This is a genomic window from Anaerococcus nagyae (assembly GCF_017874535.1).
In the GTDB taxonomy this organism is placed as follows: domain Bacteria; phylum Bacillota; class Clostridia; order Tissierellales; family Peptoniphilaceae; genus Anaerococcus; species Anaerococcus nagyae.
Genome location: NZ_JAGGLS010000002.1, coordinates 1 through 57671, shown reverse-complemented (window position 1 = coordinate 57671; position 57671 = coordinate 1). Strand labels below are relative to the sequence as shown.

General features: G+C 29.7%; 60 protein-coding genes and 3 tRNA genes (1 of these 63 running past the window's edge). 4 read left to right on the top strand and 59 right to left on the bottom strand.

What is annotated here, in order from left to right:
• The 7 genes in view from pyk to murB are tightly spaced (at most 25 nt apart) and all read right to left on the bottom strand, a layout consistent with a single transcriptional unit that may run on beyond the window.
• Positions 1–1638 carry the 5' portion of a pyruvate kinase gene (gene pyk / locus J2Z39_RS02385; protein ID WP_117520869.1) on the bottom strand. It extends 141 nt beyond the left edge of the window, so only the first 1638 of its 1779 coding nucleotides appear in the window; its start codon is at positions 1636–1638; the stop codon falls past the left edge of the window.
• Between the two features lie 12 nt (positions 1639–1650).
• Positions 1651–2610 (bottom strand): 6-phosphofructokinase, encoded by a 960-nt coding sequence (gene pfkA / locus J2Z39_RS02380; RefSeq protein WP_117520867.1) that lies wholly within the window; start codon positions 2608–2610, stop codon positions 1651–1653.
• 8 nt (positions 2611–2618) lie between these two features.
• Positions 2619–6068 (bottom strand): DNA polymerase III subunit alpha, encoded by a 3450-nt coding sequence (locus J2Z39_RS02375; RefSeq protein WP_209813600.1) that lies wholly within the window; start codon positions 6066–6068, stop codon positions 2619–2621.
• Between the two features lie 25 nt (positions 6069–6093).
• Positions 6094–6996, bottom strand: coding sequence for a DNA-binding protein WhiA (whiA, locus tag J2Z39_RS02370; protein WP_209813599.1), 903 nt, complete (start codon positions 6994–6996; stop codon positions 6094–6096).
• Positions 6997–7005: 9 nt separating this feature from the next.
• The gene (locus J2Z39_RS02365; protein ID WP_117520861.1) at positions 7006–7722 is read right to left on the bottom strand and encodes a tyrosine-protein phosphatase; all 717 of its coding nucleotides are present in this window, start codon (positions 7720–7722) and stop codon (positions 7006–7008) included.
• A 1-nt stretch (position 7723) separates the two neighbouring features.
• Complete coding sequence (gene rapZ, locus J2Z39_RS02360) at positions 7724–8572, bottom strand: RNase adapter RapZ (protein ID WP_117520859.1); 849 nt, start codon at positions 8570–8572, stop codon at positions 7724–7726.
• Complete coding sequence (gene murB, locus J2Z39_RS02355; RefSeq protein ID WP_117520857.1) at positions 8572–9474, bottom strand: UDP-N-acetylmuramate dehydrogenase; 903 nt, start codon at positions 9472–9474, stop codon at positions 8572–8574. The genes rapZ and murB overlap by 1 nt, the downstream gene beginning before the upstream one ends.
• Before the next feature lie 156 nt (positions 9475–9630).
• Between murB and rpmB the strand changes: the two genes are divergently transcribed.
• Entirely contained in the window at positions 9631–9819 is a 189-nt protein-coding gene (rpmB, locus tag J2Z39_RS02350; RefSeq protein WP_117520855.1) for a 50S ribosomal protein L28, read from the top strand.
• A gap of 75 nt (positions 9820–9894) precedes the next feature.
• On the opposite strand, the gene J2Z39_RS02345 is transcribed toward rpmB, so the two are convergent.
• The 27 genes from J2Z39_RS02345 to J2Z39_RS02215 form a co-directional block, all read right to left on the bottom strand.
• Positions 9895–12024: a catalase gene (locus tag J2Z39_RS02345; RefSeq protein ID WP_117520853.1), complete on the bottom strand. Its 2130-nt coding sequence runs from the start codon at positions 12022–12024 to the stop codon at positions 9895–9897.
• A 65-nt stretch (positions 12025–12089) separates the two neighbouring features.
• Positions 12090–12755, bottom strand: coding sequence for a ribulose-phosphate 3-epimerase (gene rpe / locus J2Z39_RS02340; protein WP_209813597.1), 666 nt, complete (start codon positions 12753–12755; stop codon positions 12090–12092).
• Positions 12749–13618, bottom strand: coding sequence for a ribosome small subunit-dependent GTPase A (gene rsgA, locus J2Z39_RS02335; protein WP_209813595.1), 870 nt, complete (start codon positions 13616–13618; stop codon positions 12749–12751). Before rsgA ends, rpe begins: the two co-directional genes overlap by 7 nt.
• Positions 13615–15642 (bottom strand): Stk1 family PASTA domain-containing Ser/Thr kinase, encoded by a 2028-nt coding sequence (gene pknB, locus J2Z39_RS02330; protein WP_209813593.1) that lies wholly within the window; start codon positions 15640–15642, stop codon positions 13615–13617. The genes rsgA and pknB overlap by 4 nt, the downstream gene beginning before the upstream one ends.
• A gap of 9 nt (positions 15643–15651) precedes the next feature.
• Positions 15652–16374 carry a Stp1/IreP family PP2C-type Ser/Thr phosphatase gene (locus J2Z39_RS02325; RefSeq protein WP_117520845.1) on the bottom strand — a complete coding sequence of 241 codons (723 nt, stop codon included), beginning with the start codon at positions 16372–16374 and terminating at the stop codon, positions 15652–15654.
• 2 nt (positions 16375–16376) lie between these two features.
• Positions 16377–17402 (bottom strand): dual-specificity RNA methyltransferase RlmN, encoded by a 1026-nt coding sequence (gene rlmN, locus J2Z39_RS02320; protein WP_117520843.1) that lies wholly within the window; start codon positions 17400–17402, stop codon positions 16377–16379.
• Between the two features lies 1 nt (position 17403).
• The gene (gene rsmB / locus J2Z39_RS02315) at positions 17404–18684 is read right to left on the bottom strand and encodes a 16S rRNA (cytosine(967)-C(5))-methyltransferase RsmB (protein WP_117520841.1); all 1281 of its coding nucleotides are present in this window, start codon (positions 18682–18684) and stop codon (positions 17404–17406) included.
• Positions 18677–19624 carry a methionyl-tRNA formyltransferase gene (gene fmt, locus J2Z39_RS02310; RefSeq protein WP_245325666.1) on the bottom strand — a complete coding sequence of 316 codons (948 nt, stop codon included), beginning with the start codon at positions 19622–19624 and terminating at the stop codon, positions 18677–18679. Before fmt ends, rsmB begins: the two co-directional genes overlap by 8 nt.
• On the bottom strand, positions 19605–20081 hold the full coding sequence (def, locus tag J2Z39_RS02305) for a peptide deformylase (protein ID WP_209813591.1): 477 nt from the start codon (positions 20079–20081) through the stop codon (positions 19605–19607). Before def ends, fmt begins: the two co-directional genes overlap by 20 nt.
• 44 nt (positions 20082–20125) lie before the next feature.
• On the bottom strand, positions 20126–23644 hold the full coding sequence (gene smc, locus J2Z39_RS02300) for a chromosome segregation protein SMC (RefSeq protein WP_209813742.1): 3519 nt from the start codon (positions 23642–23644) through the stop codon (positions 20126–20128).
• A complete protein-coding gene (locus J2Z39_RS02295; RefSeq protein WP_209813589.1) occupies positions 23626–24717 on the bottom strand; it encodes an elongator complex protein 3 in 1092 nt (363 codons plus the stop codon). Before J2Z39_RS02295 ends, smc begins: the two co-directional genes overlap by 19 nt.
• Positions 24710–25423 carry a ribonuclease III gene (gene rnc / locus J2Z39_RS02290; protein ID WP_209813586.1) on the bottom strand — a complete coding sequence of 238 codons (714 nt, stop codon included), beginning with the start codon at positions 25421–25423 and terminating at the stop codon, positions 24710–24712. The genes J2Z39_RS02295 and rnc overlap by 8 nt, the downstream gene beginning before the upstream one ends.
• Positions 25423–25647, bottom strand: coding sequence for an acyl carrier protein (locus J2Z39_RS02285; protein WP_117520831.1), 225 nt, complete (start codon positions 25645–25647; stop codon positions 25423–25425). The genes rnc and J2Z39_RS02285 overlap by 1 nt, the downstream gene beginning before the upstream one ends.
• Entirely contained in the window at positions 25640–26623 is a 984-nt protein-coding gene (gene plsX, locus J2Z39_RS02280) for a phosphate acyltransferase PlsX (protein WP_209813584.1), read from the bottom strand. Before plsX ends, J2Z39_RS02285 begins: the two co-directional genes overlap by 8 nt.
• Before the next feature lie 50 nt (positions 26624–26673).
• Positions 26674–26853, bottom strand: a complete 180-nt coding sequence (gene rpmF, locus J2Z39_RS02275) for a 50S ribosomal protein L32 (protein ID WP_117520827.1) — start codon at positions 26851–26853, stop codon at positions 26674–26676.
• A 74-nt stretch (positions 26854–26927) separates the two neighbouring features.
• Entirely contained in the window at positions 26928–28118 is a 1191-nt protein-coding gene (locus J2Z39_RS02270; RefSeq protein ID WP_117520824.1) for an acetate/propionate family kinase, read from the bottom strand.
• A gap of 62 nt (positions 28119–28180) precedes the next feature.
• The gene (locus J2Z39_RS02265) at positions 28181–28681 is read right to left on the bottom strand and encodes a hypothetical protein (protein WP_209813582.1); all 501 of its coding nucleotides are present in this window, start codon (positions 28679–28681) and stop codon (positions 28181–28183) included.
• Positions 28678–29172, bottom strand: a complete 495-nt coding sequence (locus J2Z39_RS02260; RefSeq protein WP_209813580.1) for a PilW family protein — start codon at positions 29170–29172, stop codon at positions 28678–28680. The genes J2Z39_RS02265 and J2Z39_RS02260 overlap by 4 nt, the downstream gene beginning before the upstream one ends.
• Positions 29144–29494, bottom strand: coding sequence for a competence type IV pilus minor pilin ComGE (comGE, locus tag J2Z39_RS02255; protein WP_209813578.1), 351 nt, complete (start codon positions 29492–29494; stop codon positions 29144–29146). The genes J2Z39_RS02260 and comGE overlap by 29 nt, the downstream gene beginning before the upstream one ends.
• A complete protein-coding gene (locus J2Z39_RS02250) occupies positions 29478–29921 on the bottom strand; it encodes a prepilin-type N-terminal cleavage/methylation domain-containing protein (protein ID WP_117520816.1) in 444 nt (147 codons plus the stop codon). Before J2Z39_RS02250 ends, comGE begins: the two co-directional genes overlap by 17 nt.
• Positions 29918–30649 carry a prepilin peptidase gene (locus J2Z39_RS08570; protein ID WP_281063082.1) on the bottom strand — a complete coding sequence of 244 codons (732 nt, stop codon included), beginning with the start codon at positions 30647–30649 and terminating at the stop codon, positions 29918–29920. The genes J2Z39_RS02250 and J2Z39_RS08570 overlap by 4 nt, the downstream gene beginning before the upstream one ends.
• A complete protein-coding gene (locus J2Z39_RS08565; protein ID WP_209813575.1) occupies positions 30633–31004 on the bottom strand; it encodes a type IV pilin protein in 372 nt (123 codons plus the stop codon). Before J2Z39_RS08565 ends, J2Z39_RS08570 begins: the two co-directional genes overlap by 17 nt.
• Positions 31005–31012: 8 nt before the next feature.
• Complete coding sequence (locus J2Z39_RS02235; protein WP_209813573.1) at positions 31013–32110, bottom strand: type II secretion system F family protein; 1098 nt, start codon at positions 32108–32110, stop codon at positions 31013–31015.
• Position 32111: 1 nt separating this feature from the next.
• Positions 32112–32672 carry a ribosome recycling factor gene (gene frr, locus J2Z39_RS02230; protein WP_117520809.1) on the bottom strand — a complete coding sequence of 187 codons (561 nt, stop codon included), beginning with the start codon at positions 32670–32672 and terminating at the stop codon, positions 32112–32114.
• On the bottom strand, positions 32673–33389 hold the full coding sequence (pyrH, locus tag J2Z39_RS02225; protein WP_117520807.1) for a UMP kinase: 717 nt from the start codon (positions 33387–33389) through the stop codon (positions 32673–32675).
• Between the two features lie 142 nt (positions 33390–33531).
• Positions 33532–33617: transfer RNA gene (locus J2Z39_RS02220), tRNA-Leu, on the bottom strand.
• 1 nt (position 33618) lies between these two features.
• A tRNA-His gene (locus J2Z39_RS02215) sits at positions 33619–33695 on the bottom strand.
• 330 nt (positions 33696–34025) lie between these two features.
• On the opposite strand from J2Z39_RS02215, the gene J2Z39_RS02210 reads away from it, so the two are divergent.
• Positions 34026–34628 carry a regulatory protein RecX gene (locus J2Z39_RS02210; protein ID WP_209813571.1) on the top strand — a complete coding sequence of 201 codons (603 nt, stop codon included), beginning with the start codon at positions 34026–34028 and terminating at the stop codon, positions 34626–34628.
• Positions 34628–34885, top strand: coding sequence for a GIY-YIG nuclease family protein (locus J2Z39_RS02205; protein WP_209813569.1), 258 nt, complete (start codon positions 34628–34630; stop codon positions 34883–34885). The genes J2Z39_RS02210 and J2Z39_RS02205 overlap by 1 nt, the downstream gene beginning before the upstream one ends.
• 10 nt (positions 34886–34895) lie before the next feature.
• Here J2Z39_RS02205 and J2Z39_RS02200 read toward each other — a convergent pair whose 3' ends face one another.
• The 20 genes from J2Z39_RS02200 to J2Z39_RS02105 all read right to left on the bottom strand — a co-directional run bounded on the left by J2Z39_RS02200 (position 34896) and on the right by J2Z39_RS02105 (position 54321).
• The gene (locus J2Z39_RS02200) at positions 34896–35522 is read right to left on the bottom strand and encodes a P-loop NTPase family protein (protein WP_117520801.1); all 627 of its coding nucleotides are present in this window, start codon (positions 35520–35522) and stop codon (positions 34896–34898) included.
• 8 nt (positions 35523–35530) lie between these two features.
• On the bottom strand, positions 35531–38992 hold the full coding sequence (locus J2Z39_RS02195; RefSeq protein WP_209813568.1) for a penicillin-binding transpeptidase domain-containing protein: 3462 nt from the start codon (positions 38990–38992) through the stop codon (positions 35531–35533).
• A gap of 14 nt (positions 38993–39006) precedes the next feature.
• A complete protein-coding gene (gene mreD, locus J2Z39_RS02190; protein ID WP_117520797.1) occupies positions 39007–39495 on the bottom strand; it encodes a rod shape-determining protein MreD in 489 nt (162 codons plus the stop codon).
• Entirely contained in the window at positions 39488–40381 is an 894-nt protein-coding gene (gene mreC, locus J2Z39_RS02185) for a rod shape-determining protein MreC (RefSeq protein ID WP_117520796.1), read from the bottom strand. The genes mreD and mreC overlap by 8 nt, the downstream gene beginning before the upstream one ends.
• A gap of 6 nt (positions 40382–40387) precedes the next feature.
• Positions 40388–41398 (bottom strand): rod shape-determining protein, encoded by a 1011-nt coding sequence (gene mreB, locus J2Z39_RS02180; RefSeq protein ID WP_117520794.1) that lies wholly within the window; start codon positions 41396–41398, stop codon positions 40388–40390.
• 11 nt (positions 41399–41409) lie between these two features.
• Positions 41410–42090 carry a RadC family protein gene (radC, locus tag J2Z39_RS02175; protein ID WP_209813567.1) on the bottom strand — a complete coding sequence of 227 codons (681 nt, stop codon included), beginning with the start codon at positions 42088–42090 and terminating at the stop codon, positions 41410–41412.
• On the bottom strand, positions 42074–42604 hold the full coding sequence (locus tag J2Z39_RS02170; RefSeq protein WP_209813566.1) for a Gx transporter family protein: 531 nt from the start codon (positions 42602–42604) through the stop codon (positions 42074–42076). Before J2Z39_RS02170 ends, radC begins: the two co-directional genes overlap by 17 nt.
• A gap of 2 nt (positions 42605–42606) precedes the next feature.
• Positions 42607–43002: a NusG domain II-containing protein gene (locus J2Z39_RS02165; protein ID WP_209813565.1), complete on the bottom strand. Its 396-nt coding sequence runs from the start codon at positions 43000–43002 to the stop codon at positions 42607–42609.
• Between the two features lie 137 nt (positions 43003–43139).
• Positions 43140–43940 carry an RnfABCDGE type electron transport complex subunit B gene (locus J2Z39_RS02160; protein ID WP_209813564.1) on the bottom strand — a complete coding sequence of 267 codons (801 nt, stop codon included), beginning with the start codon at positions 43938–43940 and terminating at the stop codon, positions 43140–43142.
• A gap of 9 nt (positions 43941–43949) precedes the next feature.
• Positions 43950–44522 carry an electron transport complex protein RnfA gene (locus tag J2Z39_RS02155; protein WP_209813563.1) on the bottom strand — a complete coding sequence of 191 codons (573 nt, stop codon included), beginning with the start codon at positions 44520–44522 and terminating at the stop codon, positions 43950–43952.
• Positions 44523–44531: 9 nt separating this feature from the next.
• Complete coding sequence (gene rsxE, locus J2Z39_RS02150) at positions 44532–45203, bottom strand: electron transport complex subunit RsxE (RefSeq protein WP_209813561.1); 672 nt, start codon at positions 45201–45203, stop codon at positions 44532–44534.
• Positions 45204–45211: 8 nt separating this feature from the next.
• Entirely contained in the window at positions 45212–45751 is a 540-nt protein-coding gene (locus J2Z39_RS02145) for an RnfABCDGE type electron transport complex subunit G (protein ID WP_209813559.1), read from the bottom strand.
• On the bottom strand, positions 45744–46718 hold the full coding sequence (locus tag J2Z39_RS02140; RefSeq protein ID WP_209813557.1) for an RnfABCDGE type electron transport complex subunit D: 975 nt from the start codon (positions 46716–46718) through the stop codon (positions 45744–45746). Before J2Z39_RS02140 ends, J2Z39_RS02145 begins: the two co-directional genes overlap by 8 nt.
• A 2-nt stretch (positions 46719–46720) precedes the next feature.
• Positions 46721–48052, bottom strand: a complete 1332-nt coding sequence (gene rsxC / locus J2Z39_RS02135; RefSeq protein ID WP_209813556.1) for an electron transport complex subunit RsxC — start codon at positions 48050–48052, stop codon at positions 46721–46723.
• 61 nt (positions 48053–48113) lie between these two features.
• Positions 48114–48770 (bottom strand): lytic transglycosylase domain-containing protein, encoded by a 657-nt coding sequence (locus J2Z39_RS02130; RefSeq protein WP_117520774.1) that lies wholly within the window; start codon positions 48768–48770, stop codon positions 48114–48116.
• Positions 48767–49360 (bottom strand): dephospho-CoA kinase, encoded by a 594-nt coding sequence (gene coaE, locus J2Z39_RS02125; RefSeq protein WP_209813554.1) that lies wholly within the window; start codon positions 49358–49360, stop codon positions 48767–48769. Before coaE ends, J2Z39_RS02130 begins: the two co-directional genes overlap by 4 nt.
• Positions 49347–51989, bottom strand: a complete 2643-nt coding sequence (gene polA / locus J2Z39_RS02120; protein WP_209813552.1) for a DNA polymerase I — start codon at positions 51987–51989, stop codon at positions 49347–49349. Before polA ends, coaE begins: the two co-directional genes overlap by 14 nt.
• 362 nt (positions 51990–52351) lie before the next feature.
• A tRNA-Leu gene (locus J2Z39_RS02115) sits at positions 52352–52438 on the bottom strand.
• A 30-nt stretch (positions 52439–52468) separates the two neighbouring features.
• Positions 52469–53035 carry a phosphatase PAP2 family protein gene (locus J2Z39_RS02110; protein WP_117520768.1) on the bottom strand — a complete coding sequence of 189 codons (567 nt, stop codon included), beginning with the start codon at positions 53033–53035 and terminating at the stop codon, positions 52469–52471.
• The gene (locus tag J2Z39_RS02105; RefSeq protein WP_209813551.1) at positions 53035–54321 is read right to left on the bottom strand and encodes a CapA family protein; all 1287 of its coding nucleotides are present in this window, start codon (positions 54319–54321) and stop codon (positions 53035–53037) included. The genes J2Z39_RS02110 and J2Z39_RS02105 overlap by 1 nt, the downstream gene beginning before the upstream one ends.
• Positions 54322–54433: 112 nt before the next feature.
• Here J2Z39_RS02105 and J2Z39_RS02100 point away from each other — a divergent pair, with 112 nt between their 5' ends.
• Entirely contained in the window at positions 54434–54856 is a 423-nt protein-coding gene (locus J2Z39_RS02100) for a PaaI family thioesterase (protein WP_209813549.1), read from the top strand.
• A 27-nt stretch (positions 54857–54883) separates the two neighbouring features.
• Here J2Z39_RS02100 and J2Z39_RS02095 read toward each other — a convergent pair whose 3' ends face one another.
• From J2Z39_RS02095 to J2Z39_RS02080, 5 genes are all read right to left on the bottom strand, one after another.
• Positions 54884–55399: a hypothetical protein gene (locus J2Z39_RS02095; protein WP_209813546.1), complete on the bottom strand. Its 516-nt coding sequence runs from the start codon at positions 55397–55399 to the stop codon at positions 54884–54886.
• Positions 55400–55427: 28 nt separating this feature from the next.
• On the bottom strand, positions 55428–55934 hold the full coding sequence (locus J2Z39_RS02090; protein WP_117520760.1) for a cysteine hydrolase family protein: 507 nt from the start codon (positions 55932–55934) through the stop codon (positions 55428–55430).
• Between the two features lie 260 nt (positions 55935–56194).
• On the bottom strand, positions 56195–56278 hold the full coding sequence (locus J2Z39_RS08425; protein ID WP_316235683.1) for a hypothetical protein: 84 nt from the start codon (positions 56276–56278) through the stop codon (positions 56195–56197).
• 62 nt (positions 56279–56340) lie between these two features.
• Positions 56341–56790 (bottom strand): response regulator, encoded by a 450-nt coding sequence (locus J2Z39_RS02085; RefSeq protein ID WP_245325661.1) that lies wholly within the window; start codon positions 56788–56790, stop codon positions 56341–56343.
• Positions 56768–57223: a hypothetical protein gene (locus J2Z39_RS02080; protein ID WP_209813545.1), complete on the bottom strand. Its 456-nt coding sequence runs from the start codon at positions 57221–57223 to the stop codon at positions 56768–56770. The genes J2Z39_RS02085 and J2Z39_RS02080 overlap by 23 nt, the downstream gene beginning before the upstream one ends.
• Positions 57224–57671 lie beyond the last annotated feature (448 nt).

Here is a 57671-nt window from a genome sequence, read left to right as displayed (position 1 = left end):
ATGGCTTGTTAGGCCACCTTCTTCTGTTACTATAGCACTTGCCTTTTGGATATATTCTGTAATATCCGCATCGGTAAATTTAGCAACTATGATATCTCCATCATTAAATTTCTCTTCTAATTCTTTTTTAGTTGATGCAAGACAAACTTTACCAGAAACAGACTTAGTTCCTATTCCTGTACCTGATGTTATGATATCACCTATTGTATGAACTTTGATAAGATTTGAAGTACCTGATATACCAAGTGGAATACCTGCTGTTACAACTGTTATATCACCTTCCGCTACAAATCCTTCATTGATAGCACCAAATATAGCACGTTCAATAAGTTCATCTGTTTCTTGAGCTTCTTGGATAACTATTGGATACACACCCCAAACTACAGAAAGTTGACGAGCTACTCTATCTGTTGTAGTTGCTGCAACTGTATTTGTTTGTGGTTTAAATTTAGAAATGATTCTTGATGTATTACCACTTGAAGTACAAGAGATGATTGCTTTTGCATCTAATTCTTTTGCAATATCACAAGTATTTCTAGCAATAGCATTTGTTGTAGTATTTGATGCAGAAATATCTGTTTCATAGATGTTTTCTATAAAGTCATCTGATAGTTCAGTTGTAATACAAATATTTCTCATTGTTTTTACAGCTTCCACTGGATATTTACCACCTGCTGTTTCACCAGAAAGCATTACACAGTCTGTACCATCTATGATAGCATTGGCAACGTCTGTGGTCTCAGCTCTTGTTGGTCTTGGATTTCTTATCATAGAATCAAGCATTTGTGTTGCTGTTATTACTGGTTTAGCAGCAAGATTTGCCTTTCTAATCATTTCTTTTTGGACTATTGGTATAAGTTCTGTTCTGATTTCTACACCAAGGTCTCCACGAGCTACCATGATACCATCAGATGCTTCTATAATTTCTTCAAGATTATCTACACCTTCTTGTGATTCTATTTTAGAAATAATTTTTATATGCTCTCCACCATTATCTTCTAAGATACGTCTAATTTCATAAACATCTTCTTTTTTACGAACAAATGATGCAGCTATTAAATCAATGTCATTTTCAATACCAAATTTGATATCTTCAATGTCTTTTGGTGTTATAGCTGGTAGATTTGTCTTAGATCCTGGTAAATTTACACCCTTATGATTTGAAAGTACTCCGTTATTTAGTACTCTACAAATGACGTCTGTACCATCTTTAATTTCAGTTACTTCTAATTGCACAAGACCATCGTCTATATAAATATTTGATCCTACTTCTACATCATCTGGTAAACCTTCATATGATACAGATACTATGTCTTGAGTACCTTCTACATCACGAGTTGTAAGAGTAAATACGTCATCTGGTTTTAGATATACTTCATCTACATTAAAGTTGCCTGTTCTTATTTCTGGACCTTTAGTATCAAGCATTATAGCTATTGGTTTATTTAATTTTCTTCTAACTTTTCTAATATTTTTAATTTTTGCTAAGTGTTCTTCATGACTACCATGAGAAAAGTTAAGCCTTGCTACATTCATACCATTTTCTATTAGCTGCTCTAGAATCTCTGATGATTCAGAAGATGGTCCAATGGTACAAACTATTTTAGTCTTTTTTAAAATTTCTGGTGTTTTATTCATTATTAACTCCTTTTATTTAGATAAGTTATTAGCTAATTCATATAAATTTTCATCGAATTGTGATTTTTTGCCGACTGCTTGATCTATGTCTACTTCTATCAGTTTACCGTCTACATACCCTATAGCAAGACCTGTTTTTTCCTCAAGAAGCAACTCAACTGCACGAGATCCCATGGTAGAACCTAAAAGTCTATCAACGGATGAAGGTGCACCTCCTCTTTGAACATGACCTAATATTGTAACCTTAGTTTCTATCCCAGTTCTTTCTTCAAGTTCACGGGCTATGGAATATGGGTCTCCTACACCTTCAGCAAGTGTAATTAAGTGATGAAGCTTTCCTCTCTTTCTTCCATGCTCCATTTTTTCTACTATATCATCTATAGAAAATTCATGTTCTGGAACAATAATAGATTCCGCTCCTCCTGCAAGACCCGAGTATAAACCAAGGTCTCCACAATTTCTACCCATAACTTCTATTACAACAGCACGTCCATGAGAACTAGATGTATCGCGAAGTTTGCCTATGGCATCTATAACCGTTTCAATTGCTGTGAAAAATCCAATAGTATAGTCCGTATACCCCATATCATTATCAATAGTACCTGGTATACCTATAGTCTTTATTCCTAAATCTGATAAGGCCTTAGCTCCTTTAAAAGATCCATCTCCACCAATTACTATAAGTCCTTCTATACCATAATCTGAAAGAATTTGTGCTCCTCTTTCTTGGCCCTCCTTATTTTTAAAATCAGTACTTCTTGCAGTTCCTAAGATAGTACCTCCCTTATGTATTATATCTGCAACCGATGATACATTCATTTCATATATATCACCTTTCATAAGGCCATCATATCCATTTCTGATACCCTTTATTCTCATACCATTATTAAGAGCTGTTCTAACAGCAGCTCTTATGGCTGAGTTCATACCTGGGGCATCACCACCGCTTGTTAAAATGCCTATAGTATTCATATAAACTCCTAACTGAACTTAACATTTCCTTTTCCTAAAAAGTTTTCTAATATATTTATCGATTCGTCATTTATATTAAACCGTAATTTTTCATCTAATTTTACTGACTTATTTTTATCTTCAAAATATATTACAACAGGAGTATCCCCTGTATTTTTTGCTAAAACCCTTCTTAATTCATTATACCTATTATAAGAAGTTTTGATATATAAAGTTTTAAGATTTAAATTTTCTATATCTATAAATTCCTGAGCTAATAACTTTATATCTTCATCGTCCACTTGTAATTTACCCTTAACTAGGACTACATTATCATCTTCTATTAAATTTCTATATTTTTTATAGATTTCTGGGAAAATAACAAGTTCAATTGAACCATGAAGGTCTTCTATATTTGCAAATGCCATAAGGCTTCTTTTTTTGGTCATTATTTCAGATTTACCTGTAATAATACCTGCCATAGTAACAAATTTATTATCTAGACTTTGTATTTGATCATCCATAAGTTCATCTTTATAATTTGTCTTAAAATTTACTAAATCCTTTAACTTATCACTTGATTCGCTTAAAGGATGATCTGATATATAAAATCCTAACACATCTTTTTCTAAAGATAACTTTACTTTTTTAGGATACTCATTTATATCTGGTAAGTTTATATCTTCGTTTGCTTCATTATTACTAGTCATATCAAGTAAATTCATCTGACCTTTTACATTTACTTTTTGTCCTTCGTGAACATTAGTCATAGCCTTCTCATAAACAGCCATTAGTCTTGATCTTTTATATCCCATACTATCAAAGGCCCCAGCTTTAATCAAAGACTCCAGTCCCTTTTTATTTAAAGCTCTACTATCATATTCCTCAACTCTTTCTAGAAAGTCTTTAAAATTTTTAAATTTACCGTTTGCTTTACGGCTTGCTTCAATAGCAGATATAAAGTTTGTACCAAGATTTTTAATACCAGAAAGTCCAAATATAATTTTTCCATCTTTAGCAAAAAACTTTTTATATGATAGGTTAACATCTGGTGCGATTACATCTATGTCCATACTCTTTGCTTCATTCACGTATAAATAAAGCTTGGATGCACTATCCATAACAGAAGATATGAGGTTTGCCATATATTCTTCTGGATAATAATACTTAAGATAAGCTGTTTGCACTGCTACAAGAGAGTAAGCAGCTGAATGGGACTTATTAAATGCGTATTTAGCAAAAGAAATCATCTCATCATAAATTTTATTGGCAACACCTTCGCTTACACCATTTCTAACACATCCTGGAATAATTACATCTTTATTTTCATCAATTTTTCCATTGACAAAAACTTCTCTATTAGCCTCCATAACATCCATTTTTTTCTTACTCATAGCTCTCCTTAGGTTATCAGCTTCACCTAATGAAAACCCTCCTAATTGCTGAACTATTTGCATAACTTGCTCTTGGTATACTATTATTCCATAAGTAACTCCTAGAATTGGTTTGAGTTTTTTATCTAAATACCAAACATCTTCTGGATGATTTTTATTATGAATATAGGTTGGAATTTCATCCATAGGACCTGGTCTAAATAAGGAATTGGCAGCAACTAAATCATCAAAAACTGTAGGTTTTAGATTCTTAAGGAAATTTCTCATTCCTGCTGACTCAAATTGAAAAAGACCTATAGTTTTAGCTTTATTGAACTGATTTATTATATTTGGATCATTTTCGTCTATATTATCAATGTCAATATCTACTCCATGATTTGTTTTAACATCTTTTATTGTATCTTTGATAACTGTAAGATTTCGAAGGCCTAAAAAATCCATCTTTAATAGACCTAACTCCTCTATCTCAGTCATATTAAATTGAGTTACAATCTGATCATTGGATATCGACAAAGGAACTATATCTGTAAGGACTTGCTTACTAATTACGACACCTGCAGCATGAATTGACGTATGGCGAGGTAGAGCTTCAAGTTTTTTTGCTGTATCAATTAATCTTTTACTTTCTGCATCTTTATCATAAGCTTCCTTAAATTTAGGAGATTCTTCCAAAGCTCGATCCAATGTCATATTTATAACAGCCGGAATAAGCTTTGCAATTTTGTCTACTTTAGCATATGAAATATCTAAAACGCGCCCCACATCTCTAATAGCATTTCTAGCTTGCATCCTACCAAAGGTAACTATTTGGGATACATGGTCTCTACCGTAAAGTTCATTTACATATTCTACAACTTCATCACGCCTTACATAATCAAAGTCTATATCTATATCAGGCATTGACACTCTTTCGGGGTTGAGGAATCTTTCAAAGATAAGGTTATACTTTAAAGGATCAATCTGAGTTATATCAAGTGCATAAGAAACTAGAGACCCTGCAGCAGAACCACGCCCAGGCCCTACTGCTATGTCATTATCTTTTGCAAATCTCACAAAGTCCCATACTATTAAAAAATAATCTACATAGCCCATGCTATTAATAACATTAATCTCTCTAGTTGCTCTTTTCCTAATATCTTCACTTACTTTTTCATATTTTTGAGAAAGCCCTTCGTCAACTAATTGAGTTAAATATTCAAGATTAGATAATCCATCCGGTAATTTTGAAAAATATGGTAAATGTGGGTGATGAAATTCCATTTCTACATTGCACATTTGAGCAATTTTATTAGTATTTTCTAATGCTTCTTTGTAGTCTTTAAATATTGCATACATCTCATCTGATGACTTTAGATAAAACTCATCACATGGCATCTTCATTCTATCTTCATCTTTTACCAAAGCACCTGTTTGTATACATAATAAAACATCTTGATAGTAACTATCTTCCTTATTTATATAATGGACATCATTAGTTGCTACTAGATCAATATCTAAATCTTCATGCATTTTTGCCAAAACTTCATTGACTTTTTCTTGTTTATTAAGTCCGTGGTTTTGTAATTCTAAATAATAATTTCCTTTCCCAAATATTTCTTTATACTTATTTGCAGTTTCATATGCCTTTCCTATATCACCCTCAAGTATCCTCTGGCTTACTTCTCCGCTTAAGCAAGCACTTAAAGCTATCAAATCCTCACTATATTTTTTTATAAAATCTAAATCTACTCTTGGCTTATAGTAATATCCATTTACATAAGCTTCTGAAACTATTTTTAGAAGATTCTTATATCCATTATTATTTTTTGCAAGGAGGATTAAGTGGTAGTAACGCTTATTAGTAGGATCTTTTATAAGATGATCTTTATCAGATATGTAAACTTCACAACCAATAATTGGTTTAATACCACGTTCTTTTGCTTTTTTATAAAATTCTATAACACCATACATCTGACCATGATCTGTTATAGCAAGGCTATCCATACCATAACTTTGGGCTTTATCTAAAATATCATCGATTCTAGAAAATCCATCCAAAAGTGAATATTCAGTATGAACATGTAAATGGGTAAATTTATTTTCCATAATTGCTCCTCATAAAAGCTATCTATCATAAGTCTTCTGCTATTTTTATAAACTTTTGTAAGCGATAATTAACTTTAGACTTGCTCATAGGTGGATTGACCATAGCACCTAATTCCTCAATTGATGCATAAGGATTATCAATCCTTAAATTGGCAATCTCTTTCATATCATCTGATAAACTATCAAAGTATCCTTCTGATATTAGTAAATTTATTGCATCAACTTGTTTAACAGACGCATGGACAGTCCTATCTATATTTGCCTTATCAAAATTTGTCTGTCTATTTATATTATTTCTTATAGACTTCATAGCCCTAACATTTTCTAGCTCAAACAAAGATTTATTTGCTTCAATTATCGCTAAAAAGTCTGATATCTTATCACTATCTTTAAGATAAACAACATAAGAATCTTTCTTATTATTTACTTTTGGATTCAGTTCAAATATATCCATACATTCACTCAACAAATGGCATTGATTAATATCTTGTACTGATATTTCTAGATTATACCCTCTTTGAGGGTCATTAATTGACCCTTTAAAGACAAATGCAGTTTTTAAATATGATTTTATGTCGTCAAAAGCAACATCATCTAAATCCACATCATTACTTATAAAAAATCCATAACTTTTTTCGATAATATCTTCTGATATATTGCTTTGTTCTATAATAACTGTAAAAAGTCTATCTTTTTCTTCATTTTCTATATCTTTTATTTCAAAAGTTGAAGAATAGTTGTAGCACTCTTTTATTAAGTTATATATATACCTAGCTTCAGTATTAGAATAAGTTTTAAATATTATCTTATAACTACTATTTGATATTCTAATTGAACCGATAAAAAATACTACGGACAATAATTCGGCCATAGCATTGATTGATTGTTTCTTTAATACTTCTTTTTTACATCTTTTCGAAAAAGACATAAGATCACCTTAACTTAATAATTTATCTCTTACCTTATCTATAATTTCTTGCTCAACTTTTGCATATAGCAAGTATTCATCAAAACTCTTATACTTACGTTCTATATATTCATAAGCTTCTTTCATGTAATAAGGATTTGTTATCCTAAATACTGAATAAGGCTCATTCTCATCATATCTTTCTATGTACCCAAGATAGGCTGAGGAAATTTCATAATCAGCTATTATATCTGCTCTACCAACATTAGCTATACCCATCAATATCATCGATACAATTCCTGTTCTATCCTTACCTTCTTGACAGTGAAAGAGTGTAATACCGTTAGTATTAGCAAATACATCCATTATTTGTCTAATTTTAGGGAAGTTGTCAATCAAGTTTCTATATGTAGCTCCTACTGAGACCTCTCTATCCATAATCTGTCTGATTTGTTCTTTAGTAAATTCTTCATTCGGAGCTAGGGAAATATGATTGAAGTTAAAATTTTCTTTTATATTTTTATGACTTTCACTATCAAAAGGGATTTCTCCTTCACGTCTTAAGTCAATTACAGACTCAACTCCATAATCCTTTAAAATTTTAATTTCCTCTAAACTAATATCATCAAGAGTAGCTGTCCTTAAGAACTTGTTCCATTTGATGACCTTGCCATCCATTGTTGGTACTCCACCAAGTTCTCTGGCGTTTTTAACATTTTCTAAAGGTAGTCTTTTGTAATACTGCATTTCACCATTTATCCTTATCTCTGTGTTTTTTGATTATTATATAATCATCATTCTTCATTCTTTCATACATGCGCTCAGCCATGTAAACCGAACGGTGCTTACCACCAGTACAACCAAAGGCTATAGTTATAGTATTTTTACCTTGATTTATAAATTCTGGAATCAAGTTATTTATAAAATCATAAATATCATTTTCTACCTTATTTATAATTTCAAACTGATCCAGATAATTCTTAAGCTTAATATTAGTTCCATTTAAATCTTTTAGCTCATCTATGTAAAATGGATTAGGTAAAAATCTCATATCAAAAACGAAATCAAAGTCTTCACTCATTCCATTCTTGTAACCAAAAGATAAGATATTTACTATCATCTTGTCTTTTTTATACGATGAGTCTTCTATAACTTTCCTTAGTTCTTTTGCTGTATAATTACTAGTATCTATAAATCTATCTGAAACTTTCATAATAGACTTTAAATACTCTCTTTCCTTAATAATCCCATCTGAAACATTACCAAATTCACCTAAAGGATGAGGTCGCCTTAGTTCGTTATATCTTTTTAAAATTTCTCTATCATTACAATATAAATAAATTATTTCAGTATCTGGATTCTTCTCTTTTAAATTTAATAATGATTTATTAATATCATTATCTAAGGTGTGAGATCTAAAGTCTATTACTACTGCCATTTTTTCTATAGGGCTTTCCTGCATCTTATTAAGCTCAATAAATTTTTCTATCAAATATGCCGGAACATTATCCATCGCATAGTATCCCATATCTTCATATGTTCTAAGAGCTGTAGTTTTTCCAGAACCACTTAAACCAGTAATTATTTTAAGCTTCATTATAAATCTCCGATTAATTTAACCTCGCGTTCTAAAGTAAAGCCAGTTTTTTCTTTTACAATTCCTGCAACTTCTTCTATGAAATCAAGCATTTCACGACTTGTTGCATCACCAGTATTTATAATAAATCCACAGTGTTTCTCGCTAACTTGGCAATCTCCTACTCTGTAGCCACGTAAACCACATTCATCTATTAACTTAGAAGCATAGGATCCTTCTGGCCTTTTGAAGGTTGATCCTGCGGATTTTTTATCTAAAGGTTGCTTTGTTTCGCGTCTATTTGTATAGTCATCATATTTTTCTTCTGCTTTATTTTCAGTATCATAAAAAAGTTTAAAAGTTGCAGATGAAACTATGAGATCTTGTTCAAAAATCTTAGAATGCCTATAAGAAAAATTCATTTCATCATTTGTAAAGTTATATTCATTTCCTGATAAATCAAAAGCCTTTACGTTTATACATATATCCTTGATTTCTCTATTGTAAGCACCCGCATTCATAGCAACTGCTCCACCAACAGATCCTGGTATGCCTGAAACTTCTTCCATTCCTGTTAGTTTATTTTCTATAGCATATAAAGCTGCCTTATTTAGCTTAGTTCCAGCAAGAACTGTAAGCTCTGTATCCTCTAAGCTTATACAGTCGTAATTATCAGCTAGTACGAGAACACATCCTCTTATTCCCTTATCTGTAATAAGTAGGTTGGATCCTCTGCCTATAACAGTTGTATGAATTTTATTTTCATTATTAAATATAAGTAAGTCCTGTAATTCTTTTTCATTATGAGGCTTTACCAGTACATCAGCTGGGCCACCTATGCCCCATGTTGTATAGTCTTTTAAAGGCTCACAAAATAGGATTTCTCCGAATTTTTTGCCCTCATATATAGATTTTAAGTCCATATTTCCTCCTAGATTTAAACAATTTAAATCAAAGTTTTCTATTAATCTATTATACCTTAATTTAATATCTTTGTTTTGTTTAAAAAAATTTGTAATTTAACCAATCTTTTGGTAAAATAATAAAGATTAATCGTAAAAAGCTAGGAGGTGTTTTATATGGCAAATTCATGTGATATTTGTGGTAAAGGGGTAAAATCAGGTAAATCAGTTACTTTCTCACACAAAGGTGTCAACAGAACTTTTAAACCAAACGTGCATAAAGTTAGGGCTATAGTAGATGGATCTCCAAAATCAATCAACGTATGTACTAAATGTTTAAAATCTGGAAGAGTACAAAAAGCATAATTAGATGCTTTTTTTATTTTGAATTCAAAATAAAAACCACTAGGTAGGATTTACCGCCCAGTGGTCTTTTTTTATCTAGTTAGAGCCATCTCTATCCCAGAATCTTTGTTTTGTTAAGTTTTCTATAAATTTATCAATATCTTTGCTATCTTTAGTAACCATTACTCCATCAGCCTTTTGTTGGTCATCTGATAGAATATCACTTGCATCACCTATTATCCAAAGAGGTTTGTAGTGCTTAAATGTTTCCTTTGCAAATTCACCAACATTTTTGCTAAATTCATGACTTGGTTTTTCTGGTACTACTATGATTAAAGCATCTTCTAATACTGGATGGATTGTCTCGTATCTATGAGTTACCATTACGCCATCCTTAGTATCTTGTAAATCCGCTTGTATTATTTCTGCTTTTGCTTTACTATTCTTTATTGATTTTACTAAAGACTTAAAGTCAAAATCATCGTCACTATCAGAATAAATTCCTACTTTTAAAGTATCTGGTTTAAAAATAGTATTTTCTTGTGAAAATTCTGGCATTTTTACTTCTAATGCTTCTTTACTTGCCTTAATACCTACTGGATCAAATCCTCTCTCAGCGTTTGGAGTATCCGCCCCAACATTTTTAGCAATTTCTGTTGCCATATCTTTATCTACATTTGCAAACATATCTACCACATTTTGTCTAATTTCTGGTCTTTTTACTTTTGAAAGCTCGAATGAAAATGCATTTTTGATATGTTCTTGCTCTACTTTACTTAATGATTTATAGAAAGATGTTGCTTGACTAAAATGATCTCTAAAGCTATCATCACGATCTTTTATAGCTCTTCCATCTATTTTTTCTTGGTAGTGTTCGTAGCCACCATTTTCTGGACTTTCATAGTATGGAGATTGATCATCAATTGCCGATTTATGATAGGATACTGGTCCTTTATTTATCATATGTTGATGCCATCCATCTCTTTGGTTATTATGAACTTCAGAAATTGGTCTATTTATTGGAATTTGTGCAAAGTTTGGACCACCAAGTCTTAATAATTGTGTATCTGTATATGAGAATAATCTACCTTGTAGTAATGGGTCATTTGAAAAATCAATTCCTGGTACAACATTTCCCGGATTAAAAGCAACTTGTTCTGTTTCTGCAAAGTAGTTATCAACATTTCTATTTAGTGTGATTTCACCGATTTTTACTTTTGGTATATCTTCTTCAGGCCATACTTTTGTTGGATCTAGGATATCAAATGGATAGTCAAATTCTTTTTCTTCTGGCAAAAGTTGAACACAAAAGTCCCATACTGGATAGTTTCCTTCGTCAATTGCATCGTATAAATCTTTCCTTTGGCTATCTGGATCATTGCCTGAAACTTTTAACGTTTCGTCCCAAACCCTAGAGTGCACTCCTAGTTGAGGATTCCATTGGAAACGAACAAATGTTCCTTTTCCTTCAGCATTTACAAATCTAAATGTGTGAACAGCAAATCCATCCATCATACGTAGACTAAGTGGTATAGCTCTATCACTCATAGCCCACATTACAGTATGTGCTGACTCTTGATTTTTTGAAACAAAGTCCCAAAATGTATCATGAGCTGATTGAGCCTGTGGTACTTCTGTATCTGGTTCTGGTTTTACAGCATGCACAAAATCAGGGAATTTTATAGCATCTTGAATAAAGAAAACTGGAATATTATTTCCTACTATATCGTAGTTTCCTTCATCAGTATAAAATTTTAAAGCAAATCCACGTACATCACGGGGAGTATCTGTTGAACCTCTAAATCCTGCTACTGTAGAAATTCTTGTAAATAGTGGAGTTTCTTTACCTTCTTGTGTAAATAATGAAGCTTTTGTATATTCACTCATATCTTTTGTACATTTAAATACACCATGAGCTCCTACACCACGAGCATGAACTATTCTTTCTGGAATCCTCTCATGGTCAAAGTGCATTATTTTTTCTCTTAAATGAAAATCCTCTAAAAGAGTTGGTCCACGTCTACCAGCCTTTAATGAAAATTCATCTTCAGCCATTTTTAGGCCTTTGTTTGTTGTAAAAGCTTTACCCTTGTTATCTACTTTATTGGTTTCTAGATCTTTTTGCTTTGCATTATCTTTTACTTGCTCTACTTTATCTATGTCTGGTGGAGTTAGGGGAGCCTTTTTAAAATCATATTTTTGATTCTTATCTTCTTTATTCGCCATTATTTTCTCCTTAATTTTCTAAACTTTACGTTTGTATATACATACCCATGTATTAAAAAAAGCCACTATGAAAGTGACTTTTTCTCAAATATTTTATAATATTTATCTATTTGATTTTTTATATCTTTTCCAAAAATATCAGATCCAGATACAATTAGATCAGCCCCTGCATCTATGGCTTTTTCCACATTTGTAGTCTTAATTCCACCATCTACTTCTATAAGGCAATCTAGATTATTTTTATCAATATACTCTCTTAAAATTTTTATCTTATCTAGAGAATCTTCCATGAAGCTTTGTCCGCCAAAGCCAGGCTCTACACTCATAACTAAGACTAAATCAATTTTGTCTAAATATGGTATTACAAGATTAATATCAGTGGCAGGTTTAAAGGTTAGACCAACTTCCATTCCAGAATCTTTAACGACACTAATAGTTTTATCTAGATCTTTGCACGCTTCATAGTGTATAGTTAATCTATCAACACCAGATTTTTTAAATTCTTCTACATACCTTATAGGTTCTTCAATCATAGCATGCGTATCAAAGTAATAATCATTCTTTTTTCTAATATCCTCTATAACTTTAAATCCAAAGGAAATGTTTGGTACAAATAATCCATCCATAACATCTATATGAAGATTCTTTAAATCAGTTCCTTTTGTCTTTTCAATATCAGCTTCCAAATTTGCAAAATTACAACTTAAAATTGAAGGAGCTAGTTCTACCATTTATTTTCTCGCCTTTCTTTAAGTTCTTTAAACAATAAAACATAATTATCATATCTACTTTTAGCAATGTCACCATTTTCAACTTTTTCTTTTACAGAACAATTTGGTTCATTGATATGGTTACAATTATTAAATCTACAATTGCTAATAGACATTTCTCTAAAACAATATTTTAGATTATTTTCATCTTCTATAAAATCAAAGTCAAAACTATCAAATCCTGGAGTATCAAATATATAAGTTTGTGGATTTATACTAAAAATTTCTGTATGACGGGTAGTATTTTTGCCCCTTTTTAATTTATCAGATATCTCACCTATTTCTAAATCTTTATCCACTAGATTATTTAAAAAAGTACTCTTTCCTACTCCTGAGGCTCCAGAAACTGCAGAAGTTTTTCCTTCTAGTATTTCCGTAATGTCTTTTTTGGGAAAATCATTATAGTTATCTAGACTTAATACTTTATAATCTAAATTTTCATAAATTTTAGTTAATTCTTTAATTTTATTATCTTTAGCTAGATCTTTTTTACTAAGAACAATTACTACGTCTATATTTTCATGCTCACACATTGCAAGGTATTTATCAAGATTATATAAATTAAGAGGTGGATCATTTATAGTTACAAAAATAAGCATTTGATCTATATTAGCTATATTAGGTCTCTTTATCTCATTTTTTCTTTCTAATATTTCTATAATATAAGCTTTGTCTTCTTCTTGTATTTCTATAAGAGCATTATCTCCAACCAAAGGTTTTATACCTCTTTTTCTAAAATTGCCACGAGCTTTACACATAAAAATATTTTCAGAAGTTTCTACATAATACAATTCTTTTTGAGATTTTATTATTTTTCCATTCATTGATTTACTTCATACACTCCGTAGGATTGATTATCTATTAATACTTCTAAATTCGTGCCAAGTCTTGCTTTTACATTTAATGTCAAGACTCCATCATGCAAATCACTACTATACATAGTTTGATTTATTATAGCTTGGTTCCTTTGTCCATTGACTATATCAAATACCATTACATTAAACTGATCGGCTGGATCTGTAATAGAAACATTTAGCACAACATTTCTAAAATCATTTGAGTTATCATCATTATTATTATTTTGGTCTTGGTCATTATCCTGATCTTGATTATTTTTATTTTCTTCTGATCCTAGGCTTACAGTAAAGTCAATTTTAGAATTTTTAGCCACTTCAGTTCCGCTAGAAATTGATTGATTCATTACTATACCTCTTGCTACATCATTACTATTGGCATAGTTAACATCTCTTAAACTAAGACCATATTGTGAAACAATAGCTCTTGCGTCTTGTTCTGACTTTCCTATTAAATTTGGAACTTCTACAGTTTTAACTCTCTGATCTGAGCCAGTACTTACAGTTACGTCTATTTCTGTACCAGTTTGTAGCTTAGTATTTGGGCTTGGATTTTGATTTATAATCAAGTCCTTTTCTACTTCATCACTTGAAGATGAATTAGTTCTACCAAGTTTAAGACCTTTTTCCTTAAGTGTTTCCTCTGCTTGTGATATTGTCATATTTTTCAAGTCAGGAACTTCTACCTCTCGTCCTTCACTTATTACAAGATTTACAGTACTTCCTCTGTTTGCTTTTGAATTTGGTGTTGGATCTTGGCTCATGACCTTCCCTTTTTCATACTCATCACTTTGTTCACTGCTTAAGATATTTGGCTTCAACCCACGTCTTTCCAGTTCATTAAAGGCTTGTTCCTGATCTAGGTTAATAACCGTTGGTACTTCAACAACTACTTGATTATTTGTTCTATTTCTAAAAAAGTAAATAGCTCCTAATAAAATAAGGGCAGCTATAAATAAAGGCCATATTTTTTTATCATTTTTTCTTTTATCACTATTTTCTTCTGACTCTGAGTTAGATACATAAACAGCTTCTTTTTCTTCTGGCTCTTCTTCTCCATCTTCTTCTGGTTGATTATCATAGTAAACTTTTTCATATGATTTTTCTTTAGGAACAACTATAGGTATCCTCGCTGTTTGAGCAATATCATCCGCTTCTTCTTCTACATAGTAATTCTCATCATCTAAAGCATCAATAAGTTCTATTGCATTTAAAAATCTTTCACTTGGATCCTTTGATAAAAGTTTCATTATTATATAATTTAGATGATCTGAAAGATTTGGATTTATTTCTTTTGGCTCAATTGCTTGATCTTGAATATGCATAACAGCAATTCCTACAGAATTATCTGCATCAAAAGGAACTTTTCCAGTTGCCATTTCATACATCACAGCGCCTAGAGAGTAAAGGTCAGATTTTTCATCTACAATTTTTCCCTTTGCTTGCTCTGGTGATATATAATGAACCGTCCCAAGTATTGAGCTTGTATAAGTTATAGTAGCATTCGATGAAACACGTGCTATACCAAAATCAGTTACCTTTAATAAACCATAGTTGTCAATTAGTATATTTTGTGGCTTGATGTCCCTATGGATTATACCTGCTTGGTGAGCTGTTTTTAAAGCTTGGGCAATCTGCGTAGAATAGTCTATTATATCGTGATTAGAAAGCTTTCCCTCGTCAATTATATAGTCTTTTAATGTCTTACCTTCTACATATTCCATTACTATATAATAAATCATCTGTCCATTATATAGATCTTGTCCAATATCAAAAACATTTACTATATTTATATGTGAAAGTTTAGCAGCAGACTGAGCCTCATTATTAAATTTTTTGAGAAATTCATCATCTTCCGCATATTGTTCTTTGAGTATTTTGATAGCTACAAATCTATCGAGGAGTTTATCTTTGGCCTTATAAACTTTAGCCATACCCCCTACACCGATTTGTTCGATAATCTCGTACCTATCGTCCAAAATTATATTTTCCATAATACCCTCTTACATTTTTATCGTTGTTACCGTTATATTATCGTGACCGCCTGATGCGTTTGCCGCATCAATAAGACTTGACGAAATATCGTAAACATCTTCATTTTCTTTTATAACACTTATTATCGAATTAACTTTCAATTCATTAAATAATCCATCGGTAGCTATTAAAATGATATCATCATCCTTTATCTCTATAGTTTTATAATCTGACTTAACCTCTTGACTAATTCCTACAGCTCTAGTGATTGCATTTTTGTTAATAAAGTTCTCTGCTTCATCTTCTTTTAAAGCACCACTATCTATAAGTTCATTTACTAAGGAGTGATCTTTTGTAACTTGTTTAAGCTCATCATTTCTATATAAATAAAGTCTGGAATCACCAATATGACTTATATGATATATATTCTTTATATAGTCTATACAAAGGCAAACTACAGTAGTTCCCATTTTCTCGTCTTTTTCTTTTGCAATTTCAAAAACTTTTTCATTGGAATATTTGATTGCATCCGCTTGTAAATCAGCAATATCTTCATATTTATCTATCTTTGCATTCTTTATAAAATCAGTATAAGACTTACTTGCAAGAGAGCTTGCAAGTTCTCCATCACTATGACCACCCATCCCATCCGCAACTATGAAAAAATCATAATTGTCAATGGAAACATTACTATATGAATCTTCATTTGTCTCCCTAAACTTGCCAATATTTGATATTGAACTAAATTTCATGATTACCTCACATAATTATTTCTCAGCTGGCCGCAGCTAGCGTCTATATCTTCACCCATAGAATATCTAATAGTAGCATTTAAACCTTTTTTTATCAGCCTATCTGAGAAATCATTTATGATCTTTCTTGAAGTCTTACCATGTTTAAATTCTTCTATTGGATTAAGAGGAATAAGGTTTATATGTACATTTTTACCTTTCATCAACTTAGTTAAATTGTATACATCGCTATTTCTGTTATTTACTCCGTCAATAACTACATACTCAAAAGAAACTCTTCTTTTAGTTTTATCTAAGTAATAGTCTGTGGCTCTCATTAAACCGTTTATATTATACTTTCTAGCTATAGGCATATACTCTCTTCTTTGCTCATCAGTAGGATAGTGCAAGCTAACTGCTAAGTTTACATCAAGACCTGTATCAGCAAGCTCATAAATTTTTGGAGTTAAGCCTGAAGTAGATATAGTTATAGACCTATGTGATAGGTTGCGACCCTTTTCATTTGTTATAATTTCTATAAATTTAATAATATTTTTAAAGTTATCCAAAGGCTCCCCTATGCCCATGATTACAATATTATTAATATCATCATTTAGTCTTTCAAGTTCATATACTTCTTCAATAATTTCGGAAGCAGTTAAATTTCTCTCTAGTCCCTTTTTAGTAGAGGCACAAAAAGTGCAGCCCATTCTACACCCTACTTGTGAAGATATACAAATAGTCTTCCTATCATGGTAATCCATAAAAACAGCTTCAATAATATTACCATCTTTAAGTTCAAATAAGTACTTCTTTGTATCATCTATATTAGATTCAAAACTTTTAAATAAACTTATCTTATCAATTTCAAAAACTTCATCCAGTTTAGCTCTCATATCACGTGGTAAATCTGTCATTTGATCAAAATCATTAATTTTATTAACATGAATTTGCCTAAAAACTTGCTTTGCCCTAAACTTTTTAAAACCCAAATTCTTAAATATTTCTTCTAGTTCTTTAATTGTCTTATCATTTATTGTTTGTTTCATATTATATCTTCTTAAACTTACTTATAAAAAATCCATCTGTTTTATCCTTGAAATTTATATATTCTATATAATCTTTACCTTCTATTGATAATAGCTGAAGATTATTTTGATTTTTTAAATATTCAAAATTATTTTTATTCTCAATATTTCCTATAGTACAAGTAGAATATACTAAAATACCATCTTTTTTTAAATACTTCATAGCTTGATCTAAAATTTCTCTTTGAAGCTTGCCCAGATTTTTTATATCTTCTATACTTCTATTATAGCGTATTTCGGGCTTTCTTCCCATAACACCAAGACCTGAACACGGAGCATCTACTAGAACATAATCAAATTGATCTTTATACTTTTTCTCTAATTTACATGCATCAAAACTTACAAGTTCAATATTTTTAAGGCCAAGTCTATCCATATTTTCTTTTATAAGCGGGAGTTTGTTAGTAGATATATCATTAGCTACAATATATGACTGGTTACTCGTGTACTCACCGATATATGAAGTTTTAGTACCTGGAGCTGCACATAAATCTAAAATGTTTGAATTTTCTTTTGGATCTAAAACCTCTATAACTTTTTGAGAAGCTTCTTGTTGAATAGTAAATAAACCATTTCCGAATTCCCTTGTACTAATAAGTCCTGCAGGATTTATTACTTTTAATGAATTTTTGCCCAAACTTCCTTCAGAAATATTATAACCTAAAACTTGTAAAGATTTTGTTAATTCATCCTTATTAGTTTTTAAGGTATTAACCCTAATAGAAATAATTTGCTCATCATTTATATATCTTAGGAAATTCTTGGTATAGTCCATTCCATAATTATCATAAATATAGTTAGTTATATCTTCTTGCAATGAATATCTAATAGAAAGAGATTTTATATCATCACTTTCATATATTTTTGCCACTTCATCTTCTTCTCTTATAAAATTTCGAAGTATTGCATTTACAAAGCCAGTTGATCTTTTATTTTTAGCTTTTGTAAGCTCTACTAACTCATTTACTATAGCATAATCCTTAGTATTTAAAAAATGAATATTATAAAATCCAATTTCTAGAATAGTTAATACATATGGATGAATTTTTTTTAATCTTACACTAGATAGCTTTCTTATCATATAATCCAGATAAATTTTATTTTCCAAAACTCCATATACTATTTTAGTAACTAAAGACAAATTACCTGCCTTATCGGCAAGTTTATTTATCTCTTCATTTGATTTTCTATCTTCGTAAATGACGGATTTAAGTATATTGAAAGCTAAGTTTAAATCAGTCATCTAGATAAATTCCCTTTTTAAAATCATTGCCCATAAGAAATGACTTGGTATCCATGGCTTTTTTTCCTGGAAATTGAAGTTTATTTATTCTAATAGCTCCATTTTTTGTACCAATTATAATATTATTTTTACTATCTGCTTCATAAACATATCCTGGATTTCCTTGATAAGAATCGAGAATTTCCGATTCTAAAACTTTTACATTTTTTCCTTCATAATGAAAGTATGCTTTAGGATAATCAATTAAAGCACGAATTTGGTTGTAAATTGCAAAGCTATCATTTTCCCAATTAATATTACCCATTTCTTTACTTATTTTTTTTGTAAAGGTAGCTTTACTATCATCTTGTTTAATCCTATTTACATAAAGTTTATCAAAATTTAAAAGAGTATATTTAATAGCTTTGGAGCCTAAGTTAGACATCTTATTTTCCAATGAATAATAATCATCATTGATATCAACATTTACAACATTTTGCAATAATATATCACCACTATCCATTCCTTTTTCTATAAGCATTGTAGTTGGTGCAGTTTCTTTATCACCATTTAATAGAGTAAACTGCATAGGTGCAGCTCCTCTATATTTTGGTAAAATTGATGGATGAAGATTGATTATCCTATCATGGAACTCTTCTAAAAGCAAATTACCAATTAATTGTCCAAAGGCAACTACTATTATAAAGTCAATTTCTAAATCTTTAAGTTCTTTTACAAATTCTTCAGTATTAACACTATCTGGAGTAGATACTGGTACATTATTTTCCATAGCGTATTTTTTGACTTCAGTAGGGGTAACCTTATTTCTTGATCTCTTCTTATCTTTAGAAGAAACCACTAGTTTAACATCAAAATTACTATCCTTACAAAGAACATCCAAAGTCTGCACAGCAAACTTTGGATTGCCCATAAAACATATATTAAGCATTTTCGATTTCATAATTTATCTCTTCTATAGATTTATCTCTAAATAAAACACCATTCAAATGGTCTATTTCATGGGATAAAATTACTGCTGGGAAACCATGAGCATCCCAAACTTTTTCATTACCATCTTCATCAATATATTTAACTTTAACATGTTCTGGTCTTTTAACAGTAGCATTATAATTTGGTATAGATAGACAGCCCTCAACGCCAATTTGTTCTCCATCAGATTCGACAATCTCCGGATTAACCAACTTTACTAGACCAGTTTCTTCATCATGTGGATCTACTACTATAATTCTTTTTAATATTCCAACTTGAGGAGCAGCAAGGCCTACACCATCGGCAGAATACATTGTCTCTCCCATGTCATCTAATAATACTTTTATTCTATCTGTAATCTCAGGAACTTCCCTACATACTTTTCTAAGTATTGGATCTCCTTCTATTCTTATATTTCTAATTGCCATACTTCCTCCTTGATAAGTTTATTTTACTTTTAAGTGTCTAATTATCAATCTTCGCTAAAGTCAATAGAGTATACTTTACTTATTCCATCATCACCTATAGTTACTCCATGTATTTTTTCAGCAAGTTGCATAGTGGTTTGTCTATGAGTGATCATTATAAATTGAGATTTTTCGGATAATGATTTTAAATATTCTATATATCTTTTTATGTTTGTTTCATCTAAGGCTGCATCTATCTCATCTAAGATTGCAAAAGGCGCTGGATTTGTTTCAAATATAGCAAATAAAAGTGCAACTGCTGTAAGAGCTTTTTCTCCTCCAGATAAAAGTGTTATTGACTTTAATGATTTTGATGGAGGACGTGCTATAATATCTACTCCCGCTAATAATACATTTTCATCATCTAGCTTAAGCTTAGCTTCCCCACCTATAAACAATGTCTTAAAAATTCTAGCAAATCTCTCATTTATAAGATCAAAGTTCTTTTTAAACTCATCTTTCATCTCGGACTCAAGAGATATTATCATCTTCTTTATATTATCCTTAGATTCTTTTAAATCTTTTACTTGAGTATCTATGAAGTTAAATTCTTCTAGACTTTCTTTATATAATTTTTCTGAATCTGTCGTAAAATAACCTATATTGTTGATGGATTTTTGTAAGCTTATAAGCTTATCTTTTTTAACTTCTACTGGATTTTCATCCTTATACTTTTTCTTAAGATCATTTATTTCTATACTTATATAAGGTTTTACTTCGTCTAAAAGATTGTTGTATTCCTTATCTATAGACTCCAATTTATAAGATAATTTTACTTTTTCTATATTAAAAGTATTTATATTCTCTTCAAGATCTTTTAAAGATTCTATAAGCTTACTATTCTCACTTTCCTTTTCTTCTAATAAACTTTTATTAGATTTCAATTCATTTGATAAATCAACTATTCTTTTAGATAAATCAAGATTTTTATTTAAAAGTTTTTCATTTTCTGTACTAACTTGACTAAGATTCTCATCAGTTTCCAGCAATAATTTATCTTCTATTTTCTGACTTTGAGATAGATTAGCTAGCTCTGCTTTAATACTTGATATTGTATTATTGATCATATTTAAGTCGCGATTAGAAATTTCTAGTTTATTTTTTGACTCCGATAGTTTTGAAGTGGTTTCTATCTTAAGTTTTTCATTAGCTTTAATATCCTCATTTATAGCATCAATTAAATCTTTATATTTTTTATAGTTATTGTTTAATTCATCTATATCTATATTAGAATTAATAACTGGGCTAATATTGTTATTGTCTTCTAGTTCTTCTCTTTGAGTGCTTAGATTCTCTAACTTATAGGTTAAATTTCCTATATCATTTGAAATTTTTGAGAAACTTTCCTTATTTTTCTTATATGAGTTTTCTAGTTTTTGACTTTCTTTTAAAACATCTTTTTTTTGTTTTTCCAGTTTAGAATGTTCATCTAAAAGCCTATCGTGTTCAGATTTAAGAGTACCTATCTTCCTTTTATTATCATTTAGTTTCTTATTTCTGTTTAAAATATTAATGTTGGATCTTTTATTTTTATTAGAACCAGCTACCATGGATCCCCAAGCGTTAATAACATCTAAATCTAAGCTAATTATTCTGTATCCTTTTATCTTTTTTGATAAACTAATAGCATCATCTATATCTTTTACAACCACAGTTGATCCTAAAAAGTGGTAAATAATATTTTCTAACTCTTCACTGTAAGATAAAAGTTCATAGGCCATAGCAATTACTTCGCTTTCCTTAGGTTTATCTTTTTTATAAGCTTTAATTGAATCAATTGGTAAAAAAGTAATTCTACCAATATTATTTTGATTTACAAAGTTTATCAAATTACGAGTTTCATCTTTACTTTTAGTTACTATGTTTTGTACTGCTCCGCCTATAAGGTTATCTATTATATCCTCATAGCCATCTTTTACATTTATAAGATTAGCTAGGGTATCTAGATAAAAATCCCTTAGCTTACTATCTTTGCTTTTATTTAGAAAGTCTTGAACCGAATAATTATATCCTTCGTTTTTCTCGATAAGATTTTTATTAAACTTATACTCATTTATTGCAGATTTAAGATTTATATTTGTCTTACTTCGATTCTTCTCATTTATAGAAAGTTCATTTTCTATATTAGTAATTTCTTTATTAATCTTTTCTAGTTCTAATTCAGATTGTTCTAAAATTTTCTTTAACTTTGATATTTTACTAGTCAAATCATCTATTTCTGTTGATAATTCATCCATTTGAAAGCTAATAAGCTCTATTTTTTTTTGATTTACTTTTTTTTCTTCATCTCTTTTTTGTTTTAATAACTCATTAGTTTTGAGATTAATATTGTAGTCGTTGATCGCATTAGAAATATTATTATATTTATCAGTTAATATCGATAAGTTTTTATTAAATTTACTATTCTTTTCTTTAAACTCATCTATACTTAAAGTTAAATCATTTATTAAAGTTTTAGTTGAATCAATTTCTTCATTTTTTCTGGATAAATTATTTTCTTCTTCTTTTAGTTTTTCAGTAAATTTTTCAAGTTTTTCTTTACTTGCTTTTAGATTATCTTCTATACGCTTGTAATCTTTTTGGTTATAAGCTAACTTCTGCTTGTTTAAATCTATTTTATTTTTGTTAGCTTCTATTGTTTTTTCATACTTAATAAGACTTTGCTCACTATTTTCTATCAAAGATTTAAGAGCTTTATAGTCTTTATTAAAAGGTTCTAATCTATCTTTTATATCAATAAGATTATTCTCATTAAGTTTAATGGACTCATCTATACCTTTAATCTTATCTTCCAGATTTTCCCTTTCTTTTATCAAAACCTTAGATTTATTTGTTAAATAGTTATAAGAATCTTTATTTAATTGTTCGGAAAGCTTTCTCCATTTTTGAAAATTTTTTGCTTCTACAGAAAGTTTTTCTAAATCATGAGATTTGTATTCCCACTCTCTTTCTATAATTTCTAAGTCTTCTGTAACTTTATTTAATTTCTTACTAGCTTCATCTCTTCTGTATTTATGCTTAGAAATTCCACTTGCTTCTTCAAAAATTGTTCTTCGTTCGATATTTGATGAATTAATAATTTCATCAATCCTACCTTGGCCTATTATAGAATAGCCTTCTTTCCCTATACCAGTGTCTAGAAAAAGCTCTCTAACATCCTTAAGCCTAACTTTCTTGCCATTAATCCTATACTCATTTTCTCCATCTCTATATATACGTCTTGATATCACAACCTTATCATAGGCTATATCTAAAGATTTATCCTCATTGGAAAAATTAAGATTAACTTCAGCTAGATTCAAAGAGTTTTTATTTTCTGCCCCTTGAAAAATTACATCATTCATCTTGGATCCACGAAGTGATTTTACTGATTGCTCACCTAAAACCCATCTTATAGCATCTGATATATTGCTCTTACCAGATCCATTTGGCCCTACTATAGCTGTGATTTGTTCATCAAAAGGTATTATTGTTTTATTTGCAAAGGACTTAAATCCCTTAAGCTCTATACTTTCGAGTCTAATATTAAATCACCACCATAATTTTTCTTTACATAAGCTTTTATAAATTTATCTAAATCAAAGTCTATTTTTTTATTATTAAATGCTATAAATTCCTCATTATTTGTTTTAAACTTTATATTAAGTTTGTATTTTTCATAGAAATAATTTTTATTTGACTTATTATTTCCTGATATTAGAGAAATATTTCTATCATTTGTATAAATTGTTATTTCATTTTTTAAATCATATGTTTTTATAAGCTCTTCTATATATTTTTTATAAATTTCTGATTCTACGAGTTGTCTCATAGCTGGATGAAATGGTCCAGCTATTACATCCTCACCCTCATTTATATTTTCTGTAGTTTGTAATCCAATTCTAATTATATTAATTTCTGCATACTTATAGAGAATTGCAGCTTCAGCAGAAACTTCAATAGCATCTTTAAGGCTTAATGGTTTATATATTCCCTTTTCATAAAGCATAGCAAGTTTTGTATCTTTAATTACAAGAGTTGGATATATTCTAACTATATCTGGACCACTTTTAATTGACTTAATAACTGTATCTATAGTTTTTTCAAAATTATCTTTATATAAGCCTGGCATTATTTGATGGCCTAGAGTAAAACCATATTCTTTTATGAGTTTAGAAGCTTCATAGCTTTCTATGACACTATGTCCGCGATCATTGTAATCTAAAACATCTTGACATAAGGACTGAATTCCTAGCTCTATAACATCTACTTTATATTCTTCTAAAATATCAAGAATAGAATTATTTATATAATCAGGTCTAGTAGATAATCTGATTCTATCAATAATTCCCTTCTCTTTGTATTCTCTTGCAAGCTCTAAATATCCTATCATAACATCTTTATCAAGACCTGTAAAAGATCCCCCAAAAAAAGCTATTTCTTTGATATTATCAGTTTTAGGAAAGTAGGTTAGGTTCTTTTCAATCTCACCTATAACCTTATTAGGTTTCATTGTATCTTTATAATTTGTGATTTTTACTTGATTACAAAAAGCACAATCATGAGGGCAACCTAGAAAAGGTATAAATATAGGTATTATATACTCTCTTTTAATCATTTTTTAATCTTTCATAGGCATTCTTAGCAGCATCTTGCTCTGCCTTTTTTTTATTTTTACCAGTGCCTGTAGCCAAAGTTTTGTTACCTACTTTAACAGACATGGTGAATACCTTATCATGTTCAGGGCCAGTTTGATCTACTAAAGTATACTTTAATATTTTTTTATCATGGGCATTATAATATTCTTGAAGCCTTGTCTTATAATCATTGAAAATCGCATCATTTTCTATAATTTTTAAAGCATCTTCTCTATAATTATTAGTTATAAAATTAAATAAAAACTCATAACCAGCATCTAAATATATTGCGGCACAAACTGCCTCAAAGGTATCTGCTTTAACGTGTTTTTTAAATTCTCCACCTTGTTTTTTCTCACCATGACCAAAGTTTAGATAGCTTGTTAAATCATACTTTTCACTAGCTTTAGCAAAAGAATCAGTACATACGAGTCTAGATCTAGTTTTTGTTAACCATCCTTCTGGTTTTTTGTGATAATTTTTAAATAAAATTTCACTTACTACCATATCTAGAACACTATCTCCTAAAAACTCTAAACGTTCATTACTCATTACTTCATTTTTCACTTCATTTGTATAAGAAGAATGAGTAAAGGCTACATCTATCAACTTTTTGTCATTGAAAATGTAGCCAATCTTATCCTCAAATTCCTTTAATTGTAATAGTCTTTGTGATGATAAGGTCATTAGTTCTTGCTTTCTATTAACTCAGCTATATCACTAAGAGTTTCTATTTCATCAAGTTCATCTTCTTCAAATTCAATGTTATATTTATCTTCAACTACCATGATAAAATCAAGCATATCAATTGAGTCTATATCTAATTCTGATAATTTTGTGCTCATATCCATATCAGCAAAATCTATATTTAAATTATCACTAGCAAGTTTAATTAATTCTTCTCTAACCATTTTTTAGTTCTCCTTCAATTTTTTCAATAGTATTGGTCTGTATATAATCCATAAGGCCCAATATAGCATTTGAAAAAGCTATTTCATTAGTATTTCCATGGGCCTTATACACATAAGATTTTACCCCAAGTAAAGGAGCTCCACCAACTTTATCAGTACTAAAAGTACTAGCTAGAGATTTTATATCTTTCTTTAAAAGTCCTCCTGCTATTTTATTTTTTGTTGATTTATAGATAGTAGATTTTAATGTATCTCCCATAATCTTTAATACTCCCTCAGCAGTCTTTAAAGCTATATTGCCATCAAAGCCATCAGCTACAATAATATCTACATTGCCAGCAAATAGATCACGTGCTTCAACATTACCCACAAAGTTTAAATTACTTTCTTTTAGTAATTTGTAAGTTTCTTTGCTAAGTTTATTTCCTTTATGTTCTTCCACTCCTACATTTAATAGACCTACTTTTGGATTAGCAAGGGACATAACATTTTCTAGAAAAACAGATCCCATTAAAGCAAATTCGTATAAGTATTCTGCCTTACAATCCATATTAGCTCCAGAGTCCATTAAAAGTGTCAAAGCACCATCAATTGATGGAATTCCTGCTGCAAGGCACGCTCTTTTTATTCCTTCTATCCTACCTGCTAAGAACAAACCGCCTGATAAAACTGCTCCTGTTGATCCAGCTGAAATAAGACCATCATATCCTTCTTCTTTTGACTTTTCATAGGCTAATACTATCGATGCATCTTTTTTTCTTCTTATAGCCCTTACTGGATCCTCATCATTTGATATATATTCATTTGTAGATATTATTTCATAATCATGAATTCTATCATGTATAGTTAGCTTTATTTCTCTCTCATTTCCAATAAAAACAGGCGTAAAGTCTATTTCTTGTTTAGCTAACAAAGCACCCTCTATAGTAACTTGGCTACCCTCATCAGCTCCATAAGTATCAATTAATATTTTCATAATTCCTCTTTTTGGGTACTAAAAAAGATAGTGTCAAACACTATCTTCTTCTATTCTGCATCAATTATTGCTTGGCCCTTATATTCCCCACAGTTTGGGCAAACTCTGTGTGGAAGTTTTGGCTCATGGCAATTTGGACACTCAACATAGTTTGATCTGTTCAAAGTATAAGCTGAGGCTCTTCTTTTATTTTTTCTAGTTTTTGATGTTCTTCTTTTTGGTACTGCCATCGTTACACCTCCTCTTATCAGATTTAGCAATCTTTAATATTATATATTGAGTGATCTTATCTGTCAAGGGATAATTATTTTACTAAGTTTTGTGTATCCCTTGCAATCATTAGTTCTTCATCTGTTGCTATTACCATAACTTTAACTTTAGAATCTTCTGCAGAAATAACGTGTTCATCTCCACGTACGTTATTAGCTTCATCATCAATTTTGATGCCAAATTGTTCAAACCCAGTCATGATTTCTTTACGTAATTCTATAGAGTTTTCTCCAATACCACCTGTGAATACAATAGCATCTGTGTTTTCAATTTCTGCCATATATCCAGCTATATATCTTTTTACTCTTGTTGTAAAGATATCTAAAGCATATTGAGCTCTATCATTTCCTTCTTTTGCAGCTTCTTCTAAATCTCTAAAATCGCTACTTACACCAGAAATTCCAAGAACACCTGATTTTTTATTTAAAATATTATTCATTTCTCCTGGAGAAACACCATCTTTTTCTTCTATATATGTTACTACGGCTGGATCTAAATCACCTGATCTTGTTCCCATTACTAGTCCTTCAAGTGGTGTAAGTCCCATAGTTGTATCAAATGATTTTCCTTCTTTAACAGCTGTAATTGATGAGCCATTTCCTAAGTGAGCTGATATAATATTGGTCTCATTTATATCTTTATTAAGAAGTTCAGCTGCTCTATTAGTTATATAATTGTGACTTGTTCCGTGGAAGCCATATTTTCTAATACCTTCTTGTTCATAGTATTTATAATCAATACCATATAAATAAGTTTTTTCTGGCATAGTTTGATGGAAAGCTGTATCAAATACTGCTACATTTGGAACATTTGGTAGTAATTCTTCACATGCCTTAAGTCCCATCATATTTGCTGGATTATGAAGTGGTGCGAATTTAGCTGCATCGTTAATAGCTTCTTTAACTTCATCATTAATTAAAGCTGACTTAGTCATTTTTTCTCCACCATGAACGAATCTATGTCCTACAGCATCTATTTCATCAAGGCTACCTATAACACCATTCTCACTATCAATTAGGGCATCAAATACATGTCCTACAGCTTGAGTATGATCTTGCATAGCTTCTTCTATAACAAATTCATCTCCGTTATTTTTTTGAACTAAACGGCTACCTTCAATACCAATTCTTTCAACAAGTCCTTTTACCATCACTTCTTCTGTATCCATATTAAATAATTGATATTTTAGGGATGAACTTCCGCAATTAATAACTAAAATTTTCATTTGATCTCCTTTAATTTCATTTTTTCATTATTTATTATACCAATACCCCAGCAATAAAAAAGTTAATATGTAAGTTTTGTAATAATTTCAATTTTTTTGCCATTATTTTTCAAATTGTCGGCATCATCTATAACTTTAAACCATATTTCTGAAGATGATTTTGAATTTCCCACCCTAATATTAAATATTGAAAGCTTATAGCTATCATTTATTTTAGGATCTTCTTTTCTATATATATGTCTTAGCTTAAGTGTATAATTTCTACCTTTATAGCTTATTTTAAGATCATCCTCTAACAAATATTTTTCTGTATTTTTATTTACTTCTTCATTTATTTTATTATATTTTTTATGATCTGTTAAAATTATATCTTCTAATTCATCATAGTTTTCTACAAGATACTTATTAATAACCGATTCTGCCAGGTATTGGGCTTGCTTTTTATTATATAAGTCAGATATGTATTCACTATTATTAATATTCTGTTGATATATAAAAGTTATTGTTAGAGATAATACTAATAACACAAATAAAGTGAGAATAGATATGAATCCTTTTTTCATAGTTTCTCTCCCACATATATTAAGCTTTCATACCTAATTTCGGTTTTATCTTTATTTAATAAGATTTTTACTGTTTTATTAGATGGATCAAAGTAAAGATATAAGTTCTCACATCTTGTTATTCTAACTTTTGATTTTCCTTTACTTTTATTGCTTATATTATCTATATAGGCGTATAGATACTTAATTCCATCGGATACTCCTGTAAGAAAGTTATAACTAGAAATTTGATTGCTTTCTCTATTTAAAACATAGACTTTAAAATTAGTTTCGCCATTATCTTCTATAAGCTCAATTTTATAGGCTGACCTAATAATATTGTCTATATATATAAATCCTACAGATGATTCCTTGTAATCTAGCTCATTTTGATATGCATATTTTGCTACTTTAATATTAGATCCAAATATAGCATAACAAGTAGCAATCAATATAGATCCTATAGCTAGAGCTGTTAAAAGTTCAATTAAAGTAAATCCTTTTTTTCTCATTATTTACCTCTAACACTTCTAGTTCATAGTTACTTGAATTAGCTTTTATTTTATCTAGATTATCATCATAAGGATTTCTTGTAATTATAACTTCTAACCCATTTACATATATATTTCTACTTCCATATTCCACATTAGAACTTGCCTTTTCACTTTCTATAGCTTCTTCTAATGCAAATATTACTTGTGGTTTGTCCTTTAGACTCTTTGAACTTTTTACTAGATCTAAGAGTGACGGCATAAGTAGAATTGCTATTATCGATAGTATTCCTAAGGCAACTACTGTTTCTATTAAAGTAAATCCTTTATTTTTCTTTTTCAATCCTTGAATGTCCTCCTGCCACTGTAATTTTTAGTTTGTACCTTTGCTTAGGATCTATCTCATCCTTATATTTTAAGTTGATAGTATTTGCATTGCTAACGCTACCTGTACTTGTATAAGTAATAATTTCAGCATTTGAAGTAAGAATTTCTATATAATTTAAATCTCTATAAATTACTTTAGAGCTATCATTTAAATCATTTGCTTTAATTTTATAAGAATCTCTATTTAATATTAATTTATAAGACGTACCTGTAGTTTGAGCTTTGATTTTAGCATGATTTATATCATTTGCCATTGTTTGTAATTCTAAATTTGCTTTAATCATATCTAATGTCTTAAATTTCGTAATTCCTATACCAACTATAGTAGAAATAATCGCAAGAACTACTAAAAGTTCTATAAGAGTAAAGGCTCTTTTTTTCATAAAAGCACCCCATTTTTAGATATTACAAGTATAAATGCGATAAATATATAAATACAAAAAGGTATCTCAATTTTAGTTGATCTATATTTAATAGCTATTAAAATAGCAAATATTGCTCCAATCCAAAGAGAATAAAGTATTAACCATATTATAAGTTCATTTGGTAAAAAAAGAAACAATGAAATATAAAAATAAACATCACCATTACCTATTCCCCCATGACTTAACTTATAAATTAGCCAATATATTATGGAAAATATTAATATTTTCTTAAAAAATTCAAAATCATAGGATAAGTACAAATATCTATAAATAGCTCCAATTATTGCTAGTACTAATACTTGATACATATAAATATCACAACTTTTAAAGTCTATTACAGCAATTATTAAGGCTAAAATAATAGAAAAAGATAATAAAATCGTTTGTCCTATAGAGTTTGGATTGTAAATTAATATCATCAATATTCCTACAACTGTTTCTGTAAAAAATATTTCTATAGGAATCTTAGTATTACAATATCTGCATTTACCTTTTAGAAATATAAAGCTAAAAATAGGAAATAGATCTAAAGGATGAAGTCTATGACTACAATAATCACAATGGCTAGGTGGATATATTATACTTTCTTCATTAATAGTTCGATTAATAACTAGATTAGAAAAGGAACCTAATATGGTCCCTAAAATAAATAAAAAGATGTATATCACTTTATTTAGTATAATCATTCTCATCAGGTAAAACAGTTATGCTATTTGAGTCAATTATAACTGTATAACCTTTCGGATTTTCTGCACTAGTTTTTGTATACTTTAGTCCATTTGGAAGTACTGGCCATTTTTCTACATAATCTTTTGCACTTTCTTGACTAGTCCAAGTAGCTTTATCACCAACATTCATCTCATGTTGTTTAACTAAAGCAGCTGTCTTTAGCATCTGAACATTGCTCTTATGAGCAGCTTCACTAGCAGCAAGCCTTGATTTATTATATCTTGGAAGAGCAACAGCCGCCAAAATTCCAATAATAGCAATAACTATTACAAGTTCTATTAAAGTAAATCCTTTTTTCTTTTTTGTTTTCATCATATCTCCTAATAAGCAATATTGTTGACTGAATCAAATATAGGTATAGCTACAGAAAATACTACAAAAGCCACAATAAGACTCATAAGTATTATTATAACAGGCTCTGCAACTTGTGACATTCTTCTTAATTTATAGATATAATCATTAGCATAATACTCACTAGACTTTTTTAGAGATTCTATTAGATTTCCGCTATCTTCTCCAATCTTAATCATAGATAAGAAAAGAGGAGAAAATAGATTTTTATTAGCCAAACTAGAGCTTAAATCATACCCATTTTTAAGATCTATCATCAAATCATCAACTATCTTTTTTATGTATGTATTGGTAAACGAATCTCTTATTATAGCTAAACTAGAAACTATATTTATATCTCCACTCCTCAAGATATATAAAAGAGAAGTAAACTGATATTCTAACTTAAGTCTCCTAAACTTGAAAAAAGGTAATTTTAAAAAATTAAATTTGTCAAGTTTAAATCTCATATATTTATCCTTTCTCAATATAAGAACAGATATAACTATAGATACAATAAAAATCATAAATACTAGTCCGTAATCTTTAAAAAAGTTTGCAATTTCCATTAAGATTATTGTAGCTTTTGGTAAACTCTGCCCTGAAGAATCAAAAACATCTTGAAATGTAGGCAATACGAAATTTACTAGTAATCCTACAATAGCAATACATACGACAAGTAATATAATTGGATAAATTAAAGCTTGTTTAAAGACAGCTTTGTTCTTAGAATCTTCTTCTATATAAAATGAAAGCTCATCTAATATCTCAGCCATCTTCCCACTTTCATCTCCACTTTTTATAAAAGCTATAATTAATGGATCAAAAAATTTTCTATTATTACAAAAAGCATCATAAATAGAACAACCGTTATCTAGGTCTTGATTTATGTTAACTAAAACCTTAGTTAACTTCTTATCTAAGTTTTGTTTTTCAATAATAGATAGGCTCTTATCCAATCCTATTCCTGAGCTAAGTAATAAAGACAGTTGTTTTAAAAATAAGGATAAAATCCTACTATTTATTTTGGTAGAAGATATATCCTTATTTAAAATATTTTTAATCTTGTTTTTATCTAATCTATTCAATTTACACTGACAATAATTCTTTATTTTTCTTTTCTGCTAGAACTTCAACTTCTTTGATATACTTATCAGTAATATTTTGAAGTTCTTCTTCTAGTGAAAATCTATCATCTTCAGTGATATCCCCAGATTTTTCGCTTTTCTTTACTTCATCCATAGCATCACGTCTTTTATTTCTTATAGAAATTTTAGCATCTTCACCATATTTATTTACTTCTTTTGTATACTCTTTACGTCTTTCTTCTGTAAGAGTTGGGAATGGTAATCTAATAACTTCACCATCGTTTTGAGGATTTATTCCTATATCCGCTTTAATAATTGCTTTTTCAATAGGTGCAATATTATTCTTATCCCAAGGTTTTATAACTAAAAGTCTTGCCTCTGGAATAGAAACGGTAGCAGCTTGATTAATTGGAGTTGGGGTTCCAAAATAGTCAAAAGTTATACCATCTAAGACTGCTTCAGTAGCCCTACCAGCTTTAATAGTTGCAATTCTACTTTCAAAAGACTCAACAGCTTCTTTCATTTCTTTTTCAGCTGTAAGTTTTATCTCGTCATAATTCATTTAAAACTTCTCCTTTACGATTGTACCCATAGGATCTTCTTCGTTAAATATTCTAACCATATTTTTTGGATCATCTATACCAAAAGCTATAAGAGGCATCTTATTATCCATAGCAAGACTTGTTGCTGTAGTATCCATAATCTTAATTTCTTGTTGTAAGATCTCTTTATAAGTTAATTTATCATATTTAACAGCATCATCAAAGATATTAGGATCCTTATCATAAATTCCATCGGTACCTGTTTTTCCTAGAAGGATTACATCAGCCCCAATTTCTAGAGCACGTAAGCTTGCAGTAGTGTCAGTTGAAAAATATGGTAAACCAGTTCCTGCAGAAAATATAACAATTCTACCCTTTTCAAGATGCCTTACCGCACGGCGCCTAATATAAGGTTCAGCAACTTCTTTCATATCAATAGCTGTCATAAGCCTTGTATCCAAACCCATCTCTTCAAGAGACCCTTGAACTCTAAGACCATTCATAACAGTACCTAGCATCCCTATGTTATCAGAACTTGCTCTATCAATAGTAGTTCCTGATCTACCTCTCCAGAAGTTACCACCACCTACAACAATTGCAATTTCTACTCCTAGCAAATGAAGTTGTTTTATTGATATACATATTTCCTCTATGACATCATCATCAAAACCAAAACCTTTGTTACCTGCTAGAGCTTCACCACTTAATTTTAAAACTACTCTTTTAAATTTTTGCAAAACATCCTCCTATTACTATAAATTATAACCTATTTTCATTTTTTTTAACAGATCTTAGAAACAAAATCAAAAATAAAGGTCTATTTATAATTATAAGCACAAAAAAAGAAGACACTGATTATTCAGCATCTTCTTTAAGCATTGGTGCGGGATAAAGGAGTTGAACCTTCACGAGAAATTCTCACTAGATCCTAAGTCTAGCGCGTCTGCCAATTCCGCCAATCCCGCATGGGGTGAGTAGTGAGATTCGAACTCACGGCCTCCTGGGCCACAACCAGGTGTCTTAACCAACTGGACCATACCCACCAGGTCACTACCCTATCTAGTATACACTATATAAAATATATGTCAAGTTTTTTTAAAATAATTTTTACATTAACTTAATATACATTTAATATAAGATGCCCAATGGCCTCATGCATTCTCAACTGCAAGATCTATTATAATACTATTCGCCTACCTTTGTCAAGATTTTTTTTATTTTTATTAAAATGTTTTTTTTTATTTTACTAGTAAAATATTTATGAGGTGAACTATGAAAAATAAAAAAACAATTTTAAAAATTTTTGCTATAGTAATAGCAATAGCAATGGTAGCTCCTATTATATATAATGCATATATATCTATTGCTGGTCTATGATTGTTAAAAAAATTAATTATTCAGATAGTTTTAATTTAGTAATATTAACTATTGATGGGGAAGATTTTTTTATATCTTATGACCTTTATAATGAATTAAACATACAAATAGATGATGAAATCAGCTTTGATACTTACAAAATAATTTTAGCAGATGATCAATTTAATAGGGCAAAAATTTTTGCCTTATCAAAAATATCATATGCACAAAAAACTAGTTTTGAGATTGAGAAGTTACTAAAATCTAATGACTTTAATAACAGTACTATAGAAAAAACTATAGCATTTCTAAAAGATTACGGATTAATTGATGATGAATCCTATGTAAAATCATATATATCTGATAAGCATAGTATATCTAGGTGGTCAAAAAATAAAATTAGATACTCTCTAAAATCAAAAAAGATAGCAGATTATCTAATTGAAGCTTATTTAGATGATATTACTTATGAAGAAGAATATGAAAAAGCTTATAATTTTGCTAATAAAAAAGCCCAAGGAGATTTTTCTTTAGAAAATAAGCAAAAAGTTTATAGATACCTTGCCTCCAAGGGATTTGAATTTGATATAATCAATAAAGTTTTAGGAGATATGTTTTAATGACTTATGGTTACGTATATATTTTAAGATGTAAAGATAACTCTCTTTATACTGGCTGGTGCAAAGACCTTGATAATCGAATAGACTTACATAATAGTGGAAAAGGTGCAAAATATACTAGATCTCATCGTCCATGTAAACTCGTGTATTTCGAAGAAATATCGGATAAATCAGAAGCATTAAAAAGAGAAATTGCTATAAAAAATTTATCAAAGCAAAAAAAAGAGGACTTAGTCAAAAGCTTTAAGCTTTGCTAAGTCCTAATTTTTATTTTCTGAATCCAGATCTTAATCTTTCAAAGAATCCTATTTTAGCAACTTCTACTTCATTTTCATTTTTTAGATTTTCAATAATTTCTTGAAAATATCCGCCTTCTTTTACTGTTCCAAGAAATTTTGAGCTTTTACTATCAATTTGATCCTTATATTTTCTAACATCATAATCATCAGAAACTCTATTTATAAAAAATGCATCACTATCGCTCACATAAGATAGGTCATTTTCACCTACTATGTCAATTACATATTTATCCGATAATAGATTTTTATCTATCCCATTTATAATTACATAGTCATAGGAAACATCTGATAAAAGTTTTTTTATATCTTCACTTTTTATTTCATATTTATCTTCAAGTAAAGGACTAATTATAAAATCCAAATTATCATATTGATTGATAACAACCATTGAAAGAGGAGCAAGTTCTGTAAAATAATCAGCTATATCATAGGTAATCATTCCATCTTTTTTAAAATAATCTTCTATATTAGATGCAGCCTTCCTTTTTCCTTGAATTAGTAAGACTTTATTGGAATTTTTTAAGTTTTCAGCAAGATTAACTGAAAAGTCAATCTTCCCTATTCCATCTGGTCCATTTATAACATATATTTGCATATTCACCTCTAATTACTAGTTGTATCTTTTGTCTTATTTTGTGATTGATTATCATTTCTTATAGGGTCATCATCATCTAGATTTAACTCGTCTGGATTAATGTTTGGTTCATCGCCATTTGTAACAGAATCTCCTAATTCAGTTATATCTGCATCAAGTTTTGTATCACCTGAATTTGATATAAATACATCTAAGTCAAAGTATTTAGATACTAAGTCTCGCATAATAGGAGAAGCATTATAGGATGTATCTCCTTGAGTTAATACTATACTAATCGCAATCTCTGGATCATCATAAGGAGCAAATCCTACCATCCAAGCATAAGAATCATAATCTGTCCCATCCGGATTTTTACCTTCTACTTCTGCAGTACCTGTCTTAATTCCTATATCTACTGGCATTTGATTTAAAATTTTATTATTTTGAGATACTAAAAGTGTACCGTATTTAATATCTTCTAGATATTTTTTATCTTTTAAATCTATTCTAGTTCTTTGTGGAACATTATTAAATAAAACATCCCCTGAATCATGATTGGTTATCTTATCTACTAGTGTTAATTTATTTAAGTATCCTCCATTTGTAAGACCTGCTATAGCTCTATTCATTTGTATCGGTGTATAAGAGTTTTGACCTTGACCTATTACAATATTAAGCATATCTGTAATATCCCATTCAGCTTGGTTTAAATATGTGAATTTTATAGTATCTGCAAGTCCTGCTCTATCTTCTCCTAAAGATTGTTCTGCATTATATCCTTTTTCATCTAAGAAATCTATAATTTTACTACGAGTCCACTTGCTAGGACTAGATGTCATATTTACAATTTCTAGAACATCATTTTCAAATTCACTTTTTGATTTTTTTACGCCATCTTTTAAGTAAACTGGTAACCTATCTTTAAGATAGTTTTGTAGCATAGCTTTAGTTATTTCTACTTTCTTGCCTATTGATGGGATATTGCCAGTTGTTTCTTTCGGTATATTTACTTCAATACCAGTTGGCTGATCAAGTCCTAATTTTTCTGCTGCTACTCTTATGTCATTTAATTCTAATTTTGTCCCAATGGACTTACCATCATGTGGATTTTCTCCTAGAGCTAATACATAGAAATAATAGTTATTTGAATCTCTAATTGCTCCGTATAAGTTTTCCTCACCTTGGGTAATACCATACTCTGTCCAAGCTAAGTTATTAAAGGTTTGATCTCCTACTTCTACATATCCATAATCTGTAATAACTGCTTGAGGATCAAGACCATTTTCTAGAGCAGCTAGAGATGTTACAAGCTTAAATGTTGACCCTGGCATAACCGCAGTTTGTGTTGCAATATTTAGCATAGGTCTTGGCACCAAAGGACCACTATCTTCTTCTACTTGTAAACTTTCCCAATCTGATTGTGATATACCTGTTGAGAAAAGATTTGGATCATATTCCGGATAAGAAGCCATTGCTAGAACTTCACCTGTTTTTACATTTGAAACTACTACTGCTCCACTATTTGCATGGGAAGCTTGACGTAATGGCATAAATGAACCATACTCTGATTTATACATCTCTCCTTTTCTAAGAGCTTCTAAGACCCCTTCTAAAGATTTTTCAGCTTGTCTTTGTAAATCTATATCAATTGAAAGATATAAATCATCTCCTGGTTCAGATGGAGTTTGAGATATGGTTTGACGCCTATTTCCAGAGGAATCTACTGTTACTAGACTCTTTCCATTTTTACCTTTTAAGTTATCTTGATAAGATTCTTCTATACCTGTTTTACCAATGATTTCATCTCTTAGATAATCCCTTTGATTCACATACTTATCTACTTCTTCAGTAGTAGCTATAGGTCCCATATATCCTAAAATATGACTTGCAAGATATCTATTAGGATAGGATCTTATAGGTATAGTATCAACTTGTATACCAGAAGTAGAGTCAATATTTTCTTCTATCTTTAAAACAGTAGATTCATCAATATTATAGACTAGATTAATTGGCCTATATCCAAAGTTACCTTGTCTCATTACTTGATTATCTATAGTTAAAATTCCAACTACTTCTGGGTCACTATAATCCTCTAAACCATTAATTTTTTTTAGATATTCTAAAATAGCTTTTGCATCATCTTCATTTTCTAATACCTCCACAACCTTATCTCTAGGGTTAACTTTATCCTTATTAGCATAATAAGTATAAAAATTATTTTTTTCTATATTGAAAGTATAATCCCATTTTTCAGGATCTTCTTCAGATATATCTATAGATGGATATATATTATTTTTAGTATTTGCATTTTGAGCAAGATACTTAACATCTTCTGATAAGATAAGTGGTTTTAATAGATCATTTTCATCTGCTATCCTTGCAAGCTCATCAACTGGAGAACCTGCTTGAGCATTTTTAAAGTTTATCTTGACAGTATAAAGATTTTTATCATCTTCATTTTCTGTTATAACTTCTGTTTCAAAATTAGCATATATACCTTTATTTTCTAATTGTTGTATTAGAGTATCTGCTGGAATAACGTATTTGCCATCTTCATTTACAGTAGCCTGAGTTAATACATCAGCAACTGTAGAACTTTTAACTATCTCATAAAAATCATTAGCTGGTGTACTTTTTAGTGTTACTCCTGGATAAGCTTTCGATAATTTAGCTTTTTTTTCTATTAAATCTTCATCTGCTTTAACTACATATGGTTTTAGAGTAATATTTCCCAGCAAATCATTATTTTCAAGGATATTATAGGCAAGTAGTCTAGCATTTGAATTTTGTAATATAGATAATAATACAGACCTATCATTTCCAACAGAATTAATTACTACATCTACTGGATTGTCTTCTTTTGTGTAACCAATAGCACGTAATTTATTTTCTGAGTGATCTTTAAATTTTACATTTAAAACTCCATCTTTTTGACTTACGTGAGCAGGTATATCAATACCACGTTTTTTTAATGCAAGAAGTGCAGTGCTCATAGTCTCGTACTTAACATTGTCATCTTTATAAACAGATGTTAAAAACTCCTTTACAAGTCCATTGTCAATCAGAGTCGAAACTACAACTTCACTTGGCATTTGTCCTAAAATAAAATAATCTTCATCTCTTTTGTAAGTGAACGAATTTAGTTTAATAGCAAAATCATCAGTATAATTAACACCATCCGCTTCTAATATTGTTACTAACTTATCTAGATTTTTAATTTTCTTTTCATCTTTTTGATCTAATAGCTGATCTTTATAAATTTGTACAGCAAAAGATGGAACACTTGTTGCGAGTATTTTACCATTTCTATCATAGATATTTCCTCTACTTGCAATCTCATCTACTTCTTTAACTTTTCTATTATCTGATAAATCCCTATAATAATCGCCCTGACTTATCATTACAGAAAATAATCTGCCAACAATTATTAGCATTAGTACTATTACAAGTATCTCAATGAATATTAATCTTCTTTCTTTTTGTTTTCTCACCTAGCAATCACCCCTTATATACTATAGGTTGGTATATACATAATTTTTTTTACAATCGCCTTGTAAAGTAAATATATTAGTGCATTTAAAATTGCCTCTATAAGCAGAGGTATAGGTAAATAGTTAGCAAAACTTGTTTGTTGTCTAATTAAATAATATAAAGCAGAAAGGATTAGAAAGTTTAAAATTGTCATTAAAAATGTAAGTACAATTCCACTAGTTTTATCCTTTGAGAATTTAAATCTTTCATTTGCTACTATTGAGCCAATTAAAAAATAAGATAGGGCTCTGACTCCTATTAAATTAGTAAACAAAAAATCTTCAATAAGTCCTACAATTAATCCACCATAAGATCCTATCTTTTTACCTAGTACTTGACTTAGTACAACTGTGGCAGGAATTAATAAATTGATATTAGCACCAAAAATATCAATTTTTGAAAAAATCGTAGTTTGGAGAATAAAACTAATAAATAATACTAAAAAAGTTTTGAATTTATTCATTAACAATCTCCTCCTTATTTTCTAAATTTTCTTTCTCATCTATAGAATAATCAGTATTTCCTTTTAAAATTAAAACCCTATATATATGTGAAAAATCCACTGGTGAATCTACTGTTATATTTTTCCTAAGCGAGTCTTGGCTCATTGAAACATTACTTATAGTTCCAATGTAGATTCCATAAGGATAAACTCCACCAAGTCCACTTGTCATCAATACATCTGAGTTTTTGGCTTCACTTTCTACATCTAACATATAACCTTGTATCGTTCTTGATGTAAATTTATCAATCACTCCATAATCTCCACTTCTTGTATTTATAAATGAGACATCATTGGCTTGATTATTTATAGTTTCCACTCTTGATGTTGTATCAAATACTTCTGTTACCTTTCCTACTAATCCTGTATAGTACTTACTATCACCTACAGCTTGTAAGATTATATCATTTACCGCAACTCCATCTTTCTTACCCTTATCGATAGTAAATGAACTAGTTAATGAGTTAATATCTGTATTTACAACACTTGCTTTCATATATTTATTTTGTGTATCGTTAATTGCCTCTGCTTCATTTTTTAAAAACTCTTCTTTATTAATTACAGATGCTAGTCTTGCATTTTCCATAACTAATGATCTATTTTCCGCTTCTAATCTTTCAACTTCACTACGTGTTTCTTTAGACCCAACAGTTCTTTCTATTTGTTCCATTACTTCAGAAGATACTGAATATGTGAACTTTTCAACTGGTCTTAGTATTGAATTTGCAAGATTAGATCCTGTATCTGATACAACATTTGTCTGTGAAGATATAATTATTGTAATAATCAGGATTAGAATTGTTATTATAAATGATTTGTTTGATTTTTTTCTTCTTATATATGCCATTTTTACCTACTTACGATACTTATAAAACCTATCTGGATCTTCTAAAATCTTACCTGCTCCCAGTATTGCATCAGTAGCTGGATCTTCTGACATAAATGAAGATAATCCTAACTTATTTTCTATGTATTCGCGAAGCCCACTAGCTTTAGAAAATGCTCCTGTTAAAGCAAATCCATCTCTTTTTATATCAGCAGTTAGCTCTGGTGGCACTTTTTCTAAAACTTCATAAATCATAGAAACTACATCATCTGCAAAAGGCAATATACAGTCTACCAAATCTTTACTAGATACATTTACTGTTTTTGGAGCAGCAGTTAATAAATCTCTTCCATCAACATCAATTGCTTTTTCTGCATCTTTAACTTTTAAACTTAGTAGATCAACCTTTATATTTTCAGCCGTATTTTTACCTATATCAAGTTTTTTGTTTTCCCTTATTAGGTCTATTATTGCTTCATCTATGTAGTCTCCACCTTTGTTTAATGTTTTACTTGTAACAATTCCATTAAGTGAAATTACAGCTACCTCTGTAGTACCTGCCCCTAAATTTATTAATAACAATCCCTTAGGATCTTCTGGAGTAAGCCCCATTCCAAAAGCGGCAGCTAAAGACTCATCTACAAGTATGATATCCCTACTTCCAGCATGAAGTGCAGCATCTATTATTGCTCTTGATTCTATATCGGTTATTCCACTAGGTACACAGATTACTACTTTGGGTTGAAGAAATGCCATACCTGGATTTACTTCATTATAAAAGTGGCTTAGTAAAGCTTCAGTTAGATTAAAATCAGTTATAACCCCATTTACAATTGGTTTTACTACGTGAATATTACTCGGAGTCTTCCCTATCATTTCTTTAGCTTCATTACCTATTGCCAAAACTTTTGTATTATTCTCATCTAAAACTATGAGTGAAGGTTCATTTAAAATAATACCTTCATTTTTTTTATAAACTAAAATATTGCTAGTACCTAGATCTATGGCAAAATCTGTAGCAACCATTCTTAAACTCATCTATTTTGCTCCTAAATTAAATTTTCTTTTTTAAAGCTATAATAATCATTATCACCAATTATTATATGATCTAAAACTTTTATATCTAAAATATTCCCTGCATCTACTAAATTTCTTGTTGTCAAAAAGTCATGTTTAGAAGGATTCACATCTCCACTAGGATGGTTATGAACAAAGATTATACTTTTAGCCGATTTTTTAATAGCTGCCTTAAATGCTTCTCTAGGGTGTACTAAAGATGCATCAAGTGTTCCTTTACTTATTACTTCTTTAGATATTATAACATTTTTAGTATTTAAAAGGATAGCATAAAAGTATTCGTTCTTTTTATTAGCCAGTTCATTTTTCAAATAATTATAAATATCTTCACTTTTTTCTATTTTTATAATTTCCCTTTCCATAACTTTTTGAGCGATTCTTTTTCCTAGCCTTAAAGATGCCACAATAGAACAGGCTTTTGCATTCTTTATTCCATTAATATGTGTTAGCTCAGCCACTTCAATATCTGCAAGATCTTCGTAAGAGAAAGTATCTAATATTTCTTTTGATAATTCTATGACGTTTTTTTCTTTATTACCCGTAGCAATAATTATTGCAAGTAATTCCTCATCTGTAAGAAGATCTGCCCCATATTTTATTAATTTTTCTCTAGGTCTATCATCTTGATCCAAATCTTTAATTGTTTTTTTCATTTGAATTAACTCCAAATTTTATTTTATCCATATGTTTTGTTATATAGTTAACACTTAGACCTACAAAAAAACTAGTAAATACACCCATAATTACTAAAGCCGGAAAGTAGATATACATTTTTATATTTCCCATCACAATTGATGCAACAAAAATTTGTCCAAAGTTATGAAAAAAAGCGCCAATTTCACTTATACCTATAAAGCTAAAAACTTTCTTACAATATTTTAAAGCAAATCCCATAGAAATACTTGCAAGTATTGCACCAGCAAATGAATAGAAAAATGCTGTTACAGAACCTGTAATAAGCATAAGTAAAAAAGATTTTAATATTGCTACTAAAAAAGCTACCCTAAATCCATATATATATAAGGCTAATAATAAAATCATATTAGAGAATCCAAGCTTAGCTCCTGGTATCGGAACAGGAACTGGTATAGAGTATTCTATAATTGAAATAGCTAAAGCCATTGCTGTAAGCAAAGCTATATTTGTTACTGTTTTTGTATCTTTCATTATTATCTAACAACCTTATCTATATCATTATTTGTGTCACTATTAGGATCTATTATTTCAAGAAAAACTTGATTTGGTAAGCAAATTATTGTTTCACCCATTTCTTTTATAGGATGCATATGAACACAAATCTGATCTCTACAATTTGCTTCTTTCATATATACTTTACCATCCTTTATTATAATCTTATTATATTTGTTGTTATCCTGTAAAACTATTTCACGATCTTCATCTAAGGGTAATTCATATAGAAGCTTAGAATTTTTCTCAACCCTTAATAGCTTACTTGTGTTGTTGCTAATTTTTTCTATATTATTATTTGATATAGTAAATGCCATTAAAATACTTATTACAAGCAAGGAAATGGATATTATAATATCACCCTTTTTGATTTTCATAAAATACCTCTTTAATATGATTAATAAAATGCCTCATTATATGAGTTTACATTTATTAGTTTTTAATGTCAATTAAGCATAAAATAAGTATTTTTTTGTAAAAAAATAAACCGGATAACCGGTTTATCTTATTTTTATTAATTAAATACTTCTATACAAGAATTTGGACACTTATCTGCAGCTTGTTGTAATAATTCAGGATCTAAGTCGTTATTAATAACTTCTTCTGATAAATTTTTCTTCATCTCAAATCCTTCCGGATAAGTTTTTGCACAAAGTGTACATGCTATGCAAGCTTTATCACATTTTTTACGTGCATCCTTACCTTTTTCTTGATTTGAACATAATACTACTGCTTTTTGTGAGTATGGTACTAGGCTTATAATATCTTTTGGACAAGCTGCAACACATTTTCCACATGCAACACATTTATTACGATCAACTTTAGCAACTCCATTATGTACATGTATAGCATCAAATGGGCATGTATTTTCACATGTTCCACAACCTAAGCATCCATAATTACATTCTTTTTTCCCTCCAAATAAAGCAATTTGAGCTCTACAATCCGTTAATCCTGAATATTCAAACATATCTTTGGCGGAATCACAGTCACCATTACATTTTACAACTGCAACTTGTCTATTATCATTTGCCACAGCTTCAACTCCCATAGCTTTAGCTACGTTTGCAGTTGTTGATGGACCACCTATTACACAGGCATCCACAGGTGCTTCACCTTTAGCTATGGCTGCTGCACATCCATCACAACCTGGATATCCACATGCACCACAGTTGGCACCTGGAAGAGCATTTCTTACTGCTTCTTCAGTTACTGATGTTTCGACTTTGAATTTTGAACTAATTAGTCCAAGGAGCGTAGCAAATAAAAATCCTAGAACACCAAGAACTAAAACTGGTAATAATATTTCATTCATAAATGACTCCTATAATCCTGCAAAGCCCATAAATGCTATTGACATAAGTCCTAGGGTAATAAGACTCATTGACGCACCCTTAAAGGCTTCTGGAGTATCATTTTCTGCAATTCTTTCTCTTATGTATGATAAGATCATCATAACTAGCATAAATCCTAATGATGCTGCTAGGGCATAAACTATTGTTTGAAGCAAATCATATTGGTTTGTAATTGTTTTTATAGCTACACCTAGTACTACACAGTTAGTTGTAATAAGCGGTAAGAATACACCCAAAGCGCCATATAAGCTAGGCATATTTTTTTTCATTACAGTTTCAACTGCTTGTACTAATGATGCAATTACTAAGATAAATACAACTGTTTGTAAATATTCTATATGTAATGGCTCAAGTAAGTAGTATTGAATAAACCAGGTTACTATTGAAGATAATGTTATTACAAATATAACTGCAAAACTCATACCACGAGCTGTATCAACCTTGCTAGTTACACCTAAAGTAGGGCAAATTCCCAAGAATTGTCCTAAAACATAGTTAGATACAAAAATTGCACCAATAATTATTGATATTAAATCTGACATATTCCCTCCCTATTTAGTTGTTCTTGCTTTTTTATTATTATGAGCTGCATAAGCTGCAAATAATATTCCTAAGACTATAAATGATGAAGCTGGTTGTTGTAAAAATCCAATTGTATAATCTGCTGGGATTATTGTTTTACCAAATACTGTTCCTGCTCCTAATAATTCTCTTACAAAAGCTAAAACTGAGATAGCAAGAGTATAACCAAGTCCTTGTCCAAGTCCATCAATAATTGAAGCTAAAGGACCATTTTTTGAAGCAAATCCTTCTGCACGAGCAAGGATTACACAGTTTACTACAATTAGTGGGATAAATATACCTAAAGATTTATATAAAGAAGGTACATACGCCCTAAGTACTAACTGAACTATAGTTACAAATCCTGCAATAATTACGATAAAAGCTGGGATTCTAATTTCATCTTTTATAAAATTTCTAAGTAAGGATACTACTAGGTTACTCATAACTATTACAAATATAACTGATAATCCCATACCAATAGCATTTTGCATAGTTGATGAAACCCCTAGTACCGAACACATCCCAACTAATTGGACAAATACTGGGTTGTTTTTAAATATACCATCAGAAAATACCTTACCAAGACTTACTTTTTGTTTTCTTTTACTATCTACCTTTGTATTTTCGTCTACAAGAGGTCTGTCTATTTGTTGTTCCATAATAACTCCTACTCTAGACTAGCTAGTACTTCTCTAGCATCATTTATACCATTTACAATAGTTTGAGTTGAATATGTTGCTCCAGAAATACCTACTATTTCATTTTCGCCACCAGCTTCTGAATAGCCAACTTCATTATCCATATTTACTCCAACCATTCCCTCTTTAAAGAAATCTTGTTCCATTTCAGCACCAAATCCTGGTGACTCTAAGTGATTTAATGGAGCAAATCCTGTTATGTTATGGTCTTTGTCAACACCTATTAGGTATTCAATATCTCCACCATATCCACCTGGAGAATTGATTTGGAATACATACCCTTCTCCATCACTTGTAATTGCTTTATAAACATTTTCTATTGTATCTGGTTTTTTGACATCTATTTCTTCATAAGAATCTGCAGGATAAACTACAGATAAAGATTCTTTTAATTCTTTTGCTTGATTTTCTGCAACTACTGGAGCTGTTAGACTATTTGTAAAAGCAAGTGCTAAAGCTACTACTGCTGTAATGGCAAATAATCTTAAACCTAATTTAAAATTATTCATTTTCCACTCCTTTTTGTTTGCTATAATCTACACCAAATACTTTTGGTCTAGTATATTTTTCTATAATTGGTACAACTAGATTTGCAAGTAAGATAGAATAACTTACACCTTCTGGATATCCACCAAAAGATCTAATAATCGCTGTTAGTAAACCTGCAAGTACTGCATATATTATTTGTCCTTTTGGTGTAACTGGGCTTGTTGTATAATCTGTTAGCATAAAGAAAGCTCCAAGTAATAAACCACCAGAAAGTATATATCCTAATATATTATCAAATCCTTGGAATAAACCACCCAGTACAGTAGCTGTTAATATGTATATTAAAGGCATTTTAATATTAATAACTTTTCTAATTAATAGATAGATAAATCCAATTAATAATGCCAAAGCTGAAACTTCACCTAAAGATCCAGGAATATTACCTAAGAATAAATCCATTATTTTATAACTTGCTGGATCAGATAACGGTGTAGCACTAGATACAGCTGATACATCACCAACTGTACTTAATAAATCTACTCTTTGAGGTGATACAAATTCTGACATATTGCTTGACCAACTTGCTAATAAAAATGCACGTGCTGCAAGAGCAGGGTTTACAATATTTTGTCCCAAACCTCCGAAAGGCATTTTTACAACAGCTATAGCAAAAATCGCTCCAATAACTATTTGCCAAACTGGTAAAGTGCAAGGTACGTTATAGGCTAATAACAAACCAGTTACAACCGCTGATAAATCTCTTATTGTATTATCTCTTTTTGTTGCTTTATTAAAAATTGTTTCAGTCAAAACACATGTCAAAACTGAAGCAAGTATTAAAATTAACGCTCTATAGCCAAAAAAGTAAACAGCTGCAATTCCTGCAGGAACTAAGGCTATTATTACATCAAGCATCTCCTTATGTACTGTACGTTTACTTCTAACATGAGGAGAGGATGTTACTAATAATTTTTGTGTATTTTCCATATTTACTTACCTGCCTGTCTAATTTGTCTCTTACCAAATCTAATAGCTTCAACTAAAGGTCTTTTTGATGGACAAATATATGAACATGATCCACATTCAATACAATCCATAATTCTATAATTTTCCGCTTTATCCAGTTGCTCATTTAAAGAAAACTTATGGATATAAAGTGGCATTAAGTTAACTGGGCATACGTCTACACAACGCGCACATCTAATGCATGGATTTATATCTTCTGGTTTAGCTTCTTCTTTAGTTTGAACTAAAATACAGTTTGTAGCTTTTTCTACTGGGTTATTTGCATTTGGTTGAGCAATACCCATCATTGGTCCACCGTTAATAAGTTTACCAATTTCTCCTTTTGTTCCACCAACTGCATCAATAGCGTATTCAAATGGTGTACCAATCTTAACTACAACATTTTTTGGAGTATTGATATTGTGTCCTGTAACAGTCATTATTCTTTCTATAAGTGGTTTATCGTAATAAATTGCTTCGAAAACTGCATTTACAGTAGAAATATTAGAAACGATAACACCAGCATCCATAGGAAGACCACCTGATGGTATAGTTCTAGAAAGTGTAGCATCAATCAATCTTTTCTCATCACCTTGAGGATATTTTGTTGCAAGTTTTACTGCCTTTATGTTAGGTTTATTGCTAGCTTTTGATGGATTATTAGCTATGTATGAGTTTATTTTTTCAAACGCTTCAGGCTTATTATCTTCAATGGCGATAATCCCTTGGCTTGCTCCACTAGCTACCACTAATAATTCTAAACCTCTAACAATGTTTTCAGGCTTATGTTTCATCAAAAAGTCATCACATGTTACATATGGTTCACATTCTGCACCATTAACAAGCACTGTATCTACAGGTTTATTTGGTGAATACTTAATGTGTGTAGGGAATGCTGCTCCACCCATTCCTACTATTCCAGCCTCTTTGATTTTTTCTACTATCTCTTCTTTATGTAAATCAACATTTTCATTTAATATGTACTCTCTAGTTTGATCATATCCTTCAGTATCTATTACTACTGCTTGGGAATTTTTCCCTGATGCTGTTTGAATATCGATGATATCCTTTACAACTCCAGCTACAGAAGAGTGGATATTCGCTGAAAAATTACCAACAGCTTGGCCGATCAAATCTCCAATGTTAACTTCATCTTTCTTTTTTACAAGACATTTGCTTGGTGCACCTATATGTTGAGTAAGTGGAATGATAACTTCACTTGGCGTATCTAATACTAGTAAATCACTATTCTCAGATAGCTCTTTGAACTCATCGATGTGGACACCCTTTTTAAATGTCATAACATCTGCTGCCATATACATCTCCTTAATAATTATTCTCTGTTCTATTATAAATGAATTTTACACATTCATCAACTCAAACTACATTAAATAGTATTTGGTTGACAAATTTCATAAAATTATTATAACTTAATTGTTCTAAATTTGTTAAAGTATTATTATCTGGTAAGCTATCTTTATAAAAAGTTTTATAAACATCATAAGTTGCTTCTACCTTAGTAACATATTGTCTAGTTTCATCAAAAGGAATCTTTGAAATATCTGGATTGTTCTTATCTATAATTCCTTGTTTTATCCATTTATCAACATTTCCAACACCACCATTATAAGCGGCAAGAGCTAATTTTCTATTATTGTAGTAATTATATAAGTAATTATAGTAACCTACTCCTAAATTTAAATTATAATCAATATCATTAAGTTTTTCTGGATAATAATCTATTCCAACAACCTCTGCAGAATGTCTAGCTGTTTCATCTAATAGTTGCATCAGACCTTGGGCTCCTTGATGACTTTTTGCATCATTGTCAAAATCAGATTCTACTTTTACAATGGATGCAGTTAAGATCGGATCTACATTATACTTTTCAGAATACTCTGTTATTTCATCTTGATAATCTATTTGAGTTCTTGAAGTTTGATAGGCAATTATACCATAAGTTGCTAGTATCAAGGTTATGATAGCAAGTATAATAAAGCCAAATACTTTTCCTATAATCTTTAAAACTTTCATAATAAGTCCTTATCTTCCAAAACTTGTTTTAACTGTTCCTTGAGTTCTTCAATTGATGAACTATTATCAAATACTACATCGCTGTTAGCTTTCATTCTTATTAAATCTTGTTGAGTTTGTATTTTAGCCTTTGCATAAACTAAATCTATATTATCTCTCTGCATCAATCTTTCAAGTTGGGTTTGATAATCAGCTACAACTAGCCATACCTGATCATTATCAAATCTTTCCTTTAATTGAAAATATAAAGGAATTTCGATAAATACAACTTTTTCTTTGGAATATTTTACCAAATAATCTATTCTATTCAATATATTTTTATGAGTTAGTTTATTTAGAATCTCTAGTTTTTCTTTGTCCGAAAATATAATTTTAGCTAACTTCTTCTTATCCAACTTATCTTCTATGAAAGCTTCATCAAACAAATTAGAGTCTTTAATAGCTTGATAATTTGCCTCACCTTTTTCTAAAAGTTCTCTATTTATATCATCTGATGATAAAACTTTATAACCTAATTCTTTTAAAAGTTTTGATAAAGTTGACTTGCCTGAAGCGATAGTTCCAGTAATTACTATTTTACTTGGATTCATACATGCTATCTCCTGTATCAATTTCCACCAATAATGGAACTTTCAATTTTGCAGCAGATTCCATAGATTCTTTTAAAATTTCCATAGCCGTATCCTTATCTTCATGTGAAGCTTCCAAGATGATCTCATCGTGAATTTGAAGAATGATTTTTGCATCAATTCCTGCTTTTTTTAAATTTGTATCTACATTTATCATGGCAATTTTAATAATATCTGCTGCTGTTCCTTGAATAGGGGTATTAAGAGCAACCCTTTCTCCAAAACTTCTAACATTGAAATTTTTAGAGCTAATTTCTGGAACATATCTACGTCTATTAAATAAAGTATCAACATAGCCTTGTTCTTTTGCAGTCTCTTTAACACCATCCATATATTCTTTAATTTTTGGATAGCCTGCAAAAAAGCTTTCTATATACTCTTTTGCAAGAGGCCTTGGTATATCAAGATTTTGAGAAAGTCCATAATCACTTATTCCATAAATAATCCCAAAATTTACAGCTTTAGCATTATACCTTTGAACTTTACTTACTTTTTCAATTGGTGTATTAAAAACTTTTGAGGCAGTTTTTGTATGAATATCCACTCCATTGACAAAAGCATCTATCATGTTTTTATCTTCAGAAAGTGAAGCTAAAATTCTAAGCTCTATTTGTGAATAATCCGCATCTATTAAAATCTTACCTGGACTAGCCTTGAAGGCTTTTCTGATCTTTCTTCCTTCTTCTGTTCTAATTGGTATATTTTGTAGGTTTGGTTCAGTAGATGATAATCTTCCTGTAGTAGCTATATTTTGTCTAAAGGTTGATCTAATTCTTCCATCATTATCTATGGAATTTTCCAAACCCTCTATATATGTTGAGCGCAATTTATACATCTCGCGATATTTTTCAATTTTTGGTATTATTTGATGTTCATCTCTTAGTTTTTCTAAAACTTTCGCATTCGTTGAAAACCCTGTTTTAGTCTTTTTTATAACTGGTAAAGAGAGATCTTTAAATAATACTTCTCCTAATTGTTTTGGAGAATTTATATTAAATTCGCTACCAGCAAGATCATAAATATCTCTAGTAAGTCCATCCAAAACTTTATCGATTTCAGCTTTTAAATCTTCTAAAACTTCTTTATCTGTGACAAAACCGGTGATTTCCATCTTTGCAAGAACTTTTGATAGTTTGATCTCTATATCTTTATACAGATCATACATACTATAAGTATTTAACTCTTCAATTAGTTTATCTTTAGATTTTTCTATAGTATAAAGATAAGAAGCAAAATATGAATTCATTTCTTCTTTATTTACTTCAGAATATTTTTTAGTCTTTGCCCCTTTTCCTATTAAATCCACTTTGTTTATAACTTCATAATCAGAATAAACTTGACTTAAAGTCTTAATATCATAAGAAGATCTTGACGGATCAATCAAATAGTGCATGAGCATTAAATCATCATAATCTAAGTTTAAGTCTATAGAGAGCTTAGCTAATAATACTGCATCTTCTTTTATATCAAATGAATTTTTTACTATAGTTGGGTCTTCAAAAACTTCCTTAAATGAATTAATAAATTTTTCATCTGGAGATATTATGTAAGTATCTGTTTTATGAGTTTTTATTGCTATTTTATAAATACTTGAATGAATATAATTCTCACCATCAAAAATAGACTTAAAGCTAAATTCCTTATTTCTCTTTATAATTTCTAAAAGTTTGTCATAATCATCAGTTTCTTTATAAGGAAATTCTCTATCTTTATTAGCTTGATCTGTTTTTCCTTCGATTTTTTCTAAAAATTTATTAAAATTATATTTAGAAAATTTCTCTTTAAGAGCTGGATAATCAGGCTCGCTAAGAATTAAATCGTCAAGATCTATATCTACAGGAGCATTTTTTACTATAGTTCCAATTTTTTTGCTCATGTAAGCGATAGCTTCACTATCAATGAGAGTTTGCTTAGTCTTCTTACCAGTTACTTCATCAATATGTTCATATAGCCTTTCTATAGAGCCATATTTTTGAATAAAATCTCTAGCCTTTTTAGGACCTATACCATCTACACCTGGAATGTTATCTGACTTGTCTCCTTCAAGGCCTTTCACATCTATAAGTTGCTTTGGTGTTAAGCCATATTCATACTTTATTTTATCAATGGTATATTCTGTCATATCAGATATACCTTTTTTAGTAAGATATACAGTTATATGTTCATCAACTAATTGTAAATAATCACGATCCCCTGTAATTATTACAACTTCATAACCTTCTTCTTGACCCATTTGTGCATAGGTACCAACTATGTCATCAGCTTCAAAACCATCTAAATCTGTATATGAAACTTTCATAGAATCAAGTATATCTTTTAAAATTCCAAACTGATAGCCTAGTTCTGAGGGCATCTTATCACGAGTAGCCTTATAATCTTTAAATTCTTCATGACGAAAAGTTTTGGAAGATCTATCAAAGGCAACCAAAACTGAATCAGGATTATATTTATCAAAGGCGTTTTGATACATGGTCAAAAATCCATAGACTCCATTAGTCATAACCCCATCATTATTAGTAAGGTTAGGTAAAGCAAAAAACGCTCTAAATATTAAGCTTGATCCATCTATTAACATAAGTGTTTTACTCATTTGTAACTCCTTACTTATAGTATAACGTATCTAAATCATATTTAAAAGTTTTTACTAGAAAGGGACTGTTGCAGAATGAATAAATCAGCCTAAAATCATTAGAAGAATCTCTACGGAAATTTTGCCTCGACAAGCCGACAAGCTATGTAAAAAATTTCCTAAAAGAACCTTATAATGATGAGACGATAATTATTCATAGTTTTGCAACAGCCCCTTAGTAAATATGTATTAAATTTTCTAAGTTTTTTAAGACATGTCTGTGATTTAATAACAAAATTCATTCTAACTTAGCCAGACAAGTCATCTAACTTTAATTTCATACCTTTTGAATATAACTATTCAAGGATCTTGTAAATACTTTTTGGTGCTGGTGGTGGGACTTGAACCCACACGCCCTAATGGACAACAGAGTTTGAGTCTGTCTCGTCTGCCAATTCCAACACACCAGCTTAATAGTTACTAGATGATTATAGCATAATTTATTCTCTTTGTAAATTAAATTTATTAAAAATTTGATTAATATATCCTTTAAAATATGCTCTCATTGAAAAGGTACCTATCAATATACCAACTACTGCTCCAACGATTACATCTGATGGAAAATGAACAAATAAGTATAAGCGACTAAATGCTATCAATATTGCTAATATAGCTATAAATATTTTAAGCATCTTGCCTCTAGCCATAAAAGCTACTATAGTTGCAAAGGTGAATGCATACGAAGCATGTCCAGATGGGAAAGAACCATCTGATAAGGCTGGAACTAGGAGTTTTATATTGTTAACATAATTATAGGGTCTAACTCTCCCTACTATATTTTTTAATAAAATATTCACTAAAAGTAGATTTAAAATAAAAGCAATAATCATTACCTTGCCCATTTTTTTATATTCTTTAGTAGATAAACAAAATAAAATAAAAGCTATCCAAAATATTGATCCATTACCCAAGGCACTTATACTCACAAAAAATGAGTCTAGAGTAGGATTTGATATATATTGGATTGCCTTTAATATATTAAGTTCAAAACTTATCCACGTTGTCATTACTCACCTTCCATTGAATGAAGTGTTTTATTAGTATCATCATAAGCTTGTTGAATCCTATTTCTTTGATTTTCATCTACCTTATCATAGTACTTACCGCCTTCTAAGAAATCTTCACACCTATACGTACTAACACTTTTTCCATATTCATTATAAGTCATACCAACCCAAAGAGGATATTCATCTATTTGGTCAATACTTGTAAAACCATCAGATAAATTTTTAGATAATTTAAACTCATAAGCTACTGATTGTTCTGTTCTAATATCATTTACAGTTTCAAGATTTTGTATGCTTATAAAGTTACCACAAGCATAGGCAATAAATCCTTTATTTCCATTTTCTGATTCATATAATTCATAGGGTTCTACTACGTGTGGGTGATTACCAATAACTAAATCTGCTCCCCAGTCAATCATCTTATGACCTAGATCTATTTGACTTTGATCAGCATCTGACCTTAGTTCTATGCCCCAATGTGGATAAACTACTACAAAATCCGCTCCATGCTCTTTCGCATCTCTTATATCCTTTTTAATTAAATCTTCATGTATATAGTTTACTTGATCAACTTCATCTCTTACTACAAATAAATCTTCAATGCCATTACATCCGTAGGTATATGATAAGAAAGCTATATTTATATCACCGACTTTTTTTATAATATATCTTTCATTTCCACTTTTTCTTGTCCCAACATGGTCAAGTCCTGCTTCTTCTATAGCATCTATAGTTGTTCCTATCCCTTCCATTTCAGAGTCTAAGGAGTGATTATTGGCAGTAGTTACTATATCAAAACCAGCATCAGCAATAGCCTTTAAATATTCTGGAGGTGCATTAAACCTTGGGTGACCTGCATAAGCTTTATTTGGATCTGTAGTTGTCTCATAATTAGCAATTGCTATATCTGCATCACTTATAAAATCTGATATATACTTAAAGGAATCTTTAAAATCATACGATCCATTCCCTTTGTTATAGGCATACTCAATTTGACCCATATTTGCCATTATATCTCCAACTGCCTTTAGAGTTATGGTTTCTATTCTATCTTCTCTACTTATAGTTTCTTCACTTGTTTCATCTTTTCTAGGATCCTTATCTTCACTTACTTGCTTATTAGAAGTTTTCTGTTCTGTTTTATTTAAATTCCCTTTTCTTAGCATATTATCTAATGAATCTGCAGTTCTTATAGGCTCCTTAACTCCTTCTTGTTTTTCATTTCCACACGCACTAAAAATAAAAATAAATGTTAATATCAGTAATATCTTCCTAAAATCTTTCATCAAAACTCTCCTATCTTTTGCACGCACATATATATTTTAACCCATATTGTAAATAAAATATACATAATTTATTAGAATGATTGGTATAATTAATAAATAGAAGGAGAAATAAATGACATTTAACGAATTTTTAGATCCAGAATATCATATAATGAACAGTGAAGTTGTAGAATTAAGAATACCCTACAAAGATGTATATATAAATGAATTAGGTAGTGTTCATGGAGCTATAATCATGGCTATAGGGGACTTAGCCACTGGGTTAGTAGCAATTGACAAAAAATATTTGGCTCCAACTCAAAGCTCCTATACAAATTTCCTAAAACCTATAATTAAAACGGAGTATATTTACGCAAGAGCAGAACTTGTAAAAAGAGGTAAAAGAACAGTAACAGTTGATTGTAAAATATGGTCCGACGATACAGATCTTGCAGCTATCAATAGAACTGAATGTACAGTAATTAGTAATGAATTAGATATACAAAAGTCAAAAATGATGGAAAATTTAATAAATGAAAATTATAAGAAATATTAAAAATTGGGCTGATTAAGCAGCCCTTTCTTATCCCAAAATTTTATAAGCATCTTTTTTACCTTTACTATATGTTATCATAAATAATGCTACACCCAAAAATAAAAGTAAAATACTATACAAATATTTAGCTGTTTTATTAGCCATATAATTTGCATTATTAGTAACTAGAAAATATATAAACGGAATTAGTATCATAAGCAATATCCCAATAACCAAATCTTTTCTAAAAATTTTATTATAAGACTTTCTTTGTAAATCTATGTATTCAAAAGCTGCCACAGTATACTTTCCATCGACATTTTCTTGAATCTTTCCCATCCTTATTTTACCAGTAACAATTAAAATTACTCCAACTGCAAGAATTATAAGAGAAGGTAATATTTTATTAGTTATATTCTCATTTTTTATAAAAAAATAAGGAATTATAGCAACTATGATTATAAAAATTCCAAGAGCAAATAAAAGAGCATTAATATTATATCTGCTTACTAACTTCTTTACAGATTCTGTATCTTTAAATTCAGATTTATTTATTTCATTCATGTCAATCTCCTTAAAGAGATTATACCCATTATACTATATTAATTTGCACAGATTTCATAGCTTCTAAGGCTAATCTATGATTAGCATCGCTTGTCCCCTTGCACATTGAACTTATAACATTAATAGGTGTATTTGGCAAAGCATTCCTCACTAAAATTGCATTTGAAATTACACAAATATCAGTACATATACCTACAAAACTTATCTTTTCAATTTTTTCTCTTTCATCTAAATTTTTTAGATAACTAACTAAATCATAAGATCCAAAAGTGTTCTTATCAAAAATTTTATAGCCTTTTGTATCAATTCTTATTTGCCAACCGTAAGTGTCCTTTATACAATGGGTTACTGGTAAATTTTTACCTTCTAATGTATTTAGATAATCTTCATTATGGGTATCCCTTGTAAATATTACTTCACCATCAAAATCTTCAATTAAGTTTTCTATAGGCTCTATTATCTGATCATTACCAGTATTTCCCAATGTTCCATCTATAAAATCATTTTGCAAATCTATTATTACCAAAACTTCCATAATTTCTCCTTTTCTTTATTATAACAAATGTATATACAGTGAGCAACCATTATTCTAACTACTTGTAAAGCCATTCATTGCAAAAAACATAATATCTATTAAGATAACTTATAATCGAACAGTTGTAAAAATAGCTTATTCATTTTATATATTTTTATCACACCAATTAGACTCTCTTTTAAAAATATAATCTAGAAATTCATTAAAAATAATGGAGACATAGTTATAAATCTCCAAAATAGTGAATCAATATATTTTAATTACATAACTGGATTAATATATCCAATATCCATAGCCTTATTATAGGCTTCTACAATATTTTTAGCTCCTAATTTATCATATATATTAGCTATGTGATTGTATAATGTTCTTTCACTTATAAAAGTTTTTTAGCTATATTTTTTTATTATCCCCCCCTTATTAGTTCATTAAGTACTTCAAGCTCACGCTTTGTTAGTAGATCAGTATTTACCTTATATATGTTTTTATACCTACCTTCATAAACATCTTTAATTCTTTTAAACAAGTCTTCTATTTCTATAGATTTATTTATAAAGTCTTTTGCTCCTAATTTTAAAGCAGTGTTTCTGTAGTTGTCTAGGTCACAGGAGGTCAAAATAATTATTTTTTGATTTTGATACTTATTTAAAATTTTTTCAATTAATTCAAGGCCAGTTATCTTATGCTTTAAATTTATATCAATTAAAAGAATATCGTATTTTTCCACTTTTAATCTTCTGAAAAGCTTATCTATACTAGATATGTAATCGCATAATTCTATATCATCTTGTTCTTTTAACAATTGTTTTAAAGATTGGCCAAATATTTTATGATCATCCAATAAAAGAATTTTCATTATAATCTACCTCCAAAACTACCCTAGTAGAAAGTACATTATCGTTTAATTTGTACTCTATATTTCCTGAATTAGAATCAATTAAAAGATTTAGTAACAAAACACCTCTCCTAGACTCTTTAATGTTTTTAAAATCCTCTATGTTAGCTCCATCACTATTTATCTCTATTATTACAGAGTCTCCTTCTTTAAACAACATATATATTAAATAAGTTGCATCTGAATGTTTATAAACATTGTTTACTAATTCTTTTGTTATCACTGAAATCAATTTCATACTTCTATTATTTTTTTCATTTAACAGTTGTTTATCTATAATCTGTTCAGTTTTAATATCCTTATTAGGATATAAAGATGATAAATTTTCAAATATTGCTGATATCGAAGTATTAATATTAGATTTTTCAAATAGATTAGATTGATAGAATTTCATTATATTTCTCGATTTTTTTTCAAGATCTCTTAAAATATTTTTGGCATAAACTATATCAGGATCTTTTAAGGATAAATAATACAATTTATAAGTTTTTTCATAGGTGTTTTCTTTTTCTTTAAGGAATATAACAAAGCAGCTTTCTAATAAAAGAAATATTAAATTATAAAATATATTTACCATGAAAGGATCTATGTCAAATAAAGGAATCTCTTACAATCATTTTATTTCTAGGATAAAAAATCATAATTATATAATGAAGTGGATATTCGGTATAATTGCTACGGTTATTAGTGCAGTTATTGGAGCTATTATAATTTCAAAATTAGGTTTTTAGATATAAAATTAAATATACGCTTAACGCTTATAACTTTAATAGACCAACTAAGAAAGTCAATAGTTATTTTTAAAAATTTTTTTGAAAAATTTTTAAGTCACAAAACTTAAA

Excerpts from the sequence above, each read along its gene's own strand:
- pfkA (WP_117520867.1), bottom strand. The coding sequence starts at position 2,610 with ATGAATACTATAGGCATTTTAACAAGCGGTGGTGATGCCCCAGGTATG.
- J2Z39_RS02375 (WP_209813600.1), bottom strand. The coding sequence starts at position 6,068 with ATGGAAAATAAATTTACCCATTTACATGTTCATACTGAATATTCACTT.
- whiA (WP_209813599.1), bottom strand. The coding sequence starts at position 6,996 with ATGTCTTTTTCGAAAAGATGTAAAAAAGAAGTATTAAAGAAACAATCA.
- J2Z39_RS02365 (WP_117520861.1), bottom strand. The coding sequence starts at position 7,722 with ATGCAGTATTACAAAAGACTACCTTTAGAAAATGTTAAAAACGCCAGA.
- rapZ (WP_117520859.1), bottom strand. The coding sequence starts at position 8,572 with ATGAAGCTTAAAATAATTACTGGTTTAAGTGGTTCTGGAAAAACTACA.
- murB (WP_117520857.1), bottom strand. The coding sequence starts at position 9,474 with ATGGACTTAAAATCTATATATGAGGGCAAAAAATTCGGAGAAATCCTA.
- rpmB (WP_117520855.1), top strand. The coding sequence starts at position 9,631 with ATGGCAAATTCATGTGATATTTGTGGTAAAGGGGTAAAATCAGGTAAA.
- J2Z39_RS02345 (WP_117520853.1), bottom strand. The coding sequence starts at position 12,024 with ATGGCGAATAAAGAAGATAAGAATCAAAAATATGATTTTAAAAAGGCT.
- rpe (WP_209813597.1), bottom strand. The coding sequence starts at position 12,755 with ATGGTAGAACTAGCTCCTTCAATTTTAAGTTGTAATTTTGCAAATTTG.
- rsgA (WP_209813595.1), bottom strand. The coding sequence starts at position 13,618 with ATGAATGGAAAAATAATAAAATCTCAAAAAGAATTGTATTATGTAGAA.
- pknB (WP_209813593.1), bottom strand. The coding sequence starts at position 15,642 with ATGGAAAATATAATTTTGGACGATAGGTACGAGATTATCGAACAAATC.
- J2Z39_RS02325 (WP_117520845.1), bottom strand. The coding sequence starts at position 16,374 with ATGAAATTTAGTTCAATATCAAATATTGGCAAGTTTAGGGAGACAAAT.
- rlmN (WP_117520843.1), bottom strand. The coding sequence starts at position 17,402 with ATGAAACAAACAATAAATGATAAGACAATTAAAGAACTAGAAGAAATA.
- rsmB (WP_117520841.1), bottom strand. The coding sequence starts at position 18,684 with ATGACTGATTTAAACTTAGCTTTCAATATACTTAAATCCGTCATTTAC.
- fmt (WP_245325666.1), bottom strand. The coding sequence starts at position 19,624 with ATGAAATCGAAAATGCTTAATATATGTTTTATGGGCAATCCAAAGTTT.
- def (WP_209813591.1), bottom strand. The coding sequence starts at position 20,081 with ATGGCAATTAGAAATATAAGAATAGAAGGAGATCCAATACTTAGAAAA.
- J2Z39_RS02295 (WP_209813589.1), bottom strand. The coding sequence starts at position 24,717 with ATGATTAAAAGAGAGTATATAATACCTATATTTATACCTTTTCTAGGT.
- rnc (WP_209813586.1), bottom strand. The coding sequence starts at position 25,423 with ATGACCTTATCATCACAAAGACTATTACAATTAAAGGAATTTGAGGAT.
- J2Z39_RS02285 (WP_117520831.1), bottom strand. The coding sequence starts at position 25,647 with ATGGTTAGAGAAGAATTAATTAAACTTGCTAGTGATAATTTAAATATA.
- plsX (WP_209813584.1), bottom strand. The coding sequence starts at position 26,623 with ATGAAAATATTAATTGATACTTATGGAGCTGATGAGGGTAGCCAAGTT.
- rpmF (WP_117520827.1), bottom strand. The coding sequence starts at position 26,853 with ATGGCAGTACCAAAAAGAAGAACATCAAAAACTAGAAAAAATAAAAGA.
- J2Z39_RS02270 (WP_117520824.1), bottom strand. The coding sequence starts at position 28,118 with ATGAAAATTTTAGTTATTAATTGCGGAAGTTCATCCCTAAAATATCAA.
- J2Z39_RS02265 (WP_209813582.1), bottom strand. The coding sequence starts at position 28,681 with ATGAAAAAAGGATTCATATCTATTCTCACTTTATTTGTGTTATTAGTA.
- J2Z39_RS02260 (WP_209813580.1), bottom strand. The coding sequence starts at position 29,172 with ATGAGAAAAAAAGGATTTACTTTAATTGAACTTTTAACAGCTCTAGCT.
- J2Z39_RS02250 (WP_117520816.1), bottom strand. The coding sequence starts at position 29,921 with ATGAAAAAAAGAGCCTTTACTCTTATAGAACTTTTAGTAGTTCTTGCG.
- J2Z39_RS08570 (WP_281063082.1), bottom strand. The coding sequence starts at position 30,649 with ATGATTATACTAAATAAAGTGATATACATCTTTTTATTTATTTTAGGG.
- J2Z39_RS08565 (WP_209813575.1), bottom strand. The coding sequence starts at position 31,004 with ATGAAAACAAAAAAGAAAAAAGGATTTACTTTAATAGAACTTGTAATA.
- frr (WP_117520809.1), bottom strand. The coding sequence starts at position 32,672 with ATGAATTATGACGAGATAAAACTTACAGCTGAAAAAGAAATGAAAGAA.
- J2Z39_RS02210 (WP_209813571.1), top strand. The coding sequence starts at position 34,026 with ATGATTGTTAAAAAAATTAATTATTCAGATAGTTTTAATTTAGTAATA.
- J2Z39_RS02205 (WP_209813569.1), top strand. The coding sequence starts at position 34,628 with ATGACTTATGGTTACGTATATATTTTAAGATGTAAAGATAACTCTCTT.
- J2Z39_RS02200 (WP_117520801.1), bottom strand. The coding sequence starts at position 35,522 with ATGCAAATATATGTTATAAATGGACCAGATGGAATAGGGAAGATTGAC.
- mreD (WP_117520797.1), bottom strand. The coding sequence starts at position 39,495 with ATGAATAAATTCAAAACTTTTTTAGTATTATTTATTAGTTTTATTCTC.
- mreC (WP_117520796.1), bottom strand. The coding sequence starts at position 40,381 with ATGGCATATATAAGAAGAAAAAAATCAAACAAATCATTTATAATAACA.
- mreB (WP_117520794.1), bottom strand. The coding sequence starts at position 41,398 with ATGAGTTTAAGAATGGTTGCTACAGATTTTGCCATAGATCTAGGTACT.
- radC (WP_209813567.1), bottom strand. The coding sequence starts at position 42,090 with ATGAAAAAAACAATTAAAGATTTGGATCAAGATGATAGACCTAGAGAA.
- J2Z39_RS02170 (WP_209813566.1), bottom strand. The coding sequence starts at position 42,604 with ATGAAAGATACAAAAACAGTAACAAATATAGCTTTGCTTACAGCAATG.
- J2Z39_RS02165 (WP_209813565.1), bottom strand. The coding sequence starts at position 43,002 with ATGAAAATCAAAAAGGGTGATATTATAATATCCATTTCCTTGCTTGTA.
- J2Z39_RS02160 (WP_209813564.1), bottom strand. The coding sequence starts at position 43,940 with ATGAATGAAATATTATTACCAGTTTTAGTTCTTGGTGTTCTAGGATTT.
- J2Z39_RS02155 (WP_209813563.1), bottom strand. The coding sequence starts at position 44,522 with ATGTCAGATTTAATATCAATAATTATTGGTGCAATTTTTGTATCTAAC.
- rsxE (WP_209813561.1), bottom strand. The coding sequence starts at position 45,203 with ATGGAACAACAAATAGACAGACCTCTTGTAGACGAAAATACAAAGGTA.
- J2Z39_RS02145 (WP_209813559.1), bottom strand. The coding sequence starts at position 45,751 with ATGAATAATTTTAAATTAGGTTTAAGATTATTTGCCATTACAGCAGTA.
- J2Z39_RS02140 (WP_209813557.1), bottom strand. The coding sequence starts at position 46,718 with ATGGAAAATACACAAAAATTATTAGTAACATCCTCTCCTCATGTTAGA.
- rsxC (WP_209813556.1), bottom strand. The coding sequence starts at position 48,052 with ATGGCAGCAGATGTTATGACATTTAAAAAGGGTGTCCACATCGATGAG.
- J2Z39_RS02130 (WP_117520774.1), bottom strand. The coding sequence starts at position 48,770 with ATGAAAGTTTTAAAGATTATAGGAAAAGTATTTGGCTTTATTATACTT.
- coaE (WP_209813554.1), bottom strand. The coding sequence starts at position 49,360 with ATGAATCCAAGTAAAATAGTAATTACTGGAACTATCGCTTCAGGCAAG.
- polA (WP_209813552.1), bottom strand. The coding sequence starts at position 51,989 with ATGAGTAAAACACTTATGTTAATAGATGGATCAAGCTTAATATTTAGA.
- J2Z39_RS02110 (WP_117520768.1), bottom strand. The coding sequence starts at position 53,035 with ATGACAACGTGGATAAGTTTTGAACTTAATATATTAAAGGCAATCCAA.
- J2Z39_RS02105 (WP_209813551.1), bottom strand. The coding sequence starts at position 54,321 with ATGAAAGATTTTAGGAAGATATTACTGATATTAACATTTATTTTTATT.
- J2Z39_RS02100 (WP_209813549.1), top strand. The coding sequence starts at position 54,434 with ATGACATTTAACGAATTTTTAGATCCAGAATATCATATAATGAACAGT.
- J2Z39_RS02095 (WP_209813546.1), bottom strand. The coding sequence starts at position 55,399 with ATGAATGAAATAAATAAATCTGAATTTAAAGATACAGAATCTGTAAAG.
- J2Z39_RS02090 (WP_117520760.1), bottom strand. The coding sequence starts at position 55,934 with ATGGAAGTTTTGGTAATAATAGATTTGCAAAATGATTTTATAGATGGA.
- J2Z39_RS02085 (WP_245325661.1), bottom strand. The coding sequence starts at position 56,790 with ATGAAAATTCTTTTATTGGATGATCATAAAATATTTGGCCAATCTTTA.
- J2Z39_RS02080 (WP_209813545.1), bottom strand. The coding sequence starts at position 57,223 with ATGAAATTCTATCAATCTAATCTATTTGAAAAATCTAATATTAATACT.